This is a genomic window from Albidovulum sp. (assembly GCF_041919395.1).
Classification (GTDB): domain Bacteria; phylum Pseudomonadota; class Alphaproteobacteria; order Rhodobacterales; family Rhodobacteraceae; genus Albidovulum.
This window is the reverse complement of record NZ_JAYRTX010000009.1, coordinates 1-54,115: the sequence shown is the minus strand read 5'-3', so window position 1 is coordinate 54,115 and position 54,115 is coordinate 1. Positions and strand designations below refer to the sequence as shown.

Sequence of the window (54,115 nt, the reverse complement as noted above, 5' to 3'; positions counted from 1 at the left end):
CCCTTCGATCAGCGTGGTGTAGCCGACCGCGACGCCCGGCACGTCGGTGATCGCGTTCCAGGGGCCCGGAGTGCCCTCGACCGCAAGGCCGAGGCCGCGGGCGCGGGTCCTGCCGGACGGGGTGGAGCGGTGCGGATCGTTCATGCCTGACCTCCCTGGCGTCGCGACGGAAGTCAGACGACCACATCGATGCTTTGCTGTTCGCCCACGCCGAAGACACGCTTGTAGCGCGCGATCTCGTCGGCCGGGCCGGTTGCCTTGTTGGGATTGTCCGAGAGCTTCACGGTCGGCCGGCCGTTGGCGCTCACGGCCTTGCAGACGAGGCTGAAGGGCGCGAGTCCGTCGTTCGGCGCGAAGCCGCGAAAATCGTTGGTCAGCAGCGTCCCCCAGCCGAAGGAGACCTTCACCCGCCCGGCGAAACGCGCGTGCAGCGCCTCGATCAGTTCTACGTCGAGCCCGTCCGAGAAGATCACGAGCTTCCTCGTCGGATCCTCGCCGCGGTCCTTCCACCAGCGGATCGCGGTTTCGGCGCCGTCGAAGGGATCGCCGGAATCAACCCGCAACCCGGTCCAGCCTGCGAGCCAGTCGGGCGCGTTCCGGAGGAAGCCTTCGGTGCCGTAGGTGTCGGGCAGGATGATGCGGAGGTTGCCGGAGTGCTCTTCATGCCAGTCGGCGAGGACCTTGTAGGGCGCCTCGCGCAGTTCCTCGTCAGTGTCCGCGAGCGCGGCGAGGACCATCGGCAGTTCGTGCGCATTCGTCCCGATCGCCTCGATGTCGCGCCGCATGGCAATGCGGCAGTTCGACGTGCCGATGAAGGCATTGCCGAGACCCTCGATCATCGCCTGGACAGCCCAATCCTGCCAAAGGAAGGAATGCCGCCGCCGCGTGCCGAAGTCGGCGATCTTCAGCCCCTCGATCCGGCGCAGACGCTCGATCTTTTCCCAAAGCCGCGTCATCGCGCGGGCGTAGAGCACCTGAAGCTCGAACTTGCCCATCGTGGCGAGGACAGCGCGCGAGCGAAGCTCCATCAGCACGGCCAGCGCGGGAATTTCCCAGAGCATCACTTCCGGCCACTTGCCCTCGAAGGTGAGCTCGAACTGGTCGCCACGGCGTTCGAGGTGGTAGGGCGGCAGGCGCAACGCCTCGAACCATTCCATGAAGCTCGACGAGAACATCTGCCGCTTGCCGTAGAATGTGTTGCCCCTGAGCCAGGTCGACTCGCCGCGGGTGAGCGAGAGCGAGCGGACATGGTCAAGCTGCTCCCTGAGTTCCCCCTCGTCGATGAGCTTCGCCAGGGGGATCGTCTTCGTGCGGTTGATGAGGCTGAAGGCGACCGTCGTGTCGGGTCGGTTCCTCAGCACCGACTGGCACATCAGGAGCTTGTAGAAGTCTGTGTCGATCAGCGACCGGACGATCGGGTCGATCTTCCAGTTCTGGTTATAGACGCGGGTGGCGATATCGACCATTCACGCCTCCAGCCGCACGCCGGCGGCGCGCATCTCGGCGCGGGCCCTTGCAAGAGAGCCGTCGAGGTCGATGGCGCGGCAGGCGCCTTCTAGAACCGTCACCGCGAAGCCGAGCCGTGCGGCGTCGACGGCGGAATAGGCAACGCAGAAATCGGTGGCGAGTCCGACAAGGGTGAGACGGGTTGCGCCGCGCGTGCGCAGGTAACCTTCAAGGCCGGTGGGCGTCCGATGGTCGTTCTCGAAGAAGGCCGAGTAGCTGTCGATGGCGGCGCGGAAGCCCTTGCGGATCACGAGGTCGGCCGGATCGGTGGCAAGCGCGGGATGGAAGGCCGCACCCGTCGTGCCCTGAACGCAGTGCGTGGGCCAGAGGACCTGCGGCCCGTAGGGCATCTCGGTCAGCGTGAAGGGCTGGGCGCCGGGATGGTTCGCCGCGAAGGAGGCGTGGTCCGAAGGGTGCCAGTCCTGCGTCAGGACCTTCACCGGAAACTCGGCCATGAGCGCGTTGACGCGCGGGATGATCTCGTCCCCGCCCGCGACCGCAAGCGCGCCGCCGGGGCAGAAGTCGTTCTGCACGTCGATGACGATGAGGGCATGGGTCGCGTCGCGCATTGTTTCCTCCGCAAGGGCCATTGCGTTGCTAGGATGCACCCGCCCCGAGGTCAATGGCCGCAGTCCTTCCGCCTCACGCGGGCTCTGCTGGAGCCACGCCGTTCGGCCGTTCCCGACGGTCCCCCTGAAAGCCCCGCGATCGGCGCCGATTTCGGCGCATCCAAGCCATCGCCGCCGTCGCTGATGCCGCGTGGCTTGCGGCGCGGCGGTCGCGACCCTATCAGGTTGGCCATGCTGACCGTCGCCGCGCTGTACCGCTTCACCCCCTTTCCCGATCCGGCCGAACTACGCGCGCCCCTGCTCGCCGCCTGCAATGCGGGTGGGGTGCGCGGCTCGATCCTACTTGCACGGGAAGGGATCAACGGCACGATCGCGGGCCCGCGGGAGGGGATCGACGCGGTGCTCGCCCATATCCGCGCCCTGCCGGGCTGCGCCGAGATCGCGTGGAAGGAAAGCACCGCCCCGGCCATGCCGTTCGGCAGGATGAAGGTGCGGCTGAAGCGCGAGATCGTGACGATGGGCGTTGCGGACGTTGATCCGACCCGCGCCGTCGGACGCCATGTCGAGCCGGCCGACTGGAACGCGCTGATCACGGACGAGGATGTCGTCGTCATTGACACGCGCAATGCCTACGAGGTTGCGATCGGCAGTTTCCGGGGCGCGGTCGATCCCGGCACGGCGAGCTTCCGCGACTTCCCGTCGTGGTGGCGTGCGAACGCCAGCCGGTTCGGTAACCGGCGCGTGGCGATGTTCTGCGCCGGCGGCATAAGATGTGAGAAATCCACGAGCTTCCTGCTGCAGGAGGGCGTGGCGGAAGTCTTCCACCTGAAGGGCGGGATCCTGAAGTATCTGGAGGAGGTGCCGGAAGCTGACAGCCTCTGGCAGGGTGGCTGCTTCGTATTCGACGAGCGGGTGAGCGTGGGCCACGGGCTGACGATCACCGGCCACGGGCTCTGCCGCGCGTGCCGGCGGCCCTTCACGGCGCAGGACCGAGCGCATCCGGATTTCGAGGACGGCGTCTCCTGCCCCGCTTGCCGCGACCGTTTCACGGAAGCGGACCGCGCGCGTTTCCGTGAGCGCCAGCGGCAGGTCGCGCTGGCCGACGCCCGGGGTGCGCCGCATTTCGGGCCGGAGGCCGGTCAGCGCCCGAGGAAGGCGAAGAGCTTGTCGAAACGGTCCGGGCCGACACGCGACCAGTCGTAGCCGAGCGAGGCGGCGCGGGCGACGGCCCCGCGATCGCGGCGAAAATCCTCATCGGCGGCATAGGCCGAAAGGCGGTCGCGGAAGGCCGCAATGTCGTGCGGATCGATGATCTCGACCGCGCCGGTCTCGGCACCGATCCGTCCCGCCCCGGCGACGGAGGCGATGACCGGGAGGCCGTGTGCCGCGGCCTCGTAGGTCGATATCGGATCGCCTTCCTCCAGCGAGGGCAGGACCGCAATGTCGGCCCGCAGCAGCTCTTCGGCGACATCGTCGCTGAAGCCGATCGCCGAAACGGTATCGGCATCGAGCACGTCGGAAAAGCGGGCACGGATCGCCGGCTCCACCTCGCCAACGAGCCTCAGGCGCGCACCGGGAGGCGGGCTGCGCCAGGCTTCCAGCAGGAGGTGCGCTCCCTTGCGGACGCAGACGGAGCCCACGAAGACGAAAGTCACCGGTGCGCCGGGCGCGCGCGCGGGGCGGTCCGGAAGGACGGCTGGCACCGAGGTGCCGTAACTCGAGGGGATGACGCGGCTGGCAACGGGCGTTCCCGCGAATGCGTGTTCCGCCGCGGGACTCGGCGCGAAGATCGCGCTGCAGAGCACCTGGCGGAGGTTCTGGATCGCGATCCTCAGATCGGTGATGCCATGCCCGGGAGGCAGGCCGAGCGCATCGTAGGCGGCATCCAGAACCGGCTTTGCCACCGCCATCCGGGTGTTGACGGATTCGGTGACGATGGTCACACCGCGCCGGGCGAGCCGTTCGTAGACGGATACCGGCACCGAGGGCCAGAGATAGGCGATGTCGCCTTCCCCAACCGCGTCGAGATAGCGCCGGTGCAGCAAACCGTCCGCGATTCGCCGGCCGAAGGGAAAGTGCCGGACAACGCGGGGCACCCCCTCGCGTACGGGAAGCCCCGGCGGCATCTGACCGTGAAAGCGGGCGGTGACGAGATCGGCGCGGTAGCCCGCTGCGATCGAGGCGGCGAGGATCGACCGGCAGGTGCGACCCACGCCCACCGTCTCGCAGGGATTGCTCATGAGCGCGCGAATCGGCCTGGCGGGATGAACCCGGACCGAGGGGGGCGCCTTCGGCTTTTCCGGCAGGACGAACTGGCGCGGTGCAGTCACGGACACGGGCGGGCAACCTTCAGGTGAACACACGATAGGCTTACGCCTGATGACAACGGCTGCAAAGTGCGTTCGCCCTTCCGGAGGTGCGCGCCGCCTGCGCGAGGGCCGATGCGATCGGCATGACCTGAATGTTGCCGAAACGGCGACAGGATGCGCCGCTGCGACCGCCCCGCGGTGCGGCGACTGCAGCGCCCCCTTCTGGAGCGGGGGCTGCCCCGGTATGCTTGGTCACGGGCGCGAGGCGGGAAGGATGACGGGATGGACGAAACGACGGGCGGACAGCCGATGAAGAAGGCGCGGCGGCGCGGGCTGAACAGGCTTTCCGGCCTGCGCAACCTCATCGTCGATGCAAAGCGGCTCTGGTATCGCCGGGTCTGGGGCATGGACATCCATCCCACGGCGCAATTCTCGCTTTCGGCGAAGTTCGACCGGACCTTCCCGATCGGTATCCACATCGGACCGCTGAGCTACGTTGCCTTCGATACCCGCATTCTGACGCATGATCGCACGCGCGGGCTCTACCTGCACACGCGGATCGGCGCCAACTGTTTCATCGGCGGATGCAGCCTGATCCTGCCAGGGGTGGAGATCGGCGACAACTGCGTGGTGGGCGCGGGCTCCGTCGTCACGAAATCGGTGCCGCCCCGCTCGATCGTTGCAGGCAATCCGGCAAAGGTGATCCGCTCGGGGATCGAGGTCGGGCCCTATGGCCGCTTCCTCGACGCTGACGCCACAGAGAGCGCCCTGGCCGAACAGGGGCTAACCTGAGCCGATGGCCCGCGCGGCCTTCCTGACCGGCCTCCTCGTGATCCTCGTTGCGGCGGTGGCCGTGTTCCGGCAGGCGCCGGGGCCCGGGGCGCCGCGCGACCGGATCGTGCCTGCGACCCGTCCCGCGCCGGAACAGCTGTCCGTCGTGGCATTTGGCACCAGTCTCACAGCGCGCGCGGTCTGGCCGGCGGAGCTTGGGGCCAGGCTTGCCGGTTGCGGCTTCGCCGCGGCCAGCGTGACCGTCCGGGCGCAGCCGGGTGCGGGTTCTGCCGCAGGCAGGGATCTGGTCGGGGCTGAGGGGCCGGGCCCCTTCAATGTCGCGCTGATCGAGTTCGCCATCAACGATGCGGACCTGATCGACGGGGTGTCACAGGCGGCGAGCCTGCAGAACCATCGGGCGATCATCCGCGCGCTGAGGAGCCGCCACCCTGACATTGCCATCGTGCTGCTGACGACAAATCCGGTGGCCGGACTACAGCGGCTGAAGCGGCCGAAGCTCATGGCCTATGGCGATATCTACGTGCAACTCGCGGCAGGGGAGGGCGTCAGCCTTTTCGACGGCACCGCGCGGTGGCTCGACGAAGGATCGGGGGGCCAGGCCCTCGTGGACGGGCTGCATCCGGAGCCGGGGCTGGAGGCCCGGCTTTACGCGCGGCCGCTGGCCGAGACCGTCGCGCGGATCTTCGGCCGGAGCTGCACACCCTAACATCCGCCTTCGCCCCCGCGCGATCCGATCCCCTCCCCGGCAACGCCCAGGCGGAGGATGGTATCCCCTTGGGGCAACCTGCCGGCACGGACGTGGACGGGGCCCCCGCCGCTCGGCCGGGGCGGCCGGTCCCGTGGCGGCTCAGACGCCACCGGACGAGCGCGGCCCGGACCGGTGCCGACCGGCATGTGGGTGGCGCCGTCCCGCAAGACGGGAAAAAGGCCATGATCACACTCTCCGCCCTCACGATCGACCAGAGACAGGCTGGCGGCGACGCCCCGGCGCCGAACCTCGGCTCGGTCACGCTGGCCAGCTTCAGTGCCGACCGGGTGATCTTCGACAGCGGGGCGGGCTTCGGGCTCGCCGAGGCCGAGATACAGCTCTCCGGCACCGCCACGGCGGGCGAGGTGGTGCAGGCGCGAGCCCTGTCGCTCGACGATGGCGGCGCGACCACCACGGCCTGGGCGGATGTCGCCACAGCGGACGTGGGCGGGCTCTGGTCAGGCACGATCACGGCACCCCGCAGCGCCTCGTGGTTCCGACCCGAGGTCAGGCTCAAGGCGCATCCGGCGGTGGCGGCGCAGGGCGCGCATCGCTTCGGGGTGGGGCACGTCATCGCCATCTGGGGCCAATCGGAACCGGACCGCATCATCTCGGCCTTCCACAACACCACCACACCGCCTGCGGTGAGCGACCCGGAGGCGATCCAGATCCTCCATGGCGCGGCTGCGACGCCTGCGCGGCACTTCGTGACGAACGCCGCACCGCTCACTGCAGGTGCGGCGGCGCTGGCGGCAACACTGATCGCGGAACGGCCGGGAGAGAAGTTCGCCGTGATCTTCCACACGGTTCCAGGCACCGATCCGCGCGAACTGGTGGACGACGCGAACCCGGGCAGGTCCTGGGCTGCCGACAGGGCGCTGCATGACTTCGCCACCGCCGATGGCCAGCATGTGGGCCTTGCAGCGATGTCGTGGTTCGCCGCTCCGGGCAGCCTCGGCGCCGCCTATGGCGAGGCGATGTTCCCGCTATTCGCGGGCAAGACCATCGCGGGGGTGCCGGTCACCTTCCCGGCGACGATCAGCTACGGTGCAGGACTGAGCTATCATGCCGACCACTGGTTCGGAGAGCTCTACGACTACACGAGGACGCGCTGGGTGCCCTATGGGCCTCATCGCTTCGACATCGATGCCGACATGCAGGATGCCACGCATGTCCTGGGCGGCGCGGTGCAGAGCAACCTCGCCAACAAGCAGGCAGCGCGGCAGAGCTGGCGGGCCATGCTGGCGCTGCCGGCGGCAACCATGTTCCTGCCCACGGCCGTGGAGCCCGTGACCTACGTCAACGGCGTCGACGACGGTGCCGGCAGCTGGACCGACTTCTCGCACCCCGCCGGAAACACGCTCGACGGGATTCAGGCCTGGGCCCGGCTGACGGCCCACGCGATCCTGCGCTCGACCGGGCTTTCAACCTGGGCCGTTCCAACCTTCGACCAATCGCTCTGGGAGTCGACAGGCGCCTGGGTGGAAGTCTGGTCATCCTCCGGGTCGGTCACGACGACGCGGCGCGCGCGGGGGGAGCCGGCACTCGGCTCCGGCCTGTCCCACTGGACCGAGGTCATGGGCTTCCAGATCAACGGCGCACCGGCGCGCAATGCCCAGATCGTCGCCGGAAGGGTGCGGGTCTTCCCCAATGCCGGCACCTTCACCTATGCCGATGCGATCCAATACGGCGAGGGTGGCGCGACGGGCATGATCGCTTTCCCGGAGGACCATGTCGCCGCGACCTGGAAGAACCTGCCAATCGTCAATGTCGGTGCGGCGGGGGTTGACGGAATCCCTGTCGCACCCCTTCCCGCCGCCGCGACGCTTGCCAATACGCTGCCGGCCGCCGCGCAGCCTTTCACCACCAGCGCGACCGGACCCTATTTCCTCGATCCTGCCAACGTGCCCGCGGGAACGGCGCAGATCACCTTCGCCGCGCGGTTCCGGCTTGCGGCGCTGCCGCCGACGGGCAGCTACATCCTGTTCGCGCAGTCGGGCGGGAGCTTCGACGTGGAGATACTCAACAATGGCAGCCTGAGGGTGAACATCCGCGACAGCGCCGCCGTCAAGGTCCTGAACAATGCCCTCGTCTCCGCCGGACTGGGCGGCGGCATCTGGTACGACCTCGTCTGCTCGGCCGATCACGTGGCAAAAGTCTGCCGGTTGCAACTGAACGGCGCGCTCATTGCCACGTTACCCTTCTCTGTTGCCGGCACGGGTCTCTTCGCCAGCAGCCGAGCGTTGAGTTTCCTCGCGCGCAACAACGGGACGCTGCAGTATGTCGGCGCTGCGGAAACATTGCGCGCCTGGCTGACTGCGACTGCTGCGGGGGACGCGCCGGCGACGACGCCCCACAAGAGCATCGCGGGGCCTGCGTCCCTTGCCAACGCCGATCCGTGGAAACTCGGCGCGAACGCGACATGAAGCCGTAAGAGTGAAATGCAGCAGGGGCCCGCCGGGCCCCTGTTTTCCGTTCCTCGCGGCGGAGCGGCACGATCGCCGGATCACCAGAGCGCGACGATATCTGTCGCCGTCGTCCCCGTGGCGTTGACCCGCGCCGTGCGAACGGGCAGGACGCTGCCCGCCTGGACATTGCGGAAAACGACGGTCTGCCCGCCCGCCAAACGCGCCGCGACGTCGCCGGTCTGGCCGATGAAGAGCGCACGCGGAAGGACCGCAAGGTCTGTCGCGTCGCTGGGAACCACGGCTGCGGCATCGCGCGCCGGCGCCGTCAGGCTGGTGGGATAGTCGGAAAACTTGTCCATCTCTGTCTCCTGTTCGAGCCTCTGCCCTGTGCGGCCGAGACGTCGCAGGCGTGCTTCCTGCCCGGCCGGCCGGAGTCATCGTCTCTGTCGCCAAGGCGGAAAGGCGGCCGATGGGGCCACCTTCCAACCGCGCAACAATGACGTCAGGCCGGTTAACATTGCCGCACACAACCGTACGGTGAGCATTGTTTCTCTCCAAGTTTCGGATGATTCCGTTTTCGGCGGATTCGCGCCGTTTTGGTCAAAACTTACTTAACGGAAACCCGCCAATTCGGTGCCTTTGACACATGACGACGCCAATTGCGCCGCATCTTCGCCACGTTGTCCCGCATTGTTGAGAGCATCGATACACTCTCGATCAAGGGAACACGCTAATGAAACTTGCGCGCTCACTCGCGTTGTTGGGGCTGAGCACTGCGCTTGCGGGATCGCAGGCCCTTGCAGCCGACTACTTCGTCCAGGCGATCACACCCGGCGCGGTCTCGGGAACACCGCTTGCCGTCATCACGCTCCAGTCGGGCGGCGAAAGCGCGCCCTCGACCGGGGTTCCGCCCGTACGGGTCGTTGCCAAGCAGTCGGAGCGGATCGGCAAGTGGGTCAAGGTACGGAAGGAGAAGGGCAGCGAGGAGACGTCGCCCGAAATCGTCACGACCGATGAAACGGCCGCACCCGAGGCCTCCGACATGAGCGGGAGCGACGGCAACGCCGAAGTGGCGTCGTCGGGCGACGCCGGCCTGAGCGAGGGCGGAGCACTGATCGACTCGGAGGGGACGACCGAGGGATCCACGGCACTTGGCGAATCCGCGACCGCGGCGGCCGACACGACGGCCGATACCCCGGCTCCCACGCCCACCACCACGACGACTGCGCCGGTGACCACGGCACCGGCAACCACGCCGACGACCACTACCACTGCGCCAGTGCCCACCGCGCCGACCACGAACCTCGTCGCCCCGGCCAGCACGTCCGGCGTTGCCGTGCCGCCGGGCGCCCAGATCTGGAAGAACTTCGACTCGCTGATGACATCGGGCAAAGTCACCGGCGGGGACCGGATTTTCCTGCTCGACGGCTATCACGGCCAGATCCTCGTGCGGGACAAGAAGTTCACCTCGACCGTGACGATAGCTCCGGCCGCGGGCGCGGTGGCCCATGCCGATTCGGTCCTGGTGATGAACTCGTCGAACGTCCACATCCAGGGACTCAAGGTTTGGCCGCGGTCATCCAACGCCGGGAACGGCGCGCTTGTCCGCACCTACTCGAGCGCCAGCAACATCGCGTTCACCGGCCTTGACGTGCGCGGCATCGCGACAGCCGGAAACTATTCGAGCTGGACCGCGACCGACTGGAACAACTACCAGCGTACCGGCTTCCAGGTCGACGGACCCAACATCACGGTGGCGCGCAACCGGGTCACGGGGATCTTCAACGGCATCATCATGCTGGGAAAGAACGCGCTGCTGGAAGCGAACATCGTCGATGGCTTCTCCGGCGACGGGATGCGGGCCCTGGGCGACAACTCCGTCGTGCGCGGCAACAAGGTGCAGAACTGCCATCAGGTGAACGGTAGCCACACGGATGCCTTCCAGGCCTGGACCAACGGCCCGACCGGCAAGGTCGGTACAGGGACGCTTAGGAACGTCACGATCGAGGACAACAAGATCTTCGAGTTCGTCGGAACGCGCAGTCCAATTGCTTGCAAGCTGCAGGGTATCAGCCTGTTTGCCGGCGTGTACGACAACTTCGTGATCCGCAACAACGTGATCTCGACGACGGCCTACCACGGCATCACGATCGCCGGCGGTCAGAACAGCCAGATCGTCAACAACACCGTTGTCCACGCCTTCGGCACGGCGGGTGTCTATCCCTGGATCCGTGTCTCGGCGAACCGCGACGGCAGGCCATCGCTCAACGTGACGGTGGCAAACAACATGACCACGTCGTTGAAGGTGAACCAAGACGCGACCAAGGCCATCGTCGCGACCAACAACGTGGTCGTGACCAATGCCTCGAACGAGTTCGCCGGGGTGAGCAAGCAGGATTTCAACCTGAGGTCGGGTTCGAAGGGCGTTGACGCTGGCATACCGGCCTTGGCCCCGAAGGATGACATCGTCGGTGCGGCGCGGCCGAAGGGCAAGGCGCCGGACGCAGGGGCCTACGAGAACTTCTGATCCCGCACGGGTTGCGCGACGATCGGCCCCGCCGGACAAACCGGCGGGGCCTTTGCCATGCCGTGTCAGATTTCGGACCCAGCCACCTGGCGGAGCATCCACCAGCTTCTGACCAGCCGGAGCCGGATCAGGGTCGCGGCACCGCGCAGACGCTCCCCCGCCCCGTTCAGGCGCGGACTGAAGAGGATTTTCGGCAGATGCGGCAGCCAGCTCGCCGCCATTGCCAGGGCGCGGGCGAACCAGAGCAGCCGACCCGTCGGCCCGGGATGGGCCTGTCTGTGCAACGCATACATCTCGCGGACGATGCGCCGCCATTTCCGCACGAGCGCGGGCCAGTTGGACCGCGTGGGATGGGCGACCCGCATGCCTTCGTCAAGCGCCAGCCGGTATCCCATCGCCCGCGCCCTGAAGCACCATTCCGCATCCTCGGACAGGCCGTTGGTGAACGGTCCCACGGCCTCGAACACCGTCCGCGTGGTTACGAGATTGGCGGTGACGGAAAACCCCTTCCGTTCGATGTAGTCCTTGTAATTGAAGGCGAACACGGTTTCGAATGCCTCCGCCCCCGAGCGCGGGGGCGGCGTCTCGTCGAAGACGTCGATGGCACCGCCGACGATGTCGGCGCTTCCGGCTGCCCGCCGCGCTGCCGCGAGCCAGTCGGGCTGAGGCACGCAGTCAGCGTCGAGGAAGATGATCGCTTCCGCGCGGCTTTCCGCCACCCCCCTGTTGCGGGCGCGCGCCGCGCCCTTGCCGGGCTCCGTCACGAAACGCACATCGGGGTTCGCGGCCTTCGCCTGGTCCAGAGGTTCGGTTGAACCGTTGTCGACGACGACGACATCGACGCCCGCCCTGTCCTGTGCCCGCAAGGCATCGAGGCACCGGCCCAGCCGCGCGGAATCGTTGTAGTGCGGAATGATGACGACATAGCCGACGTTCATGACCGATGCGATTCTCCCCTGACGCATCCTCCTGCCATGGCAGTGCCGTTCAACTGAACCCCTCTTTCGCCACAGCGCAACGATCCTCGCCCTTCTGCCTTACCTTTGCCTGAATTCGCTTCCCTGACCGTTGACTATCAGTCAACAAAAAGCCGCATTGGCCAAGATCATCCTCAGGTTGCAATGTTGATTTCAATCGGAAGTTGATTCGACCTTCGATTCAACGAAAAAATGGAAAAAAGATGGCATTGGGATGGCGCAGTGTGGCGGCGCTGTGGTAGAAAAAAGAGGGAAGGTGTTCGTGTGCCGACATTCGGGAAGTGAAGGGGTAAAAATGCTTGCTAAGACAAAGATCGTAGCCGCGATGGCAGGTGTCGCGCTTACGGCGGCCGCATCGGCGGCAAATGCCTATGTGATCGACTTCACGAAGGCGTCTACGGGTCATTCCGGGTCGCTGTTCCAGGGGGCCGTGACATGGCACCTCTCGTCGAGCGGCATCCTCAACAACTCTCAATCCTTCGACGGCAACCCGACGCCAGCCGGCACGGGGCTGTCCTTCGAAACCGACGGTTACGGTGTCGGCCGCAACGATGACGAAATCTCGACGTGGCCGAACCGCTACGAGTGGATTGACATCACCTTCAGCGCGCCGGTGCTGATAGATGCGATCTACTTCCTCGACCTGTTCCGCTCCGCAGACGGGTCGTCGCTCGAAGTGGGCAAGGCATCCATCAACGGCGGCAACCCGCTGATTACCCTCGCTGCCACGGATACCGCCGGAACGGGCGCATCCGGGTTCGTCGGCACCACCTTCGGGCCCGTCTTCGCGTCGGTGATCCGGTTCACGGTGCTGGCATCGAACGATGGGTATGGCGTTGCCGATGGGGCTCTTGCAGGCATCGGAATCGCCCCGGTTCCGGTTCCCGCAGCGGGCGTGATGCTGCTCGGCGGACTTGCCGGACTTGGCGCGCTGCGCCGCCGCCGCAAGGCGGCCTGATCTGGCAGACCTGGAATTGGAAAGGCCGGGCGGGTGCCCGGCCTTTGCTTTTGCGTCTGTCTTCGCGCCAGTTACCCGAACGTCCGGCCGGCGCTTCTAGCGCGGCCCTGCAGGATGGAGTCAGGCGTAGCTGCCGTAGGAATAGCCCACCGAATCGTCCGGATACCGGCATTTGTTCAGCACGACCCCAAGCACATTCGTCAGTTGGGCCAGTTCCTTTTCGCAAAGGTCGATGTTCGACAGGGTCGTGCTCTCGGCCGCTGCGATAAGAAGCGCACAATCGACGTTGCCCAGAAAGCCGACGTTATCGTCCGTCGCCAGCATCGGCGACATGTCGAATAGCATGATGTCCGGTTGCCAGCGCCGCTCGATCGCGTCCAGCGCCTCGCGCGTTCCGACGCTTTGCAGAAGTTCCGCGGGATGGGGCGCAGGCGTGGCGTTCATCGCCAGCACGAGGTTCTCGCCCATCCGGACAGCGGCATCCTCGAAGGCCGCGGAGCCGTCGAGGACTTCGTGCATCGACCTACCGGGAGAATGTCCGACGGTCCGGTGCAGCGAGGGTCGCCGGAGGTCGAGGTCGATCAGCATGACCTTGAGGTCCTTCTGCCGCGACAGGCTGAGCGCGAGGTTGAGCGCAACAGTGGTCTTCCCGCAGGCGGCGCCCGGCGAGGTGACGGAGAGCCGAGTCCAGCCCTTTTCCTTCATCAGCCGGATCGTGCGGGAACGAAGCATGTCATACGGTGTCGCGTCCTTGTTGCCGGCAAGGGCAGTAATGCGGTGGCGGAGCGCCTTGCCCGGCGACAGCGTCACCTCGGGCAGGGAAGTCCAGGCACCGGCGCTGCGTGCATCCGCGGGCGCCACCTTCTCGCGTACGACTTCCGGAACCCCGAGCGCCGCGCGACGCATCTCCCGCGCCTTCGCCAGTGCTGCTTCGAGTTTCTCCATCTTCTCAGTTACTCCTGCCCCTTGCGAACGACGGTGATGGACGGATCCTGAGCCGTCACAACCGGATACCCAGCTTTGTCATGACCTTGCCAAAGAGGACGTCGAGCGGCTGGTAATAGGCATGCACCGCATAGACGATCGCCGGAATCCCTATTACCGCAACAAGCAGCATCGCGGCGAAGCCGGACCGGCGCATCATCGTCTCGGACGGCGTCCGCATGTAGGGGATCGTCGCGATCGGCGTGATGCCAAAGGCATTGATCAGATCCTTGGGCCGCCTGACGGCGCGGTTGAGAAGCTCCATCAGAACGATCACCGCGATCCCAAGCCCGGCACCGGCCACGACGCCGCCGCCCGCGATGAGCATGCGGTCGGGTTTCACCGGGCGGTCAGGCACCGTTGCGGCATCAACGACCGAGATGCGTTCCCCCTTCGACCGGATTTCGATCTGCTCGCCAGCGGAAGCCTGGGCCTGGCGCGCTACCGCCGTGTTGTACTGCTGCTGGACGTTCGTATAGTCGCGGTTCAACGCATCAAGCGCGATCTGGTTCGCCGGCGTGCGGTCGATCGAATCCTTCAGAACGGCCAGTTGCTCGAGCAGTTGCTCGCGCTGCGCCTCGAGCGCACCAATCTGTGTGTCCAGGCTCGCAAGCTGGATGTCGAGCGGGGACATCTGCGTGCTTGCGACCCCGGCGGGAAGCTGCTGGGCCTTCACGATCTCCTCGAGCTGGTCGATCTGGGCCTGGAGTTGCCTGACCTTGGGGTTCGTCGGCGAATAGGTCGCCGTGAAGGTGTTCATCTGCTGGCGAAGCTGCGCGAGTTGCTGCGCCTCGGGCGTCTGGTTTGCCGTGGAGCCGGTGATCTGGCCCGTCGCGTTGAAGAGCGCGATCATCTGCTGCTTCTGATCCTTCAGAAGGGAAATGTCACGCTCGGCCGTGGCCAAAGTGTTCTGCAGGAGCGTCTGCTGGCCGAGCCGGTATTGCAGCGTGTTCGGCAGCGCGTCGGCGTTCTGGTTCTGGAAGTCGAGGATCTTGGCGCTCATTGCATCGAGCTCGCCTGAAAGGCGCTTCACTTCCTGGTCGAAGAAATCCACCGTCGTTTCGGCGCGTTCCGTGCGCGTCGCGACGTCCTCGTTCAGGATGAGCGTCACGTATTCGTTAACCACGCCGGCGACGACCGGCCCGCTTTCCCCCTCGAACTCGACGGTCATGATGGTGGCCTGACCGCGACCTGCGCTCTTCGTGATCCTGGTGTTCTTGCGCATCGCCCCGACGATGTCGTCCGGGGTCATTTTCGCCATATCCTTGAAGACTTTGAGCCGCTGCGCGATGTCCAGAAGGTTGGTCCGGGTCATCAGGCGGTTTTCGATGGTCTGCAGCTTTTCCAGCGCCTGCGCCTGAACGGTCGGCGCGGCCAGCGCCCCGGGGATTTGCGAGCTCTCGACGAGAAGGACCGAATTCGCCCGATAGACCGGCGGCAGCAGGAACGCCGCCGCGATCGCCGCGGCCGAGACCAGCGCGAAGATGATGATGAAATAGGGCAGCCGCCGCAGGAACACCGCGAAGTAGAAAGACAGGTCCAGGTTCATTTGCGCTTCTCTTCCTCGGCCGCGATCTGTGCGGCAAAGAATACCCCATCATCGAGCACGGATTGAACCACGTGTTCGTCAACATGGTGGTTATCCATGCTCCAGGCATAGAGCAATGCCATGTCGCAGAGCTGGTTGACCAGACGCGGCACCCCGTGGGTGGAGCGATAGATCATCCGCGCGGCGCCTTCGGTGATTTCCTCGCCTGTGCCGCCGGCGGCCCTGAGCCGGTGGCCGATCAGATCCACCACCGCGTTCTCGTCAAGCGGGAGGAGATGAAAACTCGCGGCGATCCGCTGCGCAAGCTGGCGCAGCGCCGGGTCAAGCACCATTTCCCGAAGCTCGGGCTGGCCGACAAGGACGAGTTGTATCACCTCGTCCTTGCCGGAGTTGATGTTGGTAAGCATGCGCAGTTCTTCGAGGCTCTCGGGCGACAGGTTCTGCGCCTCGTCGAAGATCAGCACGACGCGCCGGCCCGAGGCGTATTCGTCGATCAGATAGTCCTGCAGCTTCTGGAAGAGCTGCACGTAGCCCACGTTCGGGTCGAAACTGACGCCGAGCGAGTTCAGGACCCACTGGATCAGTTCGCCCCGCCCGCCCTGGGCGTTGGAAATGAGCCCGACTGTGACCTTGTTTCCAAACTGGCGCAGAAGTTCCCGGAGGAGCGTGGTCTTCCCGCAACCGACGCCCCCGGTGACAAGCGTGATCGGTGCGCGGCTGAGGATGCCGAACTCCAACACCGAATAGGCGCGCCGGTGCTGCGGCGACCAGAACAGGAAATCCGGATCCGGCACGAGCGTGAAAGGACGCTCGCGGAACCCGAAGAAGTCCATGTAGAAGCCGACGCTGCTCTGGTCGTCCGTTGCTGGCTCCACGGCCTTGTTCATCCACAATCCACTTCTCACGCGGCGGGACACCTTCCCGACACCCGTCCGCCACGGATCAATCTACCCCGGTCAGCCCGGAATCTCGCAGGCCAAATGGTCACATAACTTCGGCAACTTGATGGCGTCCGCCCCAGCCGGCAACCTCAAACCCACGGCAGTTCTTACATGGGAGTCGAATCGTTGTCTCGCCAGATCGTCCGCGCCGGCGCCTCTGCGGCACAAAAGCGGACTTCAGGGCCACTGTTGCTTGGCAAGAAACGGACGACACCGACGCCCTCCGGAATTGGGCGGTTTCTTGCACACAAACGAACCTCGGTTTCGTGACGCCGCAGCAAAAAGGGCACAATTTCCAAATGTTCGTTCCTCCGTATCCCATAAGATGCTAAGAACCTCGGGCGGATGTGGGTGCATTCGCGGAATCGCAGTTTTCGTCGTGCGCCGGACAGCGGCGCCAGTTTCGCCGGGTTGAGTGTCAGTGATCGCGGTCGTGACCGGAACAAGGGTATGACTCTTCAGCTCCATGACCCTTCCGAAGACTTTGGCATGGCCAGCGCTCCCATGGGCCCCGTAGACTTCCCAAGACGGCGCGGGATCTACCGCAATTTCGGGAAGCGCTTGCTGGACTTGTCGGCGGTCCTCTTCGCCAGCATCATCGTTATTCCGCTGATCCTGCTGCTTGCCGTCGCCGTCGCTCTGGACGGTTCGTCTCCGTTCTACTGGAACGACCGCGTGGGGCGCGGTGGGCGGACCTTCCGGATGTTGAAGCTCAGGACCATGGTGCCGAACGCCGACACGATGCTGGAACGGTATCTTGACCGGAACCCCGAGGCGCGGCTCGAATGGAACAGCACTCAGAAGCTGAAGTCCGACCCGCGCATCACCGGAATCGGACGTTTCCTGCGTAAGACCTCGCTCGATGAACTGCCGCAGTTGTGGAACGTCTTCATCGGCGACATGTCACTGGTCGGACCAAGGCCCATGATGCCGTCGCAGCGGACGCTCTATAGTGGTCTGGCCTATTACGCACTGCGGCCGGGGATCACCGGCCCATGGCAGGTGTCCGACCGCAACGAGGTCGAGTTTTCGAAACGTGCCGATTTCGACAGGGAGTACGAGGCCACGATCTCGCTGATGAACGACCTGAGGTTGCTTGTTGCGACCGTCCGCGTGGTGATCAGGGGAACGGGCTATTAATTTGACGTAGCCTGCGTTGTCGGGCACAACGCATCGGCAAGTTGACGTGGGGGCGTTCGCCGGCCAGAGACCCGCGACGCAAGCGGGCGCATGGCCGGGGGCATCGAGGAAGACGGATGGCTCTACGCAGGTTCCTGACGACGGTCACGCTCGCCGCCGCGCTTGGGCTGCTTGTGGCGTGCGATTCGGCAAAGGAGCGCGCCGAAAAACATTTCGAGGCAGGTCTGGAATATATTCAGGCGGGCGATGTCGATCGTGCCCTGGTGGAGTTCCGCAACGTATTCCAGCTTGACAGCACCCACCGCGAGGCGCGCCGCGCCTATGCGGAGGCCGAGCGCGGCCGCGGCCGACTGCGCGAGGCCTTCGCGCAGTACCTCCGACTGGTCGAGCAATATCCCGACGATCACGGCGGGCAGATCGCGCTGGCGGAAATCGGCGCCGAAGCCGGCGACTGGAAGACTGCGCAGCGCTATGCCGGCGAAGCCCTGAAGCGGAGCCCGGGCGATCTCGCTCTGGAAGCGATCCGGACTGCGGCCGACTACGCGATCGCGGCGGAAGCCAATGATGCCGGCGCCATCGTGGAGTCCTCGCGGCGGGCGCGGGAACTCCTCAAGGAGTTGCCGACCAGCCTACTCCTGCACCGGGTTGTCATCGACGATCTCATCCGCGCGCAGGATCATGACCAGGCGCTTGCCGCAATCGATACCGCGCTCAAGCTTGCGCCCAAGGACCGCGCCCTCTATGCCCAGCGCCTGTCGATCCACGCCGCGCTAGGCGATGACGCGGCGGTCGAGGCCGGCCTGATCGACATGGTCGCACGCTTCGACGACGCACCCGAGATGGGGCAGGCCTTGGTCCGCTGGTACGAATCCAAGGGCCAGATCGACAAGGCAGAGGCCTTCCTCAGAAGCCGCGTCGCCCCCGGTGCGCCGGATCAGGAGCCGGCGCTGCAGCTGGTCCGCTTCCTCTCCGAGACGCGTGGCGCCGAGGCCGCCGTTGCCGAGCTCGACCGCGTGATGGCCGAAGGCGCGACTTCGCCCGTCTATCGCGCCGCGCGCGCCGGTTTCATCTTTGACCTTGGCCGCCGGGACGAGGCGATCGCCGAGATGCAGGCGATCCTGGAGACCGCCGAACCCTCGCAGGAAACCCGGCGAACGAAGGTCGGGCTCGCGCGGATGCTTGCGGCCACGGGCAATGCGGTCGGCGCCCGTTCACTCGTGGAGGAGGTTCTGAAAGATGACGGAGGCGACGCCGAGGCTCTGAAGCTGAAGGCGAACTGGCTCATCCTCGACGATCAGGTCGGCGAGGCGATCGCCATCCTGCGCCGCGCCTACGACAACAACCCGCAGGACGCCGGCATCCTGACGCTGATGGCACAGGCCTACGAGCGTGACGGAAACCGCGATCTGATGCGCGAGTCGCTGTCGCTCGCGGTGCAGGCGTCCAACCGGGCGCCTGAGGAAACTCTGCGGTATGCGCAGCTTCTCGCCTCGGAACGCAAGCTGATCCCGGCCGAGAGCGTCCTTATCGAGGCGTTGCGCATCGCGCCCGGCAACGTCTCGCTGCTGATGCCGCTTGGCCAGATCTATGTCGAGATGCAAGACTGGCCGCGAGCCGAAACTGTTGCGGCCGAGCTTGAGGTGCAGGCCGATCCCGCGGCGCGACCGGCGGCCCAAACCCTGCGGGCCGCAATCCTTGCGGGTCAGGAGAACACCGATCGTGCGATCGGCTATCTGCAAGGGCTCGTCACCGAGGGCAAGGGCGGACTGGACGCGAAGATCGCGATCCTGCGTACCCACCTCGCGAACGGGCAGAACGCCAAGGCGCTCGCCTATGCCGCGAGTCTCGTGGCCGAGAACCCCGACGACCCCGACCTGCGCTTCGTCGATGGTTCGGTGCGGGCGCTCACCGGCGACATCGCCGGCGCGGAAGAGCGCTATCGGGGGCTTCTCGCAGAGGACAAGACCCGGGTGGCGGCGTGGATGGCGCTGTCGCGCGCGATCCTGAGCGACCCCGACCGCTTCGACGATGCCCATGCAGTCATTGACGAGGCGTTGGCTGCGGTACCGCAGTCGGGTGAACTGAAATGGGCCAAGGCCGGTTTCCTTGAGCGCAAGGGGGACCTCGATGGAGCGATCGCCATTTATGAGGAACTCTACCGCGAGAACAGCGCCAATCCGGTGATCGCGAACAACCTGGCGAGCCTGCTGGCCTCGCACCGGACGGACCCCGACAGCCTTGCCCGCGCCGAGGTGATCGCGCGTCGCCTGCGTGGCAGCGATATGCCGCCGTATCAGGACACCTACGGCTGGATCGCCTATCAGCGCGGCAACTACGACGACGCGGTGAAGGAACTGGAAAAGGCCGTTCAGGGGCTTGGCGAGGACCCTCAGGTGCGCTTCCACCTTGCCATGACCTACCTGAAGCTGGGCCGCGAGGCCGAGGCGCTCAAACAGTTCAACGAGGCGCTCGCCCGGGTGGAGGAGACCGATTCGCGGCCGTTTGTGGCTGCGGCGCGGCAGGAAAAAGCCTCACTGGAGGCGAATGGTGTCGAGGTTGGAAACTGACCCCGGTGGCTGTTGCCCAAGGGGCACGAAATGGTGCCCGGCCCGCGTTGTGCAGAGAGGTTCGGAAACTAACATTTTGATTTCCCGCGCCCCGGGCTTAGGCTTCCTACGATTCGAATATGACTGAGGAACTGAAATGTTCAGAGCTCTCGCTGGTCTCCTCCTCGCCGTGCTGCTTGTGCCGGCGGCCTGGGCGCAAAGCGGTTATCGCATCCAGCCCGGCGACGTGTTGCAGATGGAGGTCCTGGAAGACCCGAGCCTCAACCGCAGCCTTCTCGTCCTGCCCGACGGAAGCGTCAGCCTGCCGCTCGTGGGCACCGTGCAGGCCACGGGCAAGAGCGTGGAATCGATGCGCAACGCGATCTCGGCCGCGCTGGCGTCGAACTTCGCCTCGCCCCCGACGGTCTTCCTCTCGGTGGGCCAGCTCAACCCCGTGACCTCGGCCGTGAACGCAGCCCAGGCACAGGCGGTGGCCGCGAATGTGCGGCCCTACGGCACGGTAGCGGTCTACGCGGTCGGCGAGTTCAATACCCAGGGCCGGCTCGACATCCAGTCGGGTACGACGCTCCTGCAGTTCCTGGCTGAAACCGGCGGTCTGACCCGGTTCGCCGCGACCAAGCGGATCCAATTGCACCGTCCGGACAAGAAGACGGGTTTGGAAACCGTTTACAACTTCAACTACAAGGCCATTCAGGCCGGAGCCAAGGCCCCGGTGATCGTGTTGCGGGACGGTGACGTGATCGTGGCGCCGGAGCGCAAACTCTTCGAATAAAGGCGGATACGGTGGGGACGAGCAGAACAACGATCGCGACAATCGCGACGCTTTCGACAATCTGGCCCGGTATGGCGCTCCCCCAGGGGAGCGCCGGCACATCTGTGACGGGCTATACACCTCCGGGCACGACGGCAACCACGACGGCGGGCACCACAGCCGGGACCGCGGCCCAGCCGGCCACGCCGACCCAGGGTGGCCTGCAGGTGGACATCGGGGTCAGCTCAAAGCTCACCGTCGATGACAATTTCCAGCTCCAGCCGAGCAGCGCCGGTACCTCTACCATCTGGGACAACACGCTGACCTTCGGCCTCTCGAACGTGACGGGAGTGCAGGATCTGACCGTGAACGGCTCGGGCGTGTTTCGGTACGGCGACATTCCAGGCCGCTCGCTTTCGGGGTTCGAAGACCCCAACCTGCGCTTCCGCTACAGGCTCGACGGGGTGAACAGCCAGTTGACCCTTACCGGTCGCTACCGCCATGTCGATCGGGAATTCCTCGACCCGTTCCAGATCGAACAGGAAGAAACGAACGCCGGTGCCTTCTATTCCGGCGGCGGCACGATGACGATCCGCAACGCAGGCATGTCCTATGTCACCGGCCTCAACGATCCCTTGACCTTCACGCTGAGCCTCAGCCACGACGAGAAGGATTATGACGCCGCGGCGCTTGCCGCGAACGCCCGGCTTTTCGACACCAAGAACGATGATGTGAACGCAACCGTCGCGCTGAAGGTGTCGCCGGTCACCAGCCTCCGGTTCAACGCGGGTTACGCGCACTACACCGCCGAAGACACGCCGCAGACGGACCGCACGACGACCGACTATTCGATCGGCGTGGTCCAGGACATCAACCCTGTGCTCCTCCTCGACGCTCGCCTCGGTGTCACCGAGGTTGAAACCGACACGCTGACGGGCACAACCCAGCGCGACGGCGTGACGGGGGCCGTCACCCTGACCCAGACGCTCGCGAACGGCACGGCGTTCCTTGCTGTCGACTCGACGGTCAACCAGAACGGCGCGCGCGAGACGTTCCGTTTCGGCCGCAATCTCCAGCTTCCGCTCGGCACCTTCTCGGGTTCGCTCGGCGCCACCCACGCCCCGAGCGGAAACACCTATGCCGTGGCAGCACTCGCCTACAGCCGGCAGCTCAAGTCATCGAACGTCTCGGTGTCGCTGAACCGCGCGGTCAACACGAACAATTCCAGCGAGGACGTTCTCGATACCCGTCTGACGGTCGCCTACGGCTACGACATCAACAACAATTCTCGGCTCAATTTCTCGGTGAACTGGGGTCGCTCGGAAAGCGCCGGGATCGGCGCCGCGCCGACGATCGAGCGGACGACCCTGAGGGCGGCCTACACCCATGACCTGACCCAGGACTGGGCGCTGACCGGAGGGGTTCTTCTGCGCCACCGTTCGGATTCCTCGGCGCCGGGCGACGCGCAGTCGAACTCGGTCTTCGTCACGCTCGGCCGCACGTTCAGTTTCCGCCCGTGAAACGGTGGCGGCGGCCTGGCCTTTTCGGTTCCGTCCGCGAAACACGTGTGCCTTTCCGCGGACTTGTGACCAGGCAGGCGCCGAAACCGGTCGCCACGCTGACGTTCTTCCCCTAGATTTGCGCCCGTTCGATCCGCGTGAGTAGCCTTCAGATGAGCCAGTCCACCAGCCCCGGCGGGTCCGACGCCCTGAGGTTCAGCGCCGTGAAGCCGGCGGGCTTCGTGCTCTTCGTGCTCCTGATCCTCGTCTCGCTGCCCATCTTCTGGATCGGGCATGTCTCGTTGGCCCTTGCCTGGTCCACCGCGGAATACAGCCACGGGCCGCTCATCCCGCTCATCTCGCTCTACCTCTTCCTGCGCGAGTTGCGGCGGATGCCGCCGCCGGCGCCCGAGGTGCGGCTCCGCTGGCCGGGACTTGTCGTCGTGGCCGGTGCGCTGGCACTCGCCGGCCTCGGCAATCTCATGCGGGTGCCGGACATCGTCACCTATGCCTTCATCCTCTGGGTCGCCGGCGTGGTCCTGACGATGTTCGGCTGGAGTCGCGGTCGGCTCCACATGTTGCCGGTCTTTCACCTGATCTTCATGCTTCCGCTGCCGCAGGTGCTCTACTGGAAGCTGACGATCTTCCTGCAGTGGGTCTCCTCGGCGCTGGGCGTCTGGTTCCTGAGTCTCGGCGGCGTGGCCGTCTTTCTCGAAGGTAACGTGATCGACCTCGGGGTCTACAAGCTTCAGGTGGCCGAGGCATGTTCCGGCTTGCGCTACCTCTTCCCGATCCTCAGCTTCTCATACCTTTTCGCCATCCTCTATCGCGGGCCGTTGTGGCACAAGGTGGTGCTGCTCGTGTCGGCCGCGCCGCTGACGGTTTTGATGAACTCGGTTCGCATCGCCGTGATCGGTGTTCTGGTTAACAGCTACGGGATCGAGCAGGCGGAAGGCTTCCTCCATTTCTTCGAGGGCTGGGTGATCTTCCTCATCTGCGTGGCGATCCTCTTCGGGCTCGCCATGGTGCTTCAGCGCTTCGCACCCAATCCCTTGACGCTCTCCGAGGCGATCGACCTCGATTTCGAAGGATTCGGCACGATCTTCACCCGCGTCTTCGCCATCCGCGCCTCGGCTGCGCTCCTCGCCGCCGTGCTGATCACCGGCGCCGCCTCCACCGCCTGGCAGACCCTCCCCGCGCCCGAGGTCACTGCCCCCAACCGCGACCCGCTCCTGCTGTTCCCGCGGCAGGTCGAGAACTGGCAGAGCTACACTGTCGATCTGGAGCCGGACATCGAGCGTGTTCTCGCGGCCGACGACTACCTCAACGCTTTCTACGAGAAGCCCGACGAAGCGGGCGTGGTGAGCTTCTTCGTCGCCTTCTATGCCAAGCAGACGGAGGGCCAGGGCATCCACTCGCCGGAGGTCTGCCTGCCCACCGGCGGGTGGGAGGTGTTCACCCTCCAGGAAGTGCCGCTCGACCTTTCGGACGTCGGATACGGGCGGTTCAATGCCAACCGCGCGGTCATCCAGAAGGGGCTGTCGAAGCAGCTTGTCATCTACTGGTTCGAGGGGCGCGGCAAGCGGGTCGCCAACGACTTCCGTGCGAAGCTCTCGGTGTTGAGCGACAGTCTGACGATGGGGCGGACAGACGGCGCGCTTGTCCGATACGTGACGCCGATCGAACCCGGCGAGACGGAGGCGGATGCCGAGGCACGCCTGATGCGCTTCATGCGCCTCAGTCTTGCGCGTCTGCCGCAGTTCGTGCCGTTCTGATCCGCGCCCTTCGGCCCCACTTGCGGATCGGCCGGGCATCGGCAGGATGCGCGCATGAATGACGCGGACCGCACGCCCCCTGACCCCGGGTATCTCGGTGGCCCGATCTCCTGGCCGGTCTGGGTCATCGCCGGCACCTGCGTCCTGCCCGAACTCGTGCTGGCAGGGGCGGACCCCGGTCTCTGGGGCAAGCCGTGGTGGCGGATGGTGACCTATCAGTATGCGGGCTTCTGGCCCGGGCTTCTTGGCGACTGGCGTCCGAACTACGTCGGCCAGCCCTGGACGATGTTCGCAAGCTACGGCTTTCTTCACGCCGGCCTGTGGCACCTCGCCGTGAACATGACGACGCTCTTCCTCCTCGCGGGTCCGGTTACGGCGCGAATCGGCGCGCGCGGATTTCTCCGGACCTATGCGGTGTCGCTCGTCGGCGGAGCGGTCGGATTTGCCGCCCTGACGACAGGGCCCACGCCGATGGTCGGCGCCTCGGGCGCGCTCTTCGGCCTTGCCGGCGCGTTGCTGGCGCTGGAGTTCGACCGGCACATCGCCCGTGGCCTGCCTGTGCGCAATGTGCTCGCCATGGTGTTCGGCCTTGCTGCGGGGAACGCAGTCCTTGCCTGGACCTCGGGTAGCGCTCTCGCCTGGCAGGCGCATCTCGGCGGTTTCGTCGCCGGCTGGCTCTACGCAACCGCGGCGACGCTGCGACGGGCAACCTGATCAGCGCCCGATCTTGGCAAAGATCCGGTCGTAGGCTGCCAGGAGATTCGGCACCGAATGGGCCCAGCTGAGCGCCGCCTGCACCCGCTCCCGCCCGATCCGGCCCATCTCGGCGCGCTTGCCCGGATCGTCGAGCAGGCCGACGATCTTTTCGGCGAAATCCACCGTGTCGTTGGCGCGCGCATAAAGCGAGGCTTCGGCCGCCGAGGCGCGCCCCTCCTTCAGCTCGAACTGCACGATCGGCTTGGCGAGCGTCATGTATTCCATGATCTTGTTCATCGTCGAAAGGTCGTTCATCGGGCTCACCCGGTCGGGGTTCACGCAGACATCGGCGGTGTTCAGCATGTCCAGCAGCAGATCGTCAGGCGCGCGGCCGGTAAAGGTGAAGTAGTCGCCGAGGCCCCGCGCGTTCACGTCGGCCCGGATCTCCTCCAGCGCCGGGCCGCCGCCGACGATGCCGAAGTGCACGTCTGTCCGCCCCATCCGGCGGATCATGTGGTCGGCCGCCGCCACCAGAAGGTCAAGCCCCTCCTGCTGGCCGATCACGCCGACATAGCCGATAAGATGCTTCGCACCCTTCTTCAGCTCGTCCCGCGGCGGTCGGATCACGAGCTTTTCGATCTTCGGGCCGGAGCGGACGACGAAAACGTCCTCCGCCTTCATGCCGCCGCGCCGCCGGGCGATCTCGGCATAGCTTTCGTTGGTGGCGATGGAGACGGAGGCCGTCTTGAACGTCAGCCACTCGAAGAGGACCATCGCCTTCCAGAGAAGGCCCTTCCTGTCGAATTTCGCCTCGTAAAGCTCGGGGCAGATATCGTGATGGTCGAAGAGGTAGCGCGCACCGAAAAGCCGCATCGCCCAGGCGACGAGGAAGATGAGGTCCGGCGGGTTGCAGCCGTGCAGCACGTCGATCCCCCGCTCGCGCCGGACCCTCATTGCGAGCCGCAGCTCGCTCCAGAGCGCCGAACCGTACTCTCGCAGGTAGCCGCCGGCGGAATTCCCTTCGGGCGGCAGGTCGTGCCTGTAGACGTGGACACCGTCGAGATACTCGTATTCCGCCTCGAACCCCTTGCCCTTGGGCGAGATGACCGAGACGGTGTAGCCGTGCTGGGCCAGCGTCGTCGCCTCCGCCCAGACGCGGCGGTCAAAGGGCACGGGCAGGTTTTCGACCACGATCAGGACGCGGCGGCCCGCACCGCGCAACGTCTCACCAGTTGATGCCACGATAACGATCTCCGAGGTGGGCCGACAGGCCCGGGATGCGCGCGAGGTCCAGCACCCTGTGCTGCGGCCCGAGACGGTCGGCCAGAAGCCGGAACTCCGGCGCTGGGTTGCCGACGATCACCAACTCGCCATGCGCCAGCACCGCGTCCATGTCGTCGGACAGGATGTCGCCGATATGGGGGATGACGCCCTCGATATAGGCGCGGTTGGCGCCGAGAAGGCGGGCGAGATGCACGTTCTTGTCGTAGATGCGCAGATTGAAGCCCTTGCCGATGAGCCGTTCGACGAGAGTCACCTGCGGACTTTCGCGCAGGTCGTCGGTGCCGGACTTGAAGCTTATGCCGAGGAAGGCGACGTTGCGGATGCCGAAGTCAGCGACCATCTCGACAGCACGGCCCACCTGCGCCTCGTTCGTCGGGATGAGCGCGTTGAGAAGCGGCAGGTCGAGGTCGAGGTCGCGGCCCTTGAAGGTCAGCGCGCGCACGTCCTTGGGCAGGCAGGAGCCGCCGAAGGCGAACCCGGGTTTCATGTAGTAGGGCGAGATGTTGAGCTTGGTGTCCTGGCAGAAGATGTCCATCACCTCCCAGCTGTCGACGCCGACCGCCTGGGCGATGTTGCCGATCTCGTTGGCGAAGGCGACCTTGGTCGCGTGCCACGAATTGTCGGCGTATTTCACCATCTCGGCGACTTCGAGCCTTGTGGCGAACTTCGGCCCCGGCAAGGCCGAGTACAGGTCGAGCACTCCCTGCGCCACGGCAGGATCGTCAGAGCCGACGACGGTCTTCGGCGGGTTGTCGTAATCGTAGACGGCAGTGGACTCGCGCAGGAACTCGGGATTGTTGGCGAGCCGCAAGAGCGCGCCCGTCCTGTCGCCCAGTTCCCTCTCCAAGGCCGGAACGACGATGCCGCGCATCGTTCCCGGCAGGATGGTTGAGCGAATGACGACCGTGTGCGGGCGTCCCTTCGCCGCGATCGCCGCGCCGATCTCCTCGCAGACACGCTCCACCGCGGAGGTGTCGAGGCTGCCGTTCCGGCGCGAGGGCGTACCGACACAGACGAGGCTGAGGTCCGTCGCCATGACCGCCTCTTCGGCGGAAGTGGTGGCGCGGAGGCGGCCCGCAGCGACCGTCTCCGCGATCAACTCGCTCACATTCGTCTCGACGATTGGGGCCTTGCCGGAATTGACGATCTCGACCTTCGCGGGCTGCGGATCCACGCCCGTGACCTCGTGGCCGTCGCGGGCCAGACAGGCGGCCGAAACAACGCCGACATAACCCATGCCGAAAACTGCGATCCTCACTGGAAACCTCGCGTATCTGTCATCCATCCGGCGGTGTGCCGACAGGGCGGAATTTCCGCATGTCGGGTCGGCCCTGTGCCCGCCGGATGCAGCGCCAGACCTAGCCGAGTGCCTCTGCCGGAGCAAAACCAATCTTCTGCGGCGCAGCAGAAACAGGCCAACGCCGAAACAATCATGGTCCTTCCCTCAGTTCATATTCGGCGACGACGGTGTTCTGTAGAAACAGGAAATTGTCGTCCGAGATCATGCTGATAACGATCCGCCCCTGGTCGTCGGTCCAAAGGCTCATCCCTTCCATGTTGTCGAGCGTGCCGGGCGCGGTTTCGAGCAGCGTGTCGGCCGAGCCGAAGACGCCGTCACGGTAGTCGAAGCGGCGGACGCGGGTTGCGAAACCGCCAAGCGAGACCCGCCGCTCCAGAAGGTAGAACCGGCCGTCTGGACCGAAGGCCGCGTCCGAAACGTCGAACCCGCCATCCCCGGCCGGCACCGCCGGACCGGGGCGCCATGACATGTCATGCCCTGCGCCGTCGCCAAGGAAGGTCGGATACCCGCCCGTCTGCGCCTGGGCCGTTTCAACGACGACGATGAGCCCGCCCTCGGGCCGTTCGGCGAGACCTTCGAAGCTTTCATTGTTCCAGAGTTCGTGGAACCGCTCGAAGTCATGGAGCGGCGTTGGATGGAGATCGGGAGGGTGGACGCCGGTCACGCGCGCGTAGCTTTCGTAGGCGACATAGAGGCCGCCGTCCCTCGCCGGGGCCAGCGCCTCGGCATCGGCGGTGAAACCCTCTACCGGCCGCCCGTGGTTGTCGAGAAGCCGACCGTGCCAGAGGGTGCGGATCTCGGCAATCCGCCGGCTGGAATCCCTTGCTATGGCTGCGTGGTAAAGCTCTCCCTGATCGGTCACCGCGTAGAACGTGCTGCCGCCCGACGCCATGACAAGGCCCGAGAAGCCACCGAAGCTGTCGTCGCTTTTGCGCCAGGTGTACTGGCCGATCGGCACGAGCTCTCCGGCGCCGGCATTGCCGGTTGCAAGCCCCGCGACCAGCGAGGCAGCGCGGAGAATGCTCTCAGCGATGCGCACGGCCGAAGGCGATCCTTTGCGCCTCTGGGGAAAGTCTTTCCCGCACCGACTTCGGCGGGCCGAGCCCCCAGACGGCCCTGATAAGCGCGCCTGCCTGCGGCACCGCACCCTTCAGAAGAAGCTGCAGCGCCTTTACCGTCGCATAGGCCGTCGCCACCGGCAGCCCGATCGGGTTGAAGCGGCGGACGAAGAGCATCCTGCTGTGGTACTTGAACCAGAACGAGAAGGGCGAGGCGAGCCGTTCGAGTGTGGGCGAGCCTATCGAGGTGCCAGCATGATGATAGACGACGAGTCCCTCGGCGACGACAAGCGGCATCGCCCCGCGCCTGAGCGCCCAGTCGGCCTCCTCGTAATACAGAAAGTAATCCTCCCGCATGGGTCCGACGGCTTCGTAGAATCCGCGCGAGGCGACCATGCTGGCGCCGGTGATGAAGTCGAGGTCCTCGCCCTTCGGCAAAGACGCCTCGGCCGCCGGACGGCCGAGATTGACGTTGCCGGAAACCCCGGTCCAGAGGCTGACGAGGCCGCCGTCGATCTGCACCCGGTGGGGCGGCTCGGCATAGCAGACCCGCCCCCCCATCAGCGCATAGCCCGGCGTCTTCGCCGCCTGCCTGAGGATCGCGCGGCAAGCACCCGGATCGGCATAGGCGTCAGGGTTCAGCACCCAGAAATGGGCAGTCTCCGGCATGGCCGCCAGCAGGGCTAGGCCGACGTTCACGCCCCCGGCAAAACCGCGATTCGCGCCGGAGTGGACGAGCGTTACCGCACCAGCCGCGTCGCGCGACGGACGGTCGGCGGCCGCGAACTCCCGCACCTCTGTGCCCTTCCGCGACGCCCAGTCCCGCAGCACCGCGACCGTGTCGTCGGTGGAGGCATTGTCTACCACGATCACTGCCGGTGCCCCGCCTTCCTGCGCCAGAAGGCTTTCGACACAGCCGAGGATAACCCCGGCCGAGTTGAAGGCCACGACGACGACGCCGATCGGGGGGGACTTCGTAGTCATCAATGCTCGATCTTACTGTTTCTTGCGCGTGGATAACGCCCGACTGTGGTAGCAATTGGGCGGAGTTCGCGCCAGAAGCTGCCCGATGCCGCGCCGCCGCGAATTGCCTTGGAGCGCGCCGCTGCCTAATCTTCGTGCAAGACCGGTTAGGAGAGCCCGATGGCCGTCGCAAAACGCTCGCTCCTGTCGCGCCTCTTGCGGGCCGCGCGATCTTTCCTCGATCCTGGCGTCTTCATCCATCCGTTCCGGCTCATGCACTACTATGGCTACAGTCATGTGAAGGAGCGCCGCAAACTCAGCCTCGGGCGTGATGTGCGGATCGCGCCCAACGTTTCCTTCGCTCATGCCGAGCGGATCGAACTGGGCGATCAGGTGCAGGTCGGGGCGCGGTGTTCGCTCTGGGCCGGCAAGTCGAAAAGCCGCATCCGGGTCGGGGAGCGCACGACCTTCGGGCCGGAATGCTTCGTGACTGCGGCCGACTACGGTCTGGCCGCCGGAGCGCGCATCACCGATCAGGAGATGGTGGAGCGCGACATCACCATAGGCGCGGACTGCTGGATCGGCGCGCGGGCGATCCTGACGGCGGGCGTGACCGTCGGCGACGGCGCGGTCATCGGCGCAGGCTCGGTCGTTACCCGCGACGTGCCTGCCGGTGCGATTGCCGTGGGCGTTCCGGCCCGCGTCTTGAAGATGCGCAGCTGAGCTCAGCGCCGCAGGAAACGGCGCCAGAGATAGCCCCTCAGCGCCGACATGGAGAAGAGCGCGGCAAGGCAGAAGAAGGCCACGAACCAGCGCGTCCAGTCGAGGTGATCCACGAGCCCCGGTCTCGGGGGAAAATAATGCGCATCCATCAGCGCCGCCGCCCCGGCAAGCGTCGAGAGAAGCGACGGCAGGACGAGCGGGCCGAGCAGGAGCCCCGTCCGCTTCGCCGCCAGCCTGATCGACACCAGATAGCCGACCACCTCGGCCCCCATGGCGATGTAGATCACCGTCAGCACGTCGCCGGTGTGGGTCACGGCATACCAGGAGAGCGGCAGCGACAGGACCCGGATCAGGTTCGCCGCCGCGGCATTGCCCGACCTTTCCTTCGCCAGGGCCACGGTGGAACCTCCGGTCTTGGCCACCCGGACCGCCTGCATCACCGTCATCGGCACGAGGATGTCCAGGATCGCGGCATACTTCGCCCCGAGCAGCAGATGGATCACCGGACCGCCCAGAAGCACGATGCCGAGGATGAGCGCGACCCCGATCGCAAGCCCGGCCTCGACCGCCGCCGTCCCGAGCCATCGGAAGGACTCGACGCGGTCGCGTGCGCCCGACAGCGCCGGCAGGAACAGCGACTGCGTCGCCCCGGCGAGCACCAGCGTGGGCGTGAGCGTGAGCGTGATCGCCATCGAGAAGACGGCAAGCTGGCTCATTCCGAGTTCGCGGCCGACGATCAGACGCTCGCCGTTGAAGACGCCAAAGAGAAGGACTCCGTTGAGAAGTAGCGGCCAGCCGAAGACCGTGGCGCGGCGGATCAGGGCGAAGTCGAAGCCGAGCGCATAGCGACGCTCGGCCATGACATGCGACAGCGCGACCATGGACCCGGCCTGGATGAACAGGCACACAAGCATGATCCGGTAGTCGCCGTAGAGGTAGGCCAGCGGCCAGACCGCCAGCACCGAAACGAGCGGCGGGATGGCCTGGGTCACGATCCAGGGCCGGAAGTTCATTTGCCGCTTCAGCCGATGCATGTCGAAATGCTGCAAGCCGTTCACGAGCGGGATGAACGCGATCACCTGGTAGGCCCATGCCACATGCTCGACGCCGAGAAAACGGGCGTAGGGCACGGCGATGGCGAAGAGGATGAGGCTCGACAGCACCCCGCGCAAGACCTGGAAGCCCTGCATCGCCTTCTGCACCGCGGGATCGTCGCCGTCGCGATCCACGACGATCATCTGGTTCAGCCCGAGATACGACAGCATCTCGACAATCGACATGGCGACCGCGAAGGTGGACGCGATGCCGTAGTCCTCGGGGCTGACGAGCCGCGCGATGATGAGGTTTCGGACCAGGAGCAGCGCCGAACCGAAGGCGTTGCCCGACACGAGCATGAAGGCGTTTCTCAGCATGGATGCCCGTCTCGACCGCAACTGCCCGCGAGGTCTTTTCGGGCGGTTCCGTCCGTTGCGCAAGCCTTGACTTCAGGGGCGGTGCGGCGGTGGCGGCGAATTGCGACATTTGCGCGTGTGAATCGCGTGGTCGGCGCTGTAAACGGGCAAGGCTGCAGGCAGAAGCATCAACACTGGCGCTTCCATTGGCGCGACCGTTTCTGGATTCGGGACCGTGACGGGTCGCCCAGGCCTCGCCCGCTACTCTTCCTCTCCGATCTTGCCGCGAAGGCTCTTCACCTCTCCGCGCTGCGCCTTCGCCTGCAGGCGCCGCCGTTCGCTGCCGGCCGTCGGCTTCGTGGCGATCCGCCGCTTTGGCGCCACCAGCGCGGCACGAATGATCTCGGCCAGGCGTTCGCGCGCGATCTCGCGGTTGCGTGCCTGACTGCGCGTTTCCTCGGCGCGGATGACGATGGCGCCGTCGAGGGTCCAGCGTCGCCCCGCGAGCCGCTTCAACCGTGCCTTGACTGCGGGCGAAAGGTGCGGGCTGCGTTCCGCCTCAAACCGGAGTTCCACCGCGGTCGAGACCTTGTTCACGTTCTGCCCGCCGGGCCCCGAGGCGCGCGAGAAGGTCTCGGTGATCTCCCAGTCGGCGATGGCGATGGCGTCGGTGATCCTGAGCATGGCGCGGCCTGGCGGTGGGAACCTGCGCAGGTTGGGGGTTTCGGCCCGGCGCCGCAAGATCGGAAGCGCGCCCGACGAGCGCAAGGAAAGTGATCGGCGGCCCCGTGCCCGCAAGCGGGGAGCTGGCCGGCACGAATTGCGCCGCGTCGCCGATGGGGTACCATGGCGCGCAGAAGAACGAGGCAAGGGCGCGGGCAGCATCATGATGATTTCCAGACGAACCTTCGGACTTGGGCTTGCCCTCACGGGCCTTGCCGCCTGCGGCACACCCGGCGCCACGCGCCTTGCCACCAGAGGCCCCGCGACGCTTGCGGAGGACCTGCGCCCGGTCGCCAATGCGGGCTATGACGCCTGGGTCGCAGCGTTTCGCGACCGGGCAGGGCACTACGGACTGAGCGAGGCGACCGTCGCCTCGGCCTTCCGCAGCGCGGGCTACCTGCCCGGCGTCGTCACCCGTGACCGCAACCAGACCGAGTTCAAGCGCAGCCTCGAGGATTACCTTTCCATCGCGGTGTCGGACGAGCGGGTGGCCAAGGGCCGCGCCGCCTTCGCCGCGCACCGCCCGACCCTGTCGGCGCTGGAGGCGCGCTACGGCGTGGACGCCACGATCATCGCGGCGATCTGGGGCCTCGAGAGCTTCTACGGCGAACGGCGCGGCGATGTGCCGGTGGTTTCCGCCACATCGACACTCGCCTATGACGGGCGGCGTGGCGCGTTCTTCGAAAGCCAGCTCGTCGCGGCCCTGAAGATCCTGCAGAACGGCGACACCACGCCCGCCAACATGACCGGCAGCTGGGCCGGGGCGATGGGGCATACACAGTTCATCCCCACCACGTACCTCGCCCATGCGGTCGATTTCACCGGCGACGGGCGGCGCGACATCTGGTCCGACGATCCGACCGACGCGCTCGCCTCAACCGCGAACTACCTGGCCGAAAGCGGCTGGCGTCGCGGCCAGCGCTGGGGCGGAGAGACCGGGGCCGGCGCGCCTGCGGGCAGCGTGATCCAGCCGCAGGCCGGGGGCCCGAGTTTCTCCGTCACCGGCAACTTCGGCGCCATCAAGCGCTACAACAACTCCGATTCCTACGCGCTGGGCGTCGGGCTTCTTGCCGACCGGATCGGCGGGGCGGGCCCCTTGCGCGCCACCTTCCCGCCCGACGCCAACGGGCTGACCAAGGCTGATCGCATCATGCTGCAACGACGGTTGACCGCGCTCGGTTATGACACCGGCGGCGCCGACGGGGTGATCGGCACAAAGACCCGCGACGCCATCGGCGCCTGGCAGGCGAGCCGCGGCCTGCCCGTCACCGGGGAGCCGTCGCTCGCGCTGCTGCGCAGCCTCGGCTGATCAGGGCAGCGAAATGGAAAGGGCCGTTCCGGGTTGGAACGGCCCTCCGAGATCTACGGAGATGGGCCAGTTAGGGTGTCGAAGATCGACTAGGCCCAGTCAGGGTTCTTAACCCTCGGGGTTGCCCTCAGGCCACGGCCCCCCTGACTGTCCCGACACCTCTCTCCAATATCACTCTAGACACTGGATCACCTCCTTTCTCTGGGTTGCCGTTATCCACAGGCTGCCACAGATTTTGTGTCTGTCAAACATTTTCACGCAACTTTTTCCGTCAGCCTTGTAACAATCACGCGGAACGGCACCAGTGCCACGATTGCGAGCGACAGCTTGACGAGCCAGTCGGCGACCGCGAGCGAGAGCCAGAGAGGGGCCGCGGGGCCCCAGCCCAGTAGCGGCAGAATCTCCCCGGCCCAGGACACGTCATTGCCAGGTTCGAGGAAGGCGAGCGACGCCGAAAAGGCCATGGTGAAGAAGATCGCGGTGTCGAGTGTGGAGCCAGCCAGCGTTGAAACGAGCGGCGCACGCCACCAGCTGCCCGCGCGCAGGCGGTTGAACACGTGCACGTCCATGAGCTGGGCGACGAGGAAGGCGGCCCCCGATCCCGCCGCGATGCGCAGCGTGACGAGCGGACCGAACTCGCCCACGATCCGGGTGCCGATGAGCGAACAGGTGACCCCCACGAGGAACCCCGCGACCACCACCTTGCGCGCGGCGGAAGGGCCCTGGAAGCGGTTCGTGAGGTCGGTCACGAGGAAGGCGAAGGGGTAGGTGAATGCCCCCCAGGTCAGCCACTGGCCAAAGAGGAACTGCACAAGGATGTTCGAGGCCACAACGATGGCGGCCATGGCAAGAATGCCGGGGATCAGGCTGCGGGTCATGTCGGTTCCGTTTTGACAAGGTGGCGGAGACTTGGCCCCGGTCATAACACAGGGACCCGGGGCCTCTACGCGCCAGGCTTCCGCCGGTCAAGTCACTCCGTCACGCGCAGATCGACGATCTCGGACTTTTGCACCGGCAGGAAGTTGTCGTCGGAAACCATCGTGAGCCTGACGCCTCCTTCGGCGTCCTCCCAGGCGGCAATCCCTTCGAGGTTGTCATGATGGCCCGGCTCACTCTGCCAGATCACCACATCCGCCGCTACCCGGTCGTGGTCGAGCGTGATCTGGCGCACCCGGGACGCGAAACCGAGGAGCGGCCAGAAACCGCGTTCAAGAAGATAGAGCCGCCCGTCCGGGCCGAAGTCCGCGCCCGTCGATGACCAGACCCGGTCGTGGCGGAGCGTGAAGATCGCGCGCGCGTTCTTTCCCTTCACAAGATAGACGGGCGTATCGCCGCCCTGCGGCGGCACTTCCGGAATCGCGAAGATCCGCCCGGCGCGGTCGATGGCCAGCGCCTCGATTCCCTGGTTCATCGGGAAGGCCGCGAAGGCATCGGGACCCGCCTCGGCGATCCACTTCTTTCCGCCGGGTCCGTAGTGCACGATACGGTCCCACGACTCGTAGGAGACATAGATCCCGCCGTCTGGCGCGAACGCCACGCCTTCGGCGTCGTCCATCCAGTCCTGAAGCCGCGTCCCGTGCCAGGACACCGGCAGCACGGGTTCCCCGACGGTCGCGCCGGTGACTGCGCCACCCGCGCCTCGGGTGAACCGGCCGGAGAAGAAGGCCGCCGAATCCGAGACGACGATGAAACCGAGCCCGTTGGGTCGAAGGTCAATCGCTGACAGGCCACCGAAATGGGGATCGTCGTGGTGCCAGACGAAGGCTCCTACCTCTTCGGCCCTCATTGGCGCTGGCGAGGGCGACGCCAGCAGGACGGCGATGACGGCAAGCGTCAATCCGCCGCCAAGACCCCTGTGCACTGCCGCGGCAGGTCCGCCATGGTGAACTCGCGCGGTCCCTTCTTGCGCGGGCCGTTCGGTTTCTTCGGCGGGTTCCTCAGTTCCTCGAGATAGGTCGTGACCCACCATGTCAATGTCTCGTCGCACCCGTCGCCGCCTTTCGACAATTCCGCCACCGAGGGGGTCTGCCGCCGACAGTGCTGCGACCCGCCAGGGCATTTCAGACGGACATGGAAATGCGTGTTGTGCCCGTAAAGGGGGCGGATCTTCTGAAGCCACGCCTTGTCGGAGGGTTTCGCCGTCTTGCACATCTCGATCTTCGCCGCGGCCGCGACGAATATCCGGTCCACCCTCGGGTCCGAGGCAGCGGCCTGCAGCAGGAGGTGATGCACGCGCGTCCAGTTGCCGTTGACACGCTTCTGGTCCTCGGTCCGGACCGAGACCGAGCTCAGGCTCTCCCGTTCGGCGCGCGACAGGTCCAGCCGTGCGGGCGGCAGCATCCAGATGTCGGCATCCAGCCCGATCTGGTGGCTCGCGTGACCGCTCGTCATCGGTCCGCCGCGTGGCTGGCTCATGTCGCCGATGTAGAGCCCGGCCCAGCCCATCTGCCGCGCGGCGGAGGAGAGGTCGATCAGGAACCGGACGAGTTCGGGTTGCCCCCAGTTGCGGCCGCGCGACAGCCGCATCGCCTGCCAGGTCGGTCCGCTTTCCGGCAGCTGCACCATCCCGGCGCCGCAGCCTCTCGCGTAGTCGCCGATGGCTTGCGGTTTCTGCTGCGAGCCTGTCCTCTGCGCCCCGAAGAGATCCTTGGCCAGCGGCGATGCCGAAGCGGCGCACGGCACGGCAAGAACGAGGAGAAGAATCAAACGCGCAATCATGTGCGGACCTGTCATCTGGCGGGACGTTCACCCTGGGGCTTCACCCACATCATAAGGACAAGACCGATCAGGAAAAGCCCCACGAGCGGCGCAATGCCGAGCCGCGCGCTGCCGGTGCCGAGGGTGGCGAAGGTGATGAGCGCCGGCGCGAGGAATGCCGTCGCCTTGCCGGAAAGGCCGTAGAAGCCGAAATCACCCGCCGCATCCTGCGCGCTTGTATGGAAGACCATGAGCGTCCGGCTTGCCGCCTGCGCGATACCGCCGGCCGCGCCGATCATCACGCCGCAGCCGTAGAAGATCATGTTCGGCAGCGGGGAGCCCTCGCCGAGGACGTGGCCGAAAAAGCTCGTCGGCGTCAGGTTCATCATCACGACGATGGTGGCGGTGAGGACGACGATGGCGAACAGGATCACCGGCTTCGGCCCGACCGAGGAATCGAGCTTGCCGCCTGTCCAGGAGGCGAAGGTCGCGGCGATTGCCGCGACGATGCCGAAGACACCGCTCTGGATCACCGTCCATCCCATCACGTTGGAGGCGAAGGCGCCGCCCAGAGCGTATGTCGCGTTCAGCGCGTCGCGGTAGAACATCGAGGCGACGAGGAAGACGAGAAGGCTCGGCCGGTCCTTCAGACCGGCGACTGCACGACCGAGTCCCGACAGCGCCGCGCCGAAGCTCTTGCCGGCGGCGGCCGGCTCCCGGACCCAGAGGAAGAATGGCACCATGAAGACGACATACCAGAGGGCGGTGAACGGCCCGACCGACCGCGTGCCTTCGCGCGTCGCCGGATCGAGCCCGAAGGCGGGCGAGAGACCGATCAGCGTCTTCCCGGTCTCGGCGTTCTCGGCGAAGAACAGCAGAAAGGCGAAGAGCGCCAGAACCCCTCCGAGATAGCCGAAGGCGAAACCCGTGCCGGACACCTTGCCGATGTCCTCCCGCGGCGCCAGGGTGGGCATCAATGCGTTGGTGAAGTTCGTTGCAAGCTCCATCCCTATGAAGCCGAAGCCGAACCAGAAGGCCGCCCAGAAGAGCGTGGACATGCCAGGCACGGTCCACCAGAGGACGAAGGCGCCGAAGACATACATGGCCGAGAACGCCCAGATCCAGGGCATCTTCCGGCCGCGCCCGTCCGCGATGACGCCAAGGATGGGCGCGAGAACGGCGATGAAAATGCCGGTCACGGTCTGGGTTGCGGTCCAGTACGCCTGGGACGCAGCCTTCGCGGCCTCGGCGTCGAGGCCCTGGGCGGCGAAATGCGCCCGCGCGACCTCGGCGAAGTAGGGACCGAAGCTGAAGGTGAGAAGCAGCGTGTTGTAGGGCTGGCTCGCCCAGTCGAAGAACCACCAGCCCCAGATGCGCTTCCTCGCCGATACCGTCATTTGGCCTGCCCCTCGCGTTGCGGGCGATCAAGCCCGAAAAGGAAGTGTCGCGCAAGGGTTGCAGAGGCGCCGCTCAGCGGTCGGGCGGCCAGGGTCGTTCGCCGTCTGCCGCGATCCAGGCCGTGACCCAGCCGGGCAGCGGCGGGCTTGCGGCCGGGTGCCCCATCGCGGCCAGCACCTCTGCCGGCGGCACGATCCCTTCACTTGACGTCACGGCGGAGCGAAGCAGCATGTGGCTGGTGCATTCGCCCGCTCGCCACATGCTCTGCTCCATGTAGAAGAAGCGCGCGTCCCAGCCGATGCAGCGGCTCAACATCTCCAGCCGGTCGAAGGCCCGCACCCTGCGCCGGTAACGCAGCGTGTTGCCGGCGACCGTGATGCCCCACCGATTGGCCTTCATGTGCCGCAGAAGCCCGGTCCGGATCGCCATCGGCACCCGGCCGAGGTCGTAGAGCGTGAGCGTGCGGCCGTTGTTCAGCTCGAACCAGAAGTCGAGGTCCCAGGGCCAGCAGATGTGGTGCGAGACATGCGCCTCGGTCAGCCCGAGCGGCGGCGCGTGGCGGTTCGCCCAGATTTCCTTGCACATGCGCAGAAAAGGATACATCGCCAACCTCTCGTTCGGCCGCGCCCGAGACGTGGCGGCGCGAGTACGCCCGGTCAACATGGAACGTTGCGTTACGCCATTGAACCCGCACCGCCAGCGCCTTACCTCTGGGCGGACGGAACAGCCGGGGAATTTGATGACTTCGCTCTTTCAGGCCCTCATGATCATACTGAACGTGGTCTGGTTCATCATGATCGCGCATATCATCATGTCGTGGCTCCTGAACTTCCAGGTCCTGAACATCCGCCAGCCGATGGTGGCGCAGATCTGGTACGGCCTTACCCGGCTTCTGGAGCCTATCTACACGCCGATCCGCCGCATTCTGCCACAGACGCCGGGGCTTGACCTCGCGCCGCTGGTTGCGTTCGTCGCCCTCATCATCCTTCAGCGCGTGCTGATCAACAACGCCGGCTTCTTCTACGGCTACTGAACCTTGTCCCCGCCGGGGCGCTGTGACAGGGTGGCGCAAAACGAGCAGCCCACCCAATGATGACACGCGCCGAGGAGCTTCTTTCCTCCATCTTCGGATTCGACGCCTTCCGGCCGGGCCAGGCCGAAATCGTGGCCGCCGTGGCGGCGGGGCGCGACACGCTGGCCATCATGCCGACCGGCGGCGGCAAATCGCTCTGCTTCCAGTTGCCCGCGCTCATGGGGCGCGGCGTGACCGTCGTGATCTCCCCCCTCATCGCGCTCATGCGCGACCAGGTCCGCAGCCTGCGCGAAGCCGGGGTCGAGGCCGGCGCGCTGACTTCCGGCAACACCGAGGAGGAAACGGAGGCCGTCTTCGCAGGCCTCGACGAAGGCCGGCTGAAGCTCCTTTACATGGCGCCCGAACGGCTCGCCTCGGGCGCAACACTGGCGCTCCTCAGGCGCATCCGCACGAGCCTGATCGCCGTGGACGAAGCGCATTGCGTCAGCCAGTGGGGCCACGACTTCCGCCCCGACTACCTCCGGATCGGCGCGCTGAAGCGCGCGCTGAACGTACCGCTCGCCGCCTTTACCGCAACCGCGGACGAGGAGACGCGGGCCGAGATCGTCACGCGGCTTTTCGACGGGCGTGCGCCCGAGACCTTCCTGAGGGGCTTCGATCGGCCGAACATCCACCTCGCCTTTCAGGTGAAGGACCAGCCGCGCCGCCAGATCCTCGGCTTCGCTGCGGTGCGCAAGGGCCAGTCCGGCATCGTCTATTGCGGCACCCGGGCCAAGACGGAGACGCTCGCGCGGGCGCTGATCGAGGCCGGTCACCTCGCCTGCGCCTACCACGGCGGCATGGAGGCCGAGGCCCGGCGCGACGTCGAGTCACGGTTCCAGCGCGAGGACGGGCTCATCGTCGTGGCGACGGTCGCATTCGGCATGGGCATCGACAAGCCGGATATCCGCTGGGTCGCCCATGCCGACCTGCCGAAGTCGATCGAGGCCTATTATCAGGAGATCGGCCGCGCCGGCCGCGACGGTGCGGCGGCCGAAACGCTGGCGCTCTACGGCCCCGACGACATCCGCTTCCGCCGCACGCAGATCGATGAGGGGCTGGCGCCTGCCGACCGCAAGGCGGCCGACCATGCCCGGCTGAACGCGCTCCTCGGCCTCGCCGAGGCGACCGGCTGCCGGCGCCAGCGGCTTCTGTCCTATTTCGGCGAGGTGGCGGAGCCCTGCGGCAACTGCGACCTCTGCGACCGGCCACCCGAGCTTTTCGACGGAACGGAAGCGGTCCGGAAGGCGCTTTCGGCGATCCTGCGTACCGGCGAAAGCTTCGGCGCGGCACACCTCATCGACATCCTGACGGGTTCCGCAACCGAGAAGGTGCGCGATCGCGGCCACGACGGGCTGCCGACGTTCGGCGTCGGCCGTGACCTGCCGAAGGCGGAGTGGCAGGCCGTGTTCCGGCAGATGATGGGCCATGACCTCATCCGCCCCGACCCCGAACGCCATGGCGCCTTCCGGATGACCGAGGCGGCGCGGCCGATCCTGCGCGGCGAGGCACGCGTCACGCTCCGCCGCGACACGATCCGGGGCGCCGCGCTCAAGCCGGTGGTCAAGACGCTGGTGGCCGAGGAAGACGCACCTCTGCTGTCCGCCCTCAAGGCCAAGCGCCGCGCGCTGGCCGAGGCGGCAAGGGTGCCCGCCTATGTGATCTTTCCCGACCGGACGCTGATCGACATGGCCGAGCGCCGGCCCCGGACGCTGGACGAGATGGCGCAGGTTTCTGGCGTGGGGGCGAAGAAACTGGAAAGCTACGGTCCGGCCTTTCTCGCCGTCATCGCGGGTGAGGCCGCGCGGATTCATCCGGCACGGGTGAAGCTTGCAGGCCGCGCGGCAGGTGCCCTCTTCGACCGGCTGATGGCGACGCAGGCGGAACTGGCCCGGGGCGAGGACGGTACGGGAAAGCACCTCAGTTGCACCCATGCGACGCTGCGGCGCATCGCCGAGGCGCGGCCCGCGACCATCGCGGACCTTGAGCGGATCGCCGGCCTCGGGAGCCAGAAGCTCGACCGATTCGGCAGTGCGTTCCTCGCCGTCCTCGCCGAGGGCTGAGAGGCCCGGTCAGGCGGGAACGGTGCCAGCAGCTGGCGGGACGGCGGTGCGTGCGTCCCCCGGGCAGAACGCCGCGATCTTCGCCACGATCTCGGCCTTCTTCAGTGGCTTCGTCAGATAGTGGTCGATCCCGGCCTCCAGGATCGACACGCGGTCGGCGTCCATCGCATGGGCGGTCAGCGCGACGATCGGCACCCGTGACAGGCCGCTGGACGCCTCAGCCGCCCGGATCGCCCGCGCCGCCTCGCGCCCATCCATTTCGGGCATCGAGATATCCATGAAGACGAGGTCGGGCCGAAAGCTGCGCCACAGCTCCACCGCCTCGCGCCCGTTGCCGGCGAACTGAAGCTCCATGTCGCAGTCGGCCACCATCTTGCGGAAGACGAGCTGGTTCGTCCGGTTGTCCTCTGCGGCAAGGACGCGCATCGGCCGACCCGCAGCGGCCTCGGGCGCGGATGGCTCCGCCGGCGCCGGCAGCCGGCTCTTGGGGTAGGAAAGGTCCTGCAGCACCCGCAGAAGCTGGCTGCGCAGGATCGGTTTCGCCAGCACGGAAGTGGCGTCGCAGCGCCTGTCGGCCAGCGAATCCGGTTCCGACGACAGGAAAAGGATCGGCGCGGCGTCCCCGACCATCCGCAGCGCGGCGGCAAGGTCGGGGCCGTCGGTCGCAGGCATGTCCTGATCGACAAGGATCACGTCGAAAGGCCCCTGCACCGGAAGCGCGGCCAGCGCCTCGGTCGCGTTGCGGCAACTCGAGACCGCGAGCCCGTAGGTTTCAAGCTGGCGTTGCAGGATCACCCGGTTGATCAGGATCTCGTCGACGATGAGCGCATTCTTCAGGAGGACCGGCCGTTCCGGCCCCGTCCCTGCCGCCGTGTGCTCGGCCGGTGAGAGCACGAGCCTGAAGCCGAAGCACGAGCCATGTCCGACCTCGCTCTCCACCCAGATGGCGCCGCCCATAAGGCCGACGAGCTGCCTGGTGATCGCGAGGCCGAGGCCCGTGCCCTCGAATTTCCGGTTCGACTGGTCCTCGACCTGATTGAACTCGCCGAAGATGTGCTCGATCTGATCGGGGGCGATGCCGATGCCGGTGTCTTCCACCGTGACGTGAAGCTCGTAGTCGCCGCCTGCCAGCTCCAGACCCACGACGCGGGCAAGCACATGGCCCGCCGGCGTGAACTTCACCGCGTTGCCGATCAGGTTCGTCAGAATCTGCCGCATCCGGCCGGGGTCGGCGATGAAGCGCGTCGGCAGGAAGATATCGAAGTCGACCACGAGCCTCAGCCCCTTCTCCCGCGCGAGCGGCTGGAGGAGCAGCATCACCTCGTGCAGGCAACGCTCCAGATCGAAGGGCTCGGGGTAGAGCCGCATCTTCTCCGCCTCGATCTTGGAGTAGTCGAGCACGTCGTTGATGATGACCAGAAGCGCCTCCCCCGAGGAGCGGATCGTCTCGGCGAAGAGCCTCTGCTCCTCGGTCAGCGCGGTTTCGCACAGCAGTTCCGCCATGCCGACGACGCCGTTCATCGGCGTGCGTATCTCGTGGCTCATGTTGGCGAGGAAGGCCGACTTGGCGCGGCTGGCGGCTTCGGCCTTCGCCCGCGCCTCCTCCAACTCGGCCTCGCGCTCCATCGCCGCGGTGATGTCCTGCGCCATGGAAACCAGATCGCCGACCTCCCCCCGCCGATCATGGAACCGGATATGACGCCCGTCGGCGAGGCGGACCACCTTCGGCTCGATCACGTCGCGTCCGAGCCGCGTCGTCATCTCGTGCTGCCAGTCTTGCGCATCCTCGCGCGCCAGATCGGCGATGCCCTGCGAGAGCACCTCCAGCACCCGGAAATAGCTGTCGCCGAGCCGGACGCCACCTGCGCCGAAAAGCGCCAGATACGCCTGGTTGGCGCTGACCAGCCGCGCCTCGCCGTCGAAGACGGCGAACCCGTCTTCGATCGTCTCGATCGCCTCCCACAGCCGGCGCTCTGCCAGCTCCGCTTGCGATGTGACCCGCTCCAGATCGTGCAGGACCTGCACGGTCCGGCCCTTGAGCGATTCGGCCTCCTGCCGCTGGACGACGATCTGGTCCGAGAGCGCGCGGGCATGGCGCGAAAGCTGCGTGTTCGCGGCGTAGAGCTCGCGCTTCTTCTGCTCCAGCAGACGTTCCGCCGCGAGCCGCGCACGCCGCTCCCGCGCCAGCTTTTCGGAAATGCTCACGATCGGCTCCGCCACGTCCGCCCTCTCCCTCGCGTACATGCGGAACGATGCGGGATCGTTGTGAATGAAGGCTTAAGCCCGCCCTTCCATACCGCTCCGGCTTGCCAAGCCGAGCCCGCCCGTGTCAGCATCCGGCCATTGCCAGCCCGGGGCGATTTCGGGGGAGATTTCGATGTGCCGCTTGACCCTGGCCGCCCTCGTGGCGGGTGTTTTCCTTTCCGCCGCCGCCCAAGCGCAGGAGCGCGACTACCTGCCCGAGCGCCGTGCCGTCATGACCGAAGGCGTGGATTTCCCGGGCGGCGATCTCGCGCCGCTCTTCGACGTCGGCTTCGAGACGTGCGAGGCGACCTGCCTTGCCGACACCGCCTGCCGGGCCTTCACCTACAACCGCCGCTCCAGCGCCTGCTTCCCGAAATCGGCCGCCGGCACGTCGACACCGTATCAGGGTGCAATCTCCGGCCGGATCGTCGCCACGGATCCGGCGGCGCTGGCGGGTGCGGGTCCGCGCGCGGCAGAGCTTTCGTTCCTGCGGCCGGAGGATTTCGACGCGGCGCTCGCCCAGGCGCGCGGGCTTGGCGCGGAACACATCGCGGGCGACGCGGCCGAAGACGATCTACTCGCCGCCGCCGCAGCGGCGCGGGCCACAGGCGATCCGGAAGGCGCCATGCGCCTGACCGGCGCCGCGGTCACGCTGTCTGATGGCGCCGGCCCGTGGCTCGACTATGCGACGGCACTTCTCGACATCCCGGTGCAGGACGGTGCGCTGCGGGAAGGCTACGCCCGGCGCGCCGCGGCCGGCGCGATCAACGCCTACCTGCGCGCCGGTGCCGCAGCCTTGCGGACCAATGCACTCGTCACCCTCGCGCGGAGCTTCGAGGTGGCAGGCCGCGGCCGTGACATGATCCCTGCGCTGCGGCTCGCCCAGTCGCTTCAGCCGCGCGACGACACGGCGGCGATGCTCGACGACGCCATCGGCAAGTACGGTTTTCGCATCGCGGAGGCACGGGTAGAAAGCGACAGCGCGTCGCCCCGCATCTGCGCGACCTTCACCGAGGAACTGGTGAAGGCCGGCACCGACTATTCCTCCTTCGTGAAACTGCCCGAGGCGGGCCTCACGGTGGAACCGCAGTCGAACCAGATATGCGTGGGCGGCCTGAAACACGGCACCCGCTATGCCATCACCTTTCGCGAGGGCCTTCCCTCTGCCTCGGGCGAGGAGCTGGGCAAGGATGTGACCGTCACCCAGTATGTCCGCGACCGCTCACCGGCCGTCAGCTTCCCGGGCCGCGCCTACGTGCTGCCGCGCGTGGGCTCCGCCGGCATTCCGGTCGTGACCGTGAATGCTGCCGCGCTCGACCTGACGCTCCTTCGCCTCTCGGACCGGAACCTGATCCGCGCCATGCAGGGCGACTACTTCGGGCGTCCGCTCGACTACTGGTCGTCGGAGGCGCTTCGCACGGATGTCGCCGAGCAGGTCTGGACCGGCACCGGCGAGGTGGGCATGGAAGTCAACCGTGACATCACCACACTCCTGCCGCTCGGCGACGCGATCAAGGAGGCGGGCCCGGGCATCTACGCGCTTCAGGCAGCCGTCCCCGGCCGCGACCCCTACGACAACCCGCCGGCGACACAGTGGTTCGTGATCTCCGACCTCGGGTTGACGGCGATGGCCGGGACGGACGGGCTCCATGTCTTCGTGCGCGGTCTCGCGGACGCCCTCGCGGTGGAGGGTGTGACGGCCACGCTGGTGAACCGCGCGAATGCGGTCATCGGCACCGCCACGACCGACGTGGACGGCCATGCCGTCTTCCCGGCCGGCCTCACCGCCGGAACGGGCGCGGCCGAACCGGCGCTGGTGACGGTCGAGAAGGGCGAGGACATGGCCTTCCTTTCGCTTTCCGAGGCGGAGTTCGACCTTTCGGACCGTGGCGTGGCGGGACGCGAGGCGGCGCCGCCGATCGACGTCTTCCTTTCGACCGAGCGAGGCGCCTACCGCGCGGGCGAGACGGTGAACGCGACGATCCTTGCCCGCGACGCAGAGATGAAAGCGCTCGACGGGCTGCCGATGACGGCACGCCTGATCCGGCCCGACGGGGTGGAGTACTCCCGCATGCTCCTCGCGCCCGCGGGCGCGGGCGGCTTCACCGCCGCGCTGCCCCTCGCCGGCAATGCCCCTCGCGGTACCTGGCGGATCGAGAGCTTCGTCGAGGACGGCACGATCCTCGCGGCGCAGAGTTTCCTCGTCGAGGACTTCCTGCCCGAACGCATCGACTTCGCGCTTTCGCTGCCGGAAGGCGCGCTGCGCCTCAGCGACACACCGACGCTTTCCGTCGATGCGCGCTACCTCTTCGGCGCACCGGGCGCGGGGCTGGCGATGGAGGGCGACCTGCGGATATCGGCGCTCACCGCGCTGGATGCCTATCCGGGATACGTGTTCGGCAGATACGACGAACCCTTCTCGCCCTTCAGGGACAGCCTCTACGACCTGACCGAAACCGACGCGGCCGGCCATGCCGACGTGCCCGTGACCTTCCCTGACCTCGGCGAGGCGGCCAGCCGCCCGCTCGAGGCGCGCGTCACGCTGCGTCTGAAGGAGGGCTCCGGCCGCCCTGTGGAGCGCGACGTCACCCGCCGAATTCTGCCCGACAGTCCGGTAATCGGCATTAGGCCCGCCTTCGCGGACGCCACCGTCCCGCAGGGCGCGCAGGCCGAATTCGCGCTGATCGCCGTCGGCCCGGACGAGAAGCCGGCCGCGCGGAAAGTGCACTGGACGATCAACCGCATCGAGACGAACTATCAGTGGTATTCGCTTTACGGGCAGTGGAACTGGGAAGTGACCACAACCCGCAGCCGCGTGGCCGAGGGCGATGCGACGCTGACCGCAGAGGGGCCGGTCACCGTCTCCGCCCCGGTGGACTGGGGCAACCACGAGATCGTGGTAGAGGCGGCGGACGGCGCCTACGCGGCCTCCTCGGTGGAATTCTACGCCGGCTGGTATGTGCCCGCCGACGCCTCCGAAACGCCTGACACGCTCACCGTCGCCCTGGACAAGGAAGCCTATCGCCCCGGAGACACGGCAAAGGTCAGGATCGAACCGCGCACGGACGGCGTGGCGCTGGTCACGGTGCTGTCGAACCGGCTCATCGACATGAAGGCGGTGCCGGTGACGGCGGGGGAGAACGTCGTGGATCTGCCCGTGACCGACGACTGGGGCGCCGGCGCCTATGTCACGGCCTCGGTCATCCGGCCGCTTGCCGCGCAAGCCGGCCGCGCGCCCGCCCGCGCGCTCGGCCTCTCCTACGCAGCGGTCGATCCCGGCGCCCGGAAGCTCGCCGCCGCGTTCGAGGCCGTGGCCGTGGCCGAGCCCCGCGCCCCGCTGCCTGTCGCACTCAAGGTCGAGGGTGCCGCCACGGGCGAGGAGGTGATCGTCACCATTGCCGCCGTCGATCTGGGCATCCTGAACCTGACCGCGTTCACGTCCCCCGACCCGGAGGACCATTACTTCGGCCAGCGCAAGCTGGGCGTGGCGATCCGCGACATCTACGGACGGCTGATCGACGGCCGCAACGGCGCGCCCGGAACCGTGCGCTCGGGCGGCGATGCGGGCACGGGACTGAAGATGCAGGCTCCGCCGCCCACCGAGGAACTCGTCGCCTTCTTCTCCGGCCCGCTGACGGTCGGTTCCGACGGCTATGCCCGCACCGAATTCCGACTGCCCGGGTTCAACGGCACCGTTCGGCTGATGGCCGTGGTCTGGTCGAAGACCGGGATCGGACAGGCGGAGGCCGATGTGCTCGTCCGTGATCCTGTCGTCGTCACCGCCTCGGTGCCGCGCTTCCTCGCCCCCGGCGACGCGTCGCGCGTGCTTCTGGAGATCGTCCATGCCACGGGGCCTGCGGGCCGCATGGGCCTCGACGTGACCGCCGACGGCCTGACGCTCGGGGAAATTCCTTCCGGGCTCGACCTTGCCGAGGGGGCGAAGGCCGAGATCAGCGTGCCGATAGTCACTGCGGCCGCCGAGGGCACGGCCAAGGTTCGCGTGGCGCTGACTACGCCTGACGGCAGGCAACTCGTGAAGACACTGACGATTCCGGTCCAGGCCAACGACCCCGAGATCGCCCGCCAGAACCGGTTCGAGCTCGCCGCCGGCGCCAGCTTCACACTCGACGAGAACGCCTTCTCCGGCCTCCTGCCCGGCTCGGGTCGCGCCACGCTCGCCGCCGGTCCGCTCGCGCGGTTTGACGCGCCCGGGCTGCTGGCCAGCCTTGACGCGTATCCTTACGGCTGCACGGAACAGCTCACGTCGAAGGCCCTGCCGCTTCTCTACTTCGATCAGGTGGCAACCGCGATGGGGGCTGCCGGCGGAAGCGACGTGCATAAGCGGGTCGAGGAGGCAATCTCCCAAATCCTCCTCAACCAGTCGCCGAACGGCGCCTTCGGGCTCTGGTATCCCGAGGCGGGCGACCTCTGGCTCGACGCCTATGTGACCGACTTCCTCAGCCGCGCGAAGGGGCAGGGCTTCGCGGTGCCCGACACGGCCTTCCGCAACGCGCTCGACAACCTCAGGAACCAGGTCAACTACGCACCCGACTTCGACGAAGGCGGCGGGCCCTATGCCTATGCGCTCATGGTCCTTGCGCGCGAAGGCGCGGCTGCCATCGGCGATCTGCGCTACTACGCCGACGTCAAGGCCGAGGCCTTCGACACGCCCATCGCCGCCGCCCAGCTCGGCGCGGCTCTCGCTGCCTACGGCGACCAGCGGCGGGCGGATGCGATGTTCGCTCAGGCGGCCCGGATCGTCGCCCAGCGCGGGATGCAGGAGGCGCAGGTGTGGCGCGCGGACTATGGCACGGCCCTGCGCGACGCAACCGCCCTCCTCGCGCTCGCCACCGAGGCGGGATCGGCCGTGATCGACCACGACACGCTCGGCAACTCCGTCGCCTCGGCGATGGCCGGCCAGCGGCTTTCGACGCAAGAGGCGATGTGGGCGCTGCTTGCTACCCATGCGCTCATCGACCGGCCGGGGGCCGAGGGCTTCACGGTGAACGGCGCCCCAGTGACCGGCCCTCTTGTCCGTGTGCTTGACGAGCAGGCGCGCGACCCGCAGGTCATCACCAACGGCACCGGGCGCGATGCGACCTTGACGCTGACGACCTTCGGCGTTCCGACCGAGCCGGAACCGGCGGGCGGCAAGGGTTATGCCATCGCCCGCAGCTACTACACGATGGAAGGCGATCCCGCCGACATCGCCAGCGTGCCGCAAGGCACCCGGCTCGTCGCCGTGATCGAGGTCACGCCGACCGCCGCGGGCGAGGCGCGGCTGATCGTCAATGACCCCCTTCCCGCCGGCTTCGAGATCGACAATCCCGCGCTGATCCGCGCCGGCGACATCGTGGCGCTCGACTGGCTCGACACCGCCGAGACCCGCATGAGCGAGTTCCGGCAGGAGCGGTTCCTCGCCGCGGTGGACTGGACCTCGCGCGAACCGTTCCAGCTGGCCTATATCGTCCGCGCCATATCCCCCGGCACCTTCCGTCACCCCGCAGCGAGCGTCGAGGACATGTACCGCCCCGACTACCGCGCGCGGACGGAGGTCGGCCGGGTCACGGTGACGGAGTGAAGGCGCGGGTCGCCCTTGCGCTCGCCGCCCTGCTTTTTGCAGGCGGCCTCCTACGGGACGGGGCCGATCTGTGGATCGACGGGACGGTCCTGCCGCCGCTGACGGTCGAGACCGGCGTCGAGGTCACGGCGCGCGACGGCACTCTGCTCAGAGCCTTCACAGTCGCAGACGGGCGCTGGCGGCTCGATCCCGGCGCGGTGGACCGAGACTTCCTCGCCATGCTCGTGGCCTACGAGGACAAGCGGTTCTACCAGCACAATGGGTTGGACCCGCTCGCCCTCCTCCGCGCCGTCTGGCAGGTAGCGGCGAACGGGCGCGTGGTTTCGGGCGGTTCCACCCTGACGATGCAGGTCGCGCGGCTTCTGGAGGAAAGCGGCACTGGGCGGCTCTCCGGCAAGCTCCGCCAGATCCGTGTGGCACTGGCGCTGGAACGGCGGCTGACCAAGGACGAAATCCTCGACCTCTACCTCCGCCTCGCGCCATACGGCGGCAACCTCGAAGGCGTGCGCGCGGCGAGCCTGGCGTACTTCGGCAAGGAGCCGCGCCGACTGACCCGCGCCGAAAGCGCACTGCTGGTGGCGCTTCCCCAATCGCCAGAGACCCGCCGCCCCGACCGCGCGCCGGCGACGGCGGAACCCGCCCGCGACCGCGTCCTTGCGCGCCTGACTGCCGCGGGCGCCCTGCCTGTCGACCGAGGCGTCCGCACCGAACCGGTGCCGACGACCCGTCGCTCCTTCCCCGCGCTCGCCCCACACCTCGCCGACCGCCTCCGCCGCGAAGACCCGACCGCGCGCCGGATCGCCACAACCATCGACCCTGCGCTCCAGCGAAGCCTCGAGGCACTCGCCGCGCGGGTATCCCGCAGCTCTCCCGCCCGCGCCTCGCTGGCCATCCTCGTCGCCGATCACCGGACAGGGGATATCCTCGCCTCCGTCGGATCGCCCGACTGGACCGATGCGAGCCGCGCCGGATTCATCGACATGACGCGGGCGCTGCGTTCACCCGGCTCGACCCTGAAACCCTTCGTCTACGCGCTCGCCTTCGACGAGGGCCTCGCCCACCCTGAAACGCTGATCGAGGATCGGCCGGTATCCTTCGGCCCTTACGCGCCGCAGAACTTCGACCGCGCCTTCCGTGGCACCGTGACGGCGCGCGAGGCGCTGCAGCTTTCGCTCAATATCCCTGTCGTGAGCCTGACCGAAGCGATCGGGCCCGCACGGCTCCTGGCCGCCCTGCGCCGGACCGGGGCCGACCCCGTGCTGCCGGGCGGCGACCCCGGCCTTGCCGTCGCGCTCGGCGGCGTCGGGCTCACCCTCGAAGACCTGGTCGGGGCCTATGCCGCGCTCGCCCGGCTCGGTGCGCCGGTCCGGCTTTCCGCGAGGCCGGGCGCAACGCAGCCCGAAGGCCCGCGCCTCACCTCGCCCGAGGCCGCCTGGCTCGCCGCCGACATCCTCGCCGGTCTCCCGCCCCCTGCCAACGCGCCTACGCACCAGATCGCCTACAAGACCGGCACGAGCTATGGCCACCGCGATGTCTGGGCCGTCGGATTCGACGGCGCACATGTGGTCGGCGTCTGGCTGGGGCGGCCCGACGGAGCGTCACTCCCCGGCGCCTTCGGCGGAGAACTTGCGGCCCCCATCCTCTTCGACACATTCGCGCGGATCGGCCCCGAGCGCACACCGCTGCCGCCCCCGCCGCCATCGACCCTGATCCTGCCGAACGCCCGCCTTCCCCAGCCGCTGCAGCGTTTTCGCCCGAGAGGATCGATCCTCGCCCCAGGGGACGACATGCCGGAGATCGCCTTCCCGCCCGATGGCGCGCGGGTCGAAGCGGGTGCGTCGCTCGCGCTCAAGGTCCGGGGCGGAACGCCACCCTTCACCTGGCTCGCGAACGGGGCTCCGGCCGTCCTCTCCGAGCGGAGCCGCGAATCGGCGTTGCCCGTTCCGGGCCCGGGCTATCTCAGGCTCTCGGTAATCGACGGCCTGGGCGCCAGCGCGAGCGCGACAGTCACGCTTGGGCCCTGAGCCACTTGGCTGCCAGGCCCCCCGCCTCCCGACGGAGGGCTTGATCCACTCTGAGCAGGCTGCCCGTCAGATCCGCTCGATGGCGAGCGCGATGCCCTGACCGCCGCCGATGCACATGGTGACGAGCGCGTAGCGGCCACCGGTGCGCTCCAGTTCATGGAGCGCCTTCACGGTCAGGATCGCACCCGTGGCGCCCACCGGATGGCCGAGCGCGATGGCGCCGCCGTTGGGGTTCACCTTCGCCGGATCGAACCCGAGTTCCCTCGACACCGCGAGGGCCTGCGCCGCGAAGGCCTCGTTGGATTCGATCACGTCGAAGTCGCCCGCCGAAAGCCCGGTGCGCTTCAGAAGCTCGGTCACGGCGGGCACCGGGCCGATCCCCATGACCTCGGGCCGCACGCCGGCATGGGTGTAGCCGAGAAGACGCGCGCGGGCCTTCAGACCGGACTTCGACGCCGCCCCGGCAGTGGCGAGCACAAGCGCCGCCGCGCCGTCGTTGATCCCGCTCGCATTGCCGGCCGTGACGCTGCCGTCCTTCTGGAACACGGCCTTCAGCCCCGCGAGCGCCTCAAGGCTGGTGGCCTTCGGATGTTCATCGGTGTCGAACACGACGGTCCCCTTGCGGCCGACGATCTCAACCGGAACAATCTGGTCCTTGAACCGGCCCTCGGCAATCGCGCGGGCGGCGCGGGTCTGGCTCTCCATGGCGAAGGCGTCCTGATCGGCGCGGCTCACGCCATGCTCCCTGGCGACATTTTCCGCCGTCACGCCCATGTGGCCCGTTCCGAACGGACAGGTGAGCGCCCCGGTCATCATGTCGAGCGCCTTCGTGTCCCCCATCTTCTGGCCAAAGCGCGCGGCCTGCAGCACGTAGGGCGCCCGGCTCATGCTTTCGGCCCCGCCGGCGAGCGCGAAATCGGCGTCGCCCAGCATCAGGCTCTGCGCCGCCGAGACGATGGCCTGGGCACCCGAGCCGCAGAGGCGGTTCACGTTCATGGCCGGCGTGCCGTTCGGAATACCCGCCTGGACCGCCGCGACCCGGCTCAGGTACATGTCGCGGGGCTCGGTGTTGATCACGTGGCCGAAGACGACGTGGCCGATCTGATCGCCGGCCACGCCGGCCCGCTCCAGCGCCGCCTTCGCGGCGACCGTCGCGGTGTCGATTGGCGCCATTCCGGCAAGCGCCCCGCCGAAAGTGCCGATCGCGGTGCGCGCGCCGGACAGGATCACGATATCGTCGCTCATGCGGACCTCCTGTGGAATGAGACGCTGGAACTCTAGCTGCTGCGCCGCAGCGAAACCAGCGTGATTTCGGGCGGCTGGAAGACACGGAGCGGCACGCCCGAATAGCCGATCCCGCCCGAGACGATCAGGTGCCGCCCGCCCTCGCGGACATGGCCCCAGCCATAGCGAGAGCGATAGCGCGAGGGCGTCAGAGGCCGCCAGCCGGCAAGGTTCACCTGCCCGCCATGGGTGTGGCCGGATATCTGCAGGAAGGCGCGGGCATCGCCTTCGGCGAAATAGTCGGGCTCATGCGCCATAAGGACCGCAGGCGCGCCCGGCGGCACCGAAGCGAAGGCCGCATCGGGATCGTGCAGACCCGAATGGCCGAGCCGCCTGAGCGCCCGCTGACTGTCCATGCCCACGAGCCAGAAGCCGGCCCCGTGCGGGAGGCGTTCCGCCCGGTTCGTCAGAAGCCGGATCGGGCCTCCCTCCAGCGCCTCGACGACCGAATTGCGGGCAAATCGCGTCGCGCGCGACAGCCGGCAGTCCCACCAGTCGTGATTGCCCATCACGGCCGCAACGCCGAGCGGCGCGGCAAGCGGTGCAAGGGTCTCGACGATGGCCGTGGCGGGGATGCTGCGGGCGGGAAGGTTGCGGTCCGCGATGAAGTCGCCAGGGATGAGAACGAGATCGGGCCGGAGCGCATTCGTCGCCGCTACGATGCGCGCGATGGCGGAAAGCGGCGTCCAGGGTATGCAGACATGAAGATCGGCGAGAACAGCGATCGTCAGGTCGGGCAGCGTCCAGCGATGATCAGCGATCTCGTGCCGCACGATCAGGGGGCGGCTGAACATGGTCAGCGGTCGGAAGTGCGCCTTCTCCGCCATGGCTATCCGCCGGGCAGCACGGGCTGCCGCCCACCGGGGCCGAGCAGCCAGACCCGGTCGCCCTCGATCACCACGGCCGAAAGGGTGCGGCCGTATCCCGCACCCGTATCTATGTTGAGCCGGTTGCCATAGTGGGTGACACGATCGACCGGCGTGTGGCCGTGCACGACCAGCGCACCGTGGTCGCGCGGATCATCCAGGAACGGCCGCCGGATCCACAAGAGGTCGTCCTCGGCCTGCGCGTCCAGCGGCACACCGGGGCGGATGCCGGCATGGACGAAAACCGCGGGCCCCCGGCGATAGCTGGCGTGAAGGCCCGACAGGAACCGCACATGCGCAGCGGGCACGGCCGCCAACGCATCGGCATGGAGGTCGAACAGCATCCGTTCCCCGGCGCCGGCAACGCCGTAGGACGCGAGCGTGGTATCCCCGCCGAGACGCGGCTCGATCCAGTGCATGCCCTCGCGGAGCCCGGGATCCTGGCTGTCGGGATCGGCGAGAAACCCCGTGAACATCCGGTCATGGTTGCCCTTCAGCACGATCCACGGCTCACCCCGGCCGACACCGGCCAGAAGGAAGTCGATCACGCCGCGACTGTCCGGCCCACGGTCCACAAGGTCGCCGATGTGGACGACCGGCGCCCCGTGATCGCCCACCCGCCCCCGGTCCATCGCAATCCGGTCGTGCACATCTTCCAGCTTGTCGCGTGCGCCGTGGATGTCGCCTATGGCGTAGGTTCTCATTCCCGATCCCTGCCCGTTCGGGGCGGACGCTACCCTGCCCGCCGGTTCGCGGCAACCGGCGGGCAGGCTCTTCTGCTCACCCGATGTCGAAGACCAGCGGCTTGACCTGCCGGAACATGCCCGTCGCCTCCAGCGCGCGGATGACCTCTGCCTTCGGCGCCTCGTCGAGATAGAGAAGCGCGATCGCGTCGCGGCCGACGCCCGATCGGCCGAGCGTGAAGTTGGCGATGTTCACGCCTGCGTTCCCAAGCGTCTGGCCAAGCGTCCCGATGATGCCCGGCACGTCCTCGTTGGTGGTGTAGAGCATGTGCGCCCCGATCTCGGCGTCGATATTGATGCCCTTGATCTGGATGAAACGCGGCTTGCCGTCCGAGAAGACCGTCCCGGCGATCGACCTTTCGCGCTTCTCCGTCACCACGGTCAGCTTCATGTAGCCGTCGAAGACGCCACTCTTTTCCTGTTGCGTGGTCGAGATCTGTATCCCGCGCTCCTTGGCGACGACGGGGGCCGAAACCATGTTCACATCCGGGTTGGTCGCCTTCATGATCCCGGCAATCGCGCCGCAGTTCAGCGCCTGCAGGTTCATCCGTGCGACGGCGCCGTCATAGAGGATGTTGATCGCCTTGATCGGCTCGTCCGTCATCTGGCCGGCGAAGGCGCCGAGATGCTGGGCGAGCTTCTGCCATGGCCCCATGACGGCGGCTTCCTCGGCGGTGACCGAGGGCATGTTGAGCG

At 67.1% G+C, this 54,115-nt stretch carries 42 protein-coding genes; 18 read left to right on the top strand and 24 right to left on the bottom strand.

Going from position 1 to position 54,115, the window contains the following annotated elements; translation table 11 throughout:
* Positions 1-173: 173 nt before the first annotated feature.
* Both pncB and pncA read right to left on the bottom strand, forming a co-directional pair.
* Complete coding sequence (gene pncB / locus ACMUOO_RS03175) at positions 174-1,466, bottom strand: nicotinate phosphoribosyltransferase (RefSeq protein WP_301919846.1); 1,293 nt, start codon at positions 1,464-1,466, stop codon at positions 174-176.
* A complete protein-coding gene (pncA, locus tag ACMUOO_RS03170; protein WP_301919847.1) occupies positions 1,467-2,075 on the bottom strand; it encodes a bifunctional nicotinamidase/pyrazinamidase in 609 nt (202 codons plus the stop codon). It abuts the gene before it with no gap.
* 231 nt (positions 2,076-2,306) lie between these two features.
* Here pncA and ACMUOO_RS03165 point away from each other — a divergent pair, with 231 nt between their 5' ends.
* Positions 2,307-3,278 carry a rhodanese-related sulfurtransferase gene (locus tag ACMUOO_RS03165; RefSeq protein WP_301917902.1) on the top strand — a complete coding sequence of 324 codons (972 nt, stop codon included), beginning with the start codon at positions 2,307-2,309 and terminating at the stop codon, positions 3,276-3,278.
* On the opposite strand, the gene ACMUOO_RS03160 is transcribed toward ACMUOO_RS03165, so the two are convergent.
* Positions 3,215-4,411, bottom strand: a complete 1,197-nt coding sequence (locus ACMUOO_RS03160; RefSeq protein ID WP_301917903.1) for a glycosyltransferase family 4 protein — start codon at positions 4,409-4,411, stop codon at positions 3,215-3,217. The two genes, ACMUOO_RS03165 and ACMUOO_RS03160, sit on opposite strands and share 64 nt — an antisense overlap.
* Before the next feature lie 255 nt (positions 4,412-4,666).
* Here ACMUOO_RS03160 and ACMUOO_RS03155 point away from each other — a divergent pair, with 255 nt between their 5' ends.
* From ACMUOO_RS03155 to ACMUOO_RS03145, 3 genes are all read left to right on the top strand, one after another.
* On the top strand, positions 4,667-5,176 hold the full coding sequence (locus tag ACMUOO_RS03155) for an acyltransferase (protein ID WP_301917904.1): 510 nt from the start codon (positions 4,667-4,669) through the stop codon (positions 5,174-5,176).
* Between the two features lie 4 nt (positions 5,177-5,180).
* Positions 5,181-5,882 (top strand): SGNH/GDSL hydrolase family protein, encoded by a 702-nt coding sequence (locus ACMUOO_RS03150; protein WP_301917905.1) that lies wholly within the window; start codon positions 5,181-5,183, stop codon positions 5,880-5,882.
* Between the two features lie 224 nt (positions 5,883-6,106).
* Positions 6,107-8,350 (top strand): hypothetical protein, encoded by a 2,244-nt coding sequence (locus tag ACMUOO_RS03145; protein WP_301917906.1) that lies wholly within the window; start codon positions 6,107-6,109, stop codon positions 8,348-8,350.
* Positions 8,351-8,430: 80 nt separating this feature from the next.
* On the opposite strand, the gene ACMUOO_RS03140 is transcribed toward ACMUOO_RS03145, so the two are convergent.
* On the bottom strand, positions 8,431-8,691 hold the full coding sequence (locus tag ACMUOO_RS03140) for a spike base protein, RCAP_Rcc01079 family (protein ID WP_301917907.1): 261 nt from the start codon (positions 8,689-8,691) through the stop codon (positions 8,431-8,433).
* A gap of 374 nt (positions 8,692-9,065) precedes the next feature.
* Here ACMUOO_RS03140 and ACMUOO_RS03135 point away from each other — a divergent pair, with 374 nt between their 5' ends.
* The gene (locus ACMUOO_RS03135; protein ID WP_301917908.1) at positions 9,066-10,859 is read left to right on the top strand and encodes a right-handed parallel beta-helix repeat-containing protein; all 1,794 of its coding nucleotides are present in this window, start codon (positions 9,066-9,068) and stop codon (positions 10,857-10,859) included.
* Between the two features lie 65 nt (positions 10,860-10,924).
* Here the strand turns inward: ACMUOO_RS03135 and ACMUOO_RS03130 are convergent, their stop codons facing one another.
* Positions 10,925-11,824 (bottom strand): glycosyltransferase family 2 protein, encoded by a 900-nt coding sequence (locus ACMUOO_RS03130; protein WP_301917909.1) that lies wholly within the window; start codon positions 11,822-11,824, stop codon positions 10,925-10,927.
* Positions 11,825-12,161: 337 nt separating this feature from the next.
* On the opposite strand from ACMUOO_RS03130, the gene ACMUOO_RS03125 reads away from it, so the two are divergent.
* A complete protein-coding gene (locus ACMUOO_RS03125; protein WP_413854862.1) occupies positions 12,162-12,794 on the top strand; it encodes a VPLPA-CTERM sorting domain-containing protein in 633 nt (210 codons plus the stop codon).
* A 120-nt stretch (positions 12,795-12,914) separates the two neighbouring features.
* On the opposite strand, the gene ACMUOO_RS03120 is transcribed toward ACMUOO_RS03125, so the two are convergent.
* The 3 genes from ACMUOO_RS03120 to ACMUOO_RS03110 are packed head-to-tail and all read right to left on the bottom strand — an operon-like array spanning position 12,915 to position 16,214.
* Positions 12,915-13,739 (bottom strand): tyrosine-protein kinase family protein, encoded by an 825-nt coding sequence (locus ACMUOO_RS03120; protein ID WP_301917911.1) that lies wholly within the window; start codon positions 13,737-13,739, stop codon positions 12,915-12,917.
* Between the two features lie 55 nt (positions 13,740-13,794).
* Positions 13,795-15,327, bottom strand: a complete 1,533-nt coding sequence (locus ACMUOO_RS03115) for a GumC family protein (RefSeq protein WP_301917912.1) — start codon at positions 15,325-15,327, stop codon at positions 13,795-13,797.
* A complete protein-coding gene (locus ACMUOO_RS03110) occupies positions 15,324-16,214 on the bottom strand; it encodes an ExeA family protein (RefSeq protein ID WP_301917913.1) in 891 nt (296 codons plus the stop codon). The genes ACMUOO_RS03115 and ACMUOO_RS03110 overlap by 4 nt, the downstream gene beginning before the upstream one ends.
* A gap of 615 nt (positions 16,215-16,829) precedes the next feature.
* Here ACMUOO_RS03110 and ACMUOO_RS03105 point away from each other — a divergent pair.
* The 6 genes from ACMUOO_RS03105 to ACMUOO_RS03080 all read left to right on the top strand — a co-directional run bounded on the left by ACMUOO_RS03105 (position 16,830) and on the right by ACMUOO_RS03080 (position 24,714).
* Complete coding sequence (locus ACMUOO_RS03105) at positions 16,830-17,408, top strand: sugar transferase (RefSeq protein ID WP_413854861.1); 579 nt, start codon at positions 16,830-16,832, stop codon at positions 17,406-17,408.
* Positions 17,409-17,524: 116 nt separating this feature from the next.
* Positions 17,525-19,975 (top strand): tetratricopeptide repeat protein, encoded by a 2,451-nt coding sequence (locus tag ACMUOO_RS03100; protein WP_301917914.1) that lies wholly within the window; start codon positions 17,525-17,527, stop codon positions 19,973-19,975.
* Positions 19,976-20,111: 136 nt separating this feature from the next.
* Positions 20,112-20,747 carry a polysaccharide biosynthesis/export family protein gene (locus ACMUOO_RS03095; RefSeq protein WP_301917915.1) on the top strand — a complete coding sequence of 212 codons (636 nt, stop codon included), beginning with the start codon at positions 20,112-20,114 and terminating at the stop codon, positions 20,745-20,747.
* 104 nt (positions 20,748-20,851) lie between these two features.
* The gene (locus tag ACMUOO_RS03090) at positions 20,852-22,246 is read left to right on the top strand and encodes a hypothetical protein (protein WP_413854860.1); all 1,395 of its coding nucleotides are present in this window, start codon (positions 20,852-20,854) and stop codon (positions 22,244-22,246) included.
* 152 nt (positions 22,247-22,398) lie between these two features.
* Positions 22,399-24,000, top strand: a complete 1,602-nt coding sequence (gene xrtD, locus ACMUOO_RS03085; protein ID WP_301917917.1) for a VPLPA-CTERM-specific exosortase XrtD — start codon at positions 22,399-22,401, stop codon at positions 23,998-24,000.
* 54 nt (positions 24,001-24,054) lie between these two features.
* Positions 24,055-24,714: a rhomboid family intramembrane serine protease gene (locus tag ACMUOO_RS03080; RefSeq protein ID WP_301917918.1), complete on the top strand. Its 660-nt coding sequence runs from the start codon at positions 24,055-24,057 to the stop codon at positions 24,712-24,714.
* Here the strand turns inward: ACMUOO_RS03080 and ACMUOO_RS03075 are convergent, their stop codons facing one another.
* The 4 genes from ACMUOO_RS03075 to ACMUOO_RS03060 form a co-directional block, all read right to left on the bottom strand.
* On the bottom strand, positions 24,715-25,938 hold the full coding sequence (locus tag ACMUOO_RS03075; protein ID WP_301917919.1) for a glycosyltransferase family 4 protein: 1,224 nt from the start codon (positions 25,936-25,938) through the stop codon (positions 24,715-24,717).
* Positions 25,922-27,238 carry a nucleotide sugar dehydrogenase gene (locus ACMUOO_RS03070; protein ID WP_301917920.1) on the bottom strand — a complete coding sequence of 439 codons (1,317 nt, stop codon included), beginning with the start codon at positions 27,236-27,238 and terminating at the stop codon, positions 25,922-25,924. Before ACMUOO_RS03070 ends, ACMUOO_RS03075 begins: the two co-directional genes overlap by 17 nt.
* Before the next feature lie 172 nt (positions 27,239-27,410).
* Complete coding sequence (locus ACMUOO_RS03065; RefSeq protein WP_301917921.1) at positions 27,411-28,319, bottom strand: esterase-like activity of phytase family protein; 909 nt, start codon at positions 28,317-28,319, stop codon at positions 27,411-27,413.
* A complete protein-coding gene (locus ACMUOO_RS03060) occupies positions 28,306-29,322 on the bottom strand; it encodes a glycosyltransferase (RefSeq protein WP_301917922.1) in 1,017 nt (338 codons plus the stop codon). Before ACMUOO_RS03060 ends, ACMUOO_RS03065 begins: the two co-directional genes overlap by 14 nt.
* 159 nt (positions 29,323-29,481) lie before the next feature.
* On the opposite strand from ACMUOO_RS03060, the gene ACMUOO_RS03055 reads away from it, so the two are divergent.
* Positions 29,482-30,024: an acyltransferase gene (locus ACMUOO_RS03055; RefSeq protein WP_301917923.1), complete on the top strand. Its 543-nt coding sequence runs from the start codon at positions 29,482-29,484 to the stop codon at positions 30,022-30,024.
* 2 nt (positions 30,025-30,026) lie between these two features.
* Here the strand turns inward: ACMUOO_RS03055 and ACMUOO_RS03050 are convergent, their stop codons facing one another.
* The gene (locus tag ACMUOO_RS03050; protein ID WP_301917924.1) at positions 30,027-31,436 is read right to left on the bottom strand and encodes an oligosaccharide flippase family protein; all 1,410 of its coding nucleotides are present in this window, start codon (positions 31,434-31,436) and stop codon (positions 30,027-30,029) included.
* 240 nt (positions 31,437-31,676) lie between these two features.
* Entirely contained in the window at positions 31,677-32,099 is a 423-nt protein-coding gene (gene arfB, locus ACMUOO_RS03045; RefSeq protein WP_301917925.1) for an alternative ribosome rescue aminoacyl-tRNA hydrolase ArfB, read from the bottom strand.
* A 202-nt stretch (positions 32,100-32,301) separates the two neighbouring features.
* Here arfB and ACMUOO_RS03040 point away from each other — a divergent pair, with 202 nt between their 5' ends.
* Positions 32,302-33,447, top strand: coding sequence for a lytic murein transglycosylase (locus ACMUOO_RS03040; protein ID WP_301917926.1), 1,146 nt, complete (start codon positions 32,302-32,304; stop codon positions 33,445-33,447).
* Positions 33,448-33,701: 254 nt separating this feature from the next.
* On the opposite strand, the gene ACMUOO_RS03035 is transcribed toward ACMUOO_RS03040, so the two are convergent.
* The 5 genes from ACMUOO_RS03035 to ACMUOO_RS03015 all read right to left on the bottom strand — a co-directional run bounded on the left by ACMUOO_RS03035 (position 33,702) and on the right by ACMUOO_RS03015 (position 38,145).
* Positions 33,702-34,325: a queuosine precursor transporter gene (locus ACMUOO_RS03035; protein ID WP_301918060.1), complete on the bottom strand. Its 624-nt coding sequence runs from the start codon at positions 34,323-34,325 to the stop codon at positions 33,702-33,704.
* Positions 34,326-34,417: 92 nt separating this feature from the next.
* Positions 34,418-35,284 carry an esterase-like activity of phytase family protein gene (locus tag ACMUOO_RS03030; protein WP_301918061.1) on the bottom strand — a complete coding sequence of 289 codons (867 nt, stop codon included), beginning with the start codon at positions 35,282-35,284 and terminating at the stop codon, positions 34,418-34,420.
* A complete protein-coding gene (gene mepA / locus ACMUOO_RS03025; protein ID WP_301918062.1) occupies positions 35,281-36,165 on the bottom strand; it encodes a penicillin-insensitive murein endopeptidase in 885 nt (294 codons plus the stop codon). Before mepA ends, ACMUOO_RS03030 begins: the two co-directional genes overlap by 4 nt.
* Positions 36,166-36,176: 11 nt before the next feature.
* A complete protein-coding gene (locus ACMUOO_RS03020; RefSeq protein ID WP_301918063.1) occupies positions 36,177-37,541 on the bottom strand; it encodes an MFS transporter in 1,365 nt (454 codons plus the stop codon).
* 73 nt (positions 37,542-37,614) lie between these two features.
* Entirely contained in the window at positions 37,615-38,145 is a 531-nt protein-coding gene (locus tag ACMUOO_RS03015; RefSeq protein ID WP_301918064.1) for an acyl-CoA thioesterase, read from the bottom strand.
* Positions 38,146-38,281: 136 nt separating this feature from the next.
* Here ACMUOO_RS03015 and ACMUOO_RS03010 point away from each other — a divergent pair, with 136 nt between their 5' ends.
* A complete protein-coding gene (locus tag ACMUOO_RS03010) occupies positions 38,282-38,575 on the top strand; it encodes a YggT family protein (RefSeq protein WP_301918065.1) in 294 nt (97 codons plus the stop codon).
* 59 nt (positions 38,576-38,634) lie between these two features.
* Positions 38,635-40,677, top strand: a complete 2,043-nt coding sequence (gene recQ, locus ACMUOO_RS03005) for a DNA helicase RecQ (RefSeq protein WP_301918066.1) — start codon at positions 38,635-38,637, stop codon at positions 40,675-40,677.
* A 9-nt stretch (positions 40,678-40,686) separates the two neighbouring features.
* On the opposite strand, the gene ACMUOO_RS03000 is transcribed toward recQ, so the two are convergent.
* A complete protein-coding gene (locus tag ACMUOO_RS03000) occupies positions 40,687-42,882 on the bottom strand; it encodes a response regulator (RefSeq protein ID WP_301918067.1) in 2,196 nt (731 codons plus the stop codon).
* Positions 42,883-43,054: 172 nt separating this feature from the next.
* On the opposite strand from ACMUOO_RS03000, the gene ACMUOO_RS02995 reads away from it, so the two are divergent.
* Positions 43,055-48,502 (top strand): alpha-2-macroglobulin family protein, encoded by a 5,448-nt coding sequence (locus tag ACMUOO_RS02995; RefSeq protein ID WP_413854859.1) that lies wholly within the window; start codon positions 43,055-43,057, stop codon positions 48,500-48,502.
* Positions 48,499-50,526 carry a penicillin-binding protein 1C gene (gene pbpC, locus ACMUOO_RS02990; protein ID WP_301918069.1) on the top strand — a complete coding sequence of 676 codons (2,028 nt, stop codon included), beginning with the start codon at positions 48,499-48,501 and terminating at the stop codon, positions 50,524-50,526. Before ACMUOO_RS02995 ends, pbpC begins: the two co-directional genes overlap by 4 nt.
* 66 nt (positions 50,527-50,592) lie before the next feature.
* On the opposite strand, the gene ACMUOO_RS02985 is transcribed toward pbpC, so the two are convergent.
* From ACMUOO_RS02985 to ACMUOO_RS02970, 4 genes are all read right to left on the bottom strand, one after another.
* Positions 50,593-51,771 carry an acetyl-CoA C-acyltransferase family protein gene (locus ACMUOO_RS02985; RefSeq protein WP_413854858.1) on the bottom strand — a complete coding sequence of 393 codons (1,179 nt, stop codon included), beginning with the start codon at positions 51,769-51,771 and terminating at the stop codon, positions 50,593-50,595.
* A 32-nt stretch (positions 51,772-51,803) separates the two neighbouring features.
* The gene (locus ACMUOO_RS02980) at positions 51,804-52,637 is read right to left on the bottom strand and encodes a metallophosphoesterase (RefSeq protein WP_301918071.1); all 834 of its coding nucleotides are present in this window, start codon (positions 52,635-52,637) and stop codon (positions 51,804-51,806) included.
* Positions 52,638-52,639: 2 nt separating this feature from the next.
* Entirely contained in the window at positions 52,640-53,380 is a 741-nt protein-coding gene (locus ACMUOO_RS02975; RefSeq protein WP_301918072.1) for a metallophosphoesterase, read from the bottom strand.
* Positions 53,381-53,456: 76 nt separating this feature from the next.
* Positions 53,457-54,115 (bottom strand): ACT domain-containing protein (locus ACMUOO_RS02970; protein WP_413854857.1); only part of this gene is annotated, 659 nt, incomplete at its 5' end.

Excerpts from the sequence above, each read along its gene's own strand:
- pncB (WP_301919846.1), bottom strand. The coding sequence starts at position 1,466 with ATGGTCGATATCGCCACCCGCGTCTATAACCAGAACTGGAAGATCGAC.
- pncA (WP_301919847.1), bottom strand. The coding sequence starts at position 2,075 with ATGCGCGACGCGACCCATGCCCTCATCGTCATCGACGTGCAGAACGAC.
- ACMUOO_RS03165 (WP_301917902.1), top strand. The coding sequence starts at position 2,307 with ATGCTGACCGTCGCCGCGCTGTACCGCTTCACCCCCTTTCCCGATCCG.
- ACMUOO_RS03155 (WP_301917904.1), top strand. The coding sequence starts at position 4,667 with ATGGACGAAACGACGGGCGGACAGCCGATGAAGAAGGCGCGGCGGCGC.
- ACMUOO_RS03150 (WP_301917905.1), top strand. The coding sequence starts at position 5,181 with ATGGCCCGCGCGGCCTTCCTGACCGGCCTCCTCGTGATCCTCGTTGCG.
- ACMUOO_RS03145 (WP_301917906.1), top strand. The coding sequence starts at position 6,107 with ATGATCACACTCTCCGCCCTCACGATCGACCAGAGACAGGCTGGCGGC.
- ACMUOO_RS03140 (WP_301917907.1), bottom strand. The coding sequence starts at position 8,691 with ATGGACAAGTTTTCCGACTATCCCACCAGCCTGACGGCGCCGGCGCGC.
- ACMUOO_RS03135 (WP_301917908.1), top strand. The coding sequence starts at position 9,066 with ATGAAACTTGCGCGCTCACTCGCGTTGTTGGGGCTGAGCACTGCGCTT.
- ACMUOO_RS03130 (WP_301917909.1), bottom strand. The coding sequence starts at position 11,824 with ATGCGTCAGGGGAGAATCGCATCGGTCATGAACGTCGGCTATGTCGTC.
- ACMUOO_RS03125 (WP_413854862.1), top strand. The coding sequence starts at position 12,162 with ATGGCAGGTGTCGCGCTTACGGCGGCCGCATCGGCGGCAAATGCCTAT.
- ACMUOO_RS03120 (WP_301917911.1), bottom strand. The coding sequence starts at position 13,739 with ATGGAGAAACTCGAAGCAGCACTGGCGAAGGCGCGGGAGATGCGTCGC.
- ACMUOO_RS03115 (WP_301917912.1), bottom strand. The coding sequence starts at position 15,327 with ATGAACCTGGACCTGTCTTTCTACTTCGCGGTGTTCCTGCGGCGGCTG.
- ACMUOO_RS03110 (WP_301917913.1), bottom strand. The coding sequence starts at position 16,214 with ATGAACAAGGCCGTGGAGCCAGCAACGGACGACCAGAGCAGCGTCGGC.
- ACMUOO_RS03100 (WP_301917914.1), top strand. The coding sequence starts at position 17,525 with ATGGCTCTACGCAGGTTCCTGACGACGGTCACGCTCGCCGCCGCGCTT.
- ACMUOO_RS03095 (WP_301917915.1), top strand. The coding sequence starts at position 20,112 with ATGTTCAGAGCTCTCGCTGGTCTCCTCCTCGCCGTGCTGCTTGTGCCG.
- xrtD (WP_301917917.1), top strand. The coding sequence starts at position 22,399 with ATGAGCCAGTCCACCAGCCCCGGCGGGTCCGACGCCCTGAGGTTCAGC.
- ACMUOO_RS03080 (WP_301917918.1), top strand. The coding sequence starts at position 24,055 with ATGAATGACGCGGACCGCACGCCCCCTGACCCCGGGTATCTCGGTGGC.
- ACMUOO_RS03060 (WP_301917922.1), bottom strand. The coding sequence starts at position 29,322 with ATGACTACGAAGTCCCCCCCGATCGGCGTCGTCGTCGTGGCCTTCAAC.
- ACMUOO_RS03055 (WP_301917923.1), top strand. The coding sequence starts at position 29,482 with ATGGCCGTCGCAAAACGCTCGCTCCTGTCGCGCCTCTTGCGGGCCGCG.
- ACMUOO_RS03050 (WP_301917924.1), bottom strand. The coding sequence starts at position 31,436 with ATGCTGAGAAACGCCTTCATGCTCGTGTCGGGCAACGCCTTCGGTTCG.
- arfB (WP_301917925.1), bottom strand. The coding sequence starts at position 32,099 with ATGCTCAGGATCACCGACGCCATCGCCATCGCCGACTGGGAGATCACC.
- ACMUOO_RS03040 (WP_301917926.1), top strand. The coding sequence starts at position 32,302 with ATGATGATTTCCAGACGAACCTTCGGACTTGGGCTTGCCCTCACGGGC.
- ACMUOO_RS03035 (WP_301918060.1), bottom strand. The coding sequence starts at position 34,325 with ATGACCCGCAGCCTGATCCCCGGCATTCTTGCCATGGCCGCCATCGTT.
- mepA (WP_301918062.1), bottom strand. The coding sequence starts at position 36,165 with ATGATTGCGCGTTTGATTCTTCTCCTCGTTCTTGCCGTGCCGTGCGCC.
- ACMUOO_RS03020 (WP_301918063.1), bottom strand. The coding sequence starts at position 37,541 with ATGACGGTATCGGCGAGGAAGCGCATCTGGGGCTGGTGGTTCTTCGAC.
- ACMUOO_RS03015 (WP_301918064.1), bottom strand. The coding sequence starts at position 38,145 with ATGTATCCTTTTCTGCGCATGTGCAAGGAAATCTGGGCGAACCGCCAC.
- ACMUOO_RS03010 (WP_301918065.1), top strand. The coding sequence starts at position 38,282 with ATGACTTCGCTCTTTCAGGCCCTCATGATCATACTGAACGTGGTCTGG.
- recQ (WP_301918066.1), top strand. The coding sequence starts at position 38,635 with ATGACACGCGCCGAGGAGCTTCTTTCCTCCATCTTCGGATTCGACGCC.
- ACMUOO_RS02995 (WP_413854859.1), top strand. The coding sequence starts at position 43,055 with ATGTGCCGCTTGACCCTGGCCGCCCTCGTGGCGGGTGTTTTCCTTTCC.
- ACMUOO_RS02985 (WP_413854858.1), bottom strand. The coding sequence starts at position 51,771 with ATGAGCGACGATATCGTGATCCTGTCCGGCGCGCGCACCGCGATCGGC.
- ACMUOO_RS02980 (WP_301918071.1), bottom strand. The coding sequence starts at position 52,637 with ATGGCGGAGAAGGCGCACTTCCGACCGCTGACCATGTTCAGCCGCCCC.
- ACMUOO_RS02975 (WP_301918072.1), bottom strand. The coding sequence starts at position 53,380 with ATGAGAACCTACGCCATAGGCGACATCCACGGCGCACGCGACAAGCTG.